This window comes from Lentzea kristufekii (genome assembly GCF_033949925.1).
GTDB lineage: Bacteria > Actinomycetota > Actinomycetes > Mycobacteriales > Pseudonocardiaceae > Lentzea > Lentzea kristufekii.
The window spans coordinates 1-56959 of sequence record NZ_JAXAVV010000038.1 but is presented as its reverse complement, the minus strand read 5'-3'; the positions used below and the strand labels follow the sequence as shown (position 1 = coordinate 56959).

Annotated in this window: 55 protein-coding genes (1 of these 55 cut by a window edge); 33 read left to right on the top strand and 22 right to left on the bottom strand. The window is 67.4% G+C overall.

Annotation, left to right across the window (positions count from 1 at the left end; genetic code table 11):
- Both SK571_RS43305 and SK571_RS43300 read right to left on the bottom strand, forming a co-directional pair.
- Positions 1-52: the 5' end (the start) of a class I SAM-dependent methyltransferase gene (locus tag SK571_RS43305; RefSeq protein WP_319989925.1), read on the bottom strand. Its footprint begins 569 nt before the window's first position; 52 of the gene's 621 nt are visible here — the first part of the coding sequence; the start codon lies at positions 50-52; the stop codon falls past the left edge of the window.
- Entirely contained in the window at positions 39-1550 is a 1512-nt protein-coding gene (locus SK571_RS43300; RefSeq protein WP_319989924.1) for an MFS transporter, read from the bottom strand. Before SK571_RS43300 ends, SK571_RS43305 begins: the two co-directional genes overlap by 14 nt.
- Before the next feature lie 427 nt (positions 1551-1977).
- Between SK571_RS43300 and SK571_RS43295 the strand changes: the two genes are divergently transcribed.
- On the top strand, positions 1978-2643 hold the full coding sequence (locus SK571_RS43295; protein ID WP_319989923.1) for a response regulator transcription factor: 666 nt from the start codon (positions 1978-1980) through the stop codon (positions 2641-2643).
- Positions 2644-2678: 35 nt separating this feature from the next.
- Here the strand turns inward: SK571_RS43295 and SK571_RS46525 are convergent, their stop codons facing one another.
- Both SK571_RS46525 and SK571_RS43280 read right to left on the bottom strand, forming a co-directional pair.
- Positions 2679-3392: a Rieske 2Fe-2S domain-containing protein gene (locus tag SK571_RS46525; RefSeq protein ID WP_406602111.1), complete on the bottom strand. Its 714-nt coding sequence runs from the start codon at positions 3390-3392 to the stop codon at positions 2679-2681.
- Between the two features lie 286 nt (positions 3393-3678).
- Positions 3679-4923 (bottom strand): monooxygenase, encoded by a 1245-nt coding sequence (locus SK571_RS43280; RefSeq protein WP_319989922.1) that lies wholly within the window; start codon positions 4921-4923, stop codon positions 3679-3681.
- A 241-nt stretch (positions 4924-5164) separates the two neighbouring features.
- On the opposite strand from SK571_RS43280, the gene SK571_RS43275 reads away from it, so the two are divergent.
- Together SK571_RS43275 and SK571_RS43270 are read left to right on the top strand one after the other, a co-directional pair.
- Positions 5165-6571: an MFS transporter gene (locus SK571_RS43275; protein WP_319989921.1), complete on the top strand. Its 1407-nt coding sequence runs from the start codon at positions 5165-5167 to the stop codon at positions 6569-6571.
- A 20-nt stretch (positions 6572-6591) separates the two neighbouring features.
- Positions 6592-7167 (top strand): TetR/AcrR family transcriptional regulator, encoded by a 576-nt coding sequence (locus SK571_RS43270; RefSeq protein WP_319989920.1) that lies wholly within the window; start codon positions 6592-6594, stop codon positions 7165-7167.
- On the opposite strand, the gene SK571_RS43265 is transcribed toward SK571_RS43270, so the two are convergent.
- The gene (locus SK571_RS43265; protein ID WP_319989919.1) at positions 7157-7636 is read right to left on the bottom strand and encodes a DUF2269 domain-containing protein; all 480 of its coding nucleotides are present in this window, start codon (positions 7634-7636) and stop codon (positions 7157-7159) included. The genes SK571_RS43270 and SK571_RS43265 overlap by 11 nt on opposite strands.
- Positions 7637-7861: 225 nt before the next feature.
- Between SK571_RS43265 and SK571_RS43260 the strand changes: the two genes are divergently transcribed.
- From SK571_RS43260 to SK571_RS43240, 5 genes are all read left to right on the top strand, one after another.
- Positions 7862-8395, top strand: a complete 534-nt coding sequence (locus SK571_RS43260) for a TetR/AcrR family transcriptional regulator (protein WP_319989918.1) — start codon at positions 7862-7864, stop codon at positions 8393-8395.
- Positions 8396-8604: 209 nt separating this feature from the next.
- The gene (locus tag SK571_RS43255) at positions 8605-9975 is read left to right on the top strand and encodes an LVIVD repeat-containing protein (protein ID WP_319989917.1); all 1371 of its coding nucleotides are present in this window, start codon (positions 8605-8607) and stop codon (positions 9973-9975) included.
- A 52-nt stretch (positions 9976-10027) separates the two neighbouring features.
- Positions 10028-11371 (top strand): LVIVD repeat-containing protein, encoded by a 1344-nt coding sequence (locus SK571_RS43250; RefSeq protein ID WP_319989916.1) that lies wholly within the window; start codon positions 10028-10030, stop codon positions 11369-11371.
- 69 nt (positions 11372-11440) lie between these two features.
- The gene (locus SK571_RS43245; RefSeq protein WP_319989915.1) at positions 11441-13345 is read left to right on the top strand and encodes an LVIVD repeat-containing protein; all 1905 of its coding nucleotides are present in this window, start codon (positions 11441-11443) and stop codon (positions 13343-13345) included.
- A 268-nt stretch (positions 13346-13613) separates the two neighbouring features.
- Positions 13614-14213 carry a hypothetical protein gene (locus SK571_RS43240; RefSeq protein WP_319989914.1) on the top strand — a complete coding sequence of 200 codons (600 nt, stop codon included), beginning with the start codon at positions 13614-13616 and terminating at the stop codon, positions 14211-14213.
- On the opposite strand, the gene SK571_RS43235 is transcribed toward SK571_RS43240, so the two are convergent.
- Positions 14102-14944 carry a C40 family peptidase gene (locus tag SK571_RS43235; RefSeq protein ID WP_319989913.1) on the bottom strand — a complete coding sequence of 281 codons (843 nt, stop codon included), beginning with the start codon at positions 14942-14944 and terminating at the stop codon, positions 14102-14104. The genes SK571_RS43240 and SK571_RS43235 overlap by 112 nt on opposite strands.
- Positions 14945-15337: 393 nt before the next feature.
- On the opposite strand from SK571_RS43235, the gene SK571_RS43230 reads away from it, so the two are divergent.
- Both SK571_RS43230 and SK571_RS43225 read left to right on the top strand, forming a co-directional pair.
- Entirely contained in the window at positions 15338-15709 is a 372-nt protein-coding gene (locus SK571_RS43230) for a hypothetical protein (protein ID WP_319989912.1), read from the top strand.
- Positions 15710-15761: 52 nt separating this feature from the next.
- Complete coding sequence (locus SK571_RS43225) at positions 15762-16217, top strand: DUF2231 domain-containing protein (RefSeq protein WP_319989911.1); 456 nt, start codon at positions 15762-15764, stop codon at positions 16215-16217.
- 57 nt (positions 16218-16274) lie between these two features.
- On the opposite strand, the gene SK571_RS43220 is transcribed toward SK571_RS43225, so the two are convergent.
- From SK571_RS43220 to SK571_RS43200, 5 genes are all read right to left on the bottom strand, one after another.
- A complete protein-coding gene (locus SK571_RS43220; protein WP_319989910.1) occupies positions 16275-17063 on the bottom strand; it encodes an alpha/beta fold hydrolase in 789 nt (262 codons plus the stop codon).
- 66 nt (positions 17064-17129) lie between these two features.
- Entirely contained in the window at positions 17130-19376 is a 2247-nt protein-coding gene (locus tag SK571_RS43215) for a heavy metal translocating P-type ATPase (RefSeq protein ID WP_319989909.1), read from the bottom strand.
- 31 nt (positions 19377-19407) lie between these two features.
- A complete protein-coding gene (locus SK571_RS43210) occupies positions 19408-20355 on the bottom strand; it encodes a hypothetical protein (RefSeq protein ID WP_319989908.1) in 948 nt (315 codons plus the stop codon).
- Between the two features lie 11 nt (positions 20356-20366).
- Positions 20367-20576, bottom strand: a complete 210-nt coding sequence (locus SK571_RS43205; protein ID WP_319989907.1) for a heavy-metal-associated domain-containing protein — start codon at positions 20574-20576, stop codon at positions 20367-20369.
- 35 nt (positions 20577-20611) lie between these two features.
- A complete protein-coding gene (locus tag SK571_RS43200) occupies positions 20612-20893 on the bottom strand; it encodes a metal-sensitive transcriptional regulator (protein ID WP_319989906.1) in 282 nt (93 codons plus the stop codon).
- 230 nt (positions 20894-21123) lie between these two features.
- On the opposite strand from SK571_RS43200, the gene SK571_RS43195 reads away from it, so the two are divergent.
- The gene (locus SK571_RS43195; protein ID WP_319989905.1) at positions 21124-22644 is read left to right on the top strand and encodes a multicopper oxidase family protein; all 1521 of its coding nucleotides are present in this window, start codon (positions 21124-21126) and stop codon (positions 22642-22644) included.
- 3 nt (positions 22645-22647) lie between these two features.
- On the opposite strand, the gene SK571_RS43190 is transcribed toward SK571_RS43195, so the two are convergent.
- A complete protein-coding gene (locus tag SK571_RS43190; RefSeq protein WP_319989904.1) occupies positions 22648-23586 on the bottom strand; it encodes a DUF3152 domain-containing protein in 939 nt (312 codons plus the stop codon).
- Positions 23587-23746: 160 nt separating this feature from the next.
- On the opposite strand from SK571_RS43190, the gene SK571_RS43185 reads away from it, so the two are divergent.
- From SK571_RS43185 to SK571_RS43170, 4 genes are all read left to right on the top strand, one after another.
- Positions 23747-24391 carry a TVP38/TMEM64 family protein gene (locus SK571_RS43185; protein WP_319989903.1) on the top strand — a complete coding sequence of 215 codons (645 nt, stop codon included), beginning with the start codon at positions 23747-23749 and terminating at the stop codon, positions 24389-24391.
- A gap of 37 nt (positions 24392-24428) precedes the next feature.
- On the top strand, positions 24429-24884 hold the full coding sequence (locus tag SK571_RS43180; RefSeq protein WP_319989902.1) for a hypothetical protein: 456 nt from the start codon (positions 24429-24431) through the stop codon (positions 24882-24884).
- Between the two features lie 59 nt (positions 24885-24943).
- The gene (locus tag SK571_RS43175; protein WP_319989901.1) at positions 24944-26125 is read left to right on the top strand and encodes a transglycosylase SLT domain-containing protein; all 1182 of its coding nucleotides are present in this window, start codon (positions 24944-24946) and stop codon (positions 26123-26125) included.
- 285 nt (positions 26126-26410) lie between these two features.
- On the top strand, positions 26411-26734 hold the full coding sequence (locus SK571_RS43170; RefSeq protein ID WP_319989900.1) for a hypothetical protein: 324 nt from the start codon (positions 26411-26413) through the stop codon (positions 26732-26734).
- Positions 26735-26743: 9 nt separating this feature from the next.
- Here the strand turns inward: SK571_RS43170 and SK571_RS43165 are convergent, their stop codons facing one another.
- The 6 genes from SK571_RS43165 to SK571_RS43140 form a co-directional block, all read right to left on the bottom strand.
- Positions 26744-27682, bottom strand: a complete 939-nt coding sequence (locus tag SK571_RS43165; RefSeq protein ID WP_319989899.1) for a M56 family metallopeptidase — start codon at positions 27680-27682, stop codon at positions 26744-26746.
- Positions 27679-28047 (bottom strand): BlaI/MecI/CopY family transcriptional regulator, encoded by a 369-nt coding sequence (locus SK571_RS43160; RefSeq protein ID WP_319989898.1) that lies wholly within the window; start codon positions 28045-28047, stop codon positions 27679-27681. The genes SK571_RS43165 and SK571_RS43160 overlap by 4 nt, the downstream gene beginning before the upstream one ends.
- Positions 28048-28233: 186 nt before the next feature.
- Complete coding sequence (locus SK571_RS43155) at positions 28234-28851, bottom strand: DUF305 domain-containing protein (protein ID WP_319989897.1); 618 nt, start codon at positions 28849-28851, stop codon at positions 28234-28236.
- Between the two features lie 459 nt (positions 28852-29310).
- Positions 29311-30564: an MDR family MFS transporter gene (locus SK571_RS43150; protein WP_319989896.1), complete on the bottom strand. Its 1254-nt coding sequence runs from the start codon at positions 30562-30564 to the stop codon at positions 29311-29313.
- Positions 30561-31682, bottom strand: a complete 1122-nt coding sequence (locus SK571_RS43145) for a PLP-dependent cysteine synthase family protein (protein WP_319989895.1) — start codon at positions 31680-31682, stop codon at positions 30561-30563. Before SK571_RS43145 ends, SK571_RS43150 begins: the two co-directional genes overlap by 4 nt.
- Positions 31683-31789: 107 nt before the next feature.
- The gene (locus tag SK571_RS43140; RefSeq protein ID WP_319989894.1) at positions 31790-32224 is read right to left on the bottom strand and encodes a hypothetical protein; all 435 of its coding nucleotides are present in this window, start codon (positions 32222-32224) and stop codon (positions 31790-31792) included.
- Positions 32225-32522: 298 nt separating this feature from the next.
- On the opposite strand from SK571_RS43140, the gene SK571_RS43135 reads away from it, so the two are divergent.
- The 4 genes from SK571_RS43135 (at position 32523) to SK571_RS43120 (ending at position 36006) form a co-directional block, all read left to right on the top strand.
- Positions 32523-33530 carry an NlpC/P60 family protein gene (locus SK571_RS43135; RefSeq protein ID WP_319989893.1) on the top strand — a complete coding sequence of 336 codons (1008 nt, stop codon included), beginning with the start codon at positions 32523-32525 and terminating at the stop codon, positions 33528-33530.
- A gap of 61 nt (positions 33531-33591) precedes the next feature.
- Positions 33592-34272 carry a M23 family metallopeptidase gene (locus tag SK571_RS43130; RefSeq protein WP_319989892.1) on the top strand — a complete coding sequence of 227 codons (681 nt, stop codon included), beginning with the start codon at positions 33592-33594 and terminating at the stop codon, positions 34270-34272.
- 5 nt (positions 34273-34277) lie between these two features.
- A complete protein-coding gene (locus SK571_RS43125) occupies positions 34278-35114 on the top strand; it encodes a F510_1955 family glycosylhydrolase (RefSeq protein WP_319989891.1) in 837 nt (278 codons plus the stop codon).
- Between the two features lie 628 nt (positions 35115-35742).
- Positions 35743-36006, top strand: coding sequence for an SHOCT domain-containing protein (locus SK571_RS43120; protein ID WP_319989890.1), 264 nt, complete (start codon positions 35743-35745; stop codon positions 36004-36006).
- 444 nt (positions 36007-36450) lie between these two features.
- Here SK571_RS43120 and SK571_RS43115 read toward each other — a convergent pair whose 3' ends face one another.
- Positions 36451-36759: a metal-sensitive transcriptional regulator gene (locus tag SK571_RS43115; RefSeq protein WP_319989889.1), complete on the bottom strand. Its 309-nt coding sequence runs from the start codon at positions 36757-36759 to the stop codon at positions 36451-36453.
- Between the two features lie 291 nt (positions 36760-37050).
- Between SK571_RS43115 and SK571_RS43110 the strand changes: the two genes are divergently transcribed.
- The 12 genes from SK571_RS43110 (at position 37051) to SK571_RS43055 (ending at position 48768) form a co-directional block, all read left to right on the top strand.
- Complete coding sequence (locus SK571_RS43110) at positions 37051-37269, top strand: DUF2933 domain-containing protein (protein ID WP_319989888.1); 219 nt, start codon at positions 37051-37053, stop codon at positions 37267-37269.
- A complete protein-coding gene (locus tag SK571_RS43105; protein WP_319989887.1) occupies positions 37269-37916 on the top strand; it encodes a methyltransferase family protein in 648 nt (215 codons plus the stop codon). Before SK571_RS43110 ends, SK571_RS43105 begins: the two co-directional genes overlap by 1 nt.
- A gap of 2 nt (positions 37917-37918) precedes the next feature.
- Positions 37919-38356 carry a hypothetical protein gene (locus tag SK571_RS43100; protein WP_319989886.1) on the top strand — a complete coding sequence of 146 codons (438 nt, stop codon included), beginning with the start codon at positions 37919-37921 and terminating at the stop codon, positions 38354-38356.
- A 6-nt stretch (positions 38357-38362) separates the two neighbouring features.
- Positions 38363-38791, top strand: a complete 429-nt coding sequence (locus tag SK571_RS43095) for a hypothetical protein (RefSeq protein ID WP_319989885.1) — start codon at positions 38363-38365, stop codon at positions 38789-38791.
- Positions 38788-39447, top strand: a complete 660-nt coding sequence (locus SK571_RS43090; protein WP_319989884.1) for an ABC transporter ATP-binding protein — start codon at positions 38788-38790, stop codon at positions 39445-39447. Before SK571_RS43095 ends, SK571_RS43090 begins: the two co-directional genes overlap by 4 nt.
- Positions 39444-40907, top strand: a complete 1464-nt coding sequence (locus SK571_RS43085; RefSeq protein WP_319989883.1) for an ABC transporter permease — start codon at positions 39444-39446, stop codon at positions 40905-40907. The genes SK571_RS43090 and SK571_RS43085 overlap by 4 nt, the downstream gene beginning before the upstream one ends.
- The gene (locus SK571_RS43080; RefSeq protein WP_319989882.1) at positions 40904-42337 is read left to right on the top strand and encodes a multicopper oxidase family protein; all 1434 of its coding nucleotides are present in this window, start codon (positions 40904-40906) and stop codon (positions 42335-42337) included. The genes SK571_RS43085 and SK571_RS43080 overlap by 4 nt, the downstream gene beginning before the upstream one ends.
- 41 nt (positions 42338-42378) lie before the next feature.
- Positions 42379-43251, top strand: a complete 873-nt coding sequence (locus SK571_RS43075) for a DMT family transporter (RefSeq protein ID WP_319989929.1) — start codon at positions 42379-42381, stop codon at positions 43249-43251.
- A gap of 2 nt (positions 43252-43253) precedes the next feature.
- Positions 43254-45656, top strand: a complete 2403-nt coding sequence (locus tag SK571_RS43070) for a heavy metal translocating P-type ATPase (protein WP_319989881.1) — start codon at positions 43254-43256, stop codon at positions 45654-45656.
- Between the two features lie 465 nt (positions 45657-46121).
- Positions 46122-46607: a DUF4396 domain-containing protein gene (locus tag SK571_RS43065; protein ID WP_319989880.1), complete on the top strand. Its 486-nt coding sequence runs from the start codon at positions 46122-46124 to the stop codon at positions 46605-46607.
- A 131-nt stretch (positions 46608-46738) separates the two neighbouring features.
- Positions 46739-48172 (top strand): MFS transporter, encoded by a 1434-nt coding sequence (locus SK571_RS43060; RefSeq protein ID WP_319989879.1) that lies wholly within the window; start codon positions 46739-46741, stop codon positions 48170-48172.
- Between the two features lie 68 nt (positions 48173-48240).
- Entirely contained in the window at positions 48241-48768 is a 528-nt protein-coding gene (locus SK571_RS43055; RefSeq protein ID WP_319989878.1) for a carboxymuconolactone decarboxylase family protein, read from the top strand.
- Here SK571_RS43055 and SK571_RS43050 read toward each other — a convergent pair.
- A complete protein-coding gene (locus SK571_RS43050) occupies positions 48755-49504 on the bottom strand; it encodes a M23 family metallopeptidase (protein WP_319989877.1) in 750 nt (249 codons plus the stop codon). The two genes, SK571_RS43055 and SK571_RS43050, sit on opposite strands and share 14 nt — an antisense overlap.
- Before the next feature lie 414 nt (positions 49505-49918).
- On the opposite strand from SK571_RS43050, the gene SK571_RS43045 reads away from it, so the two are divergent.
- Both SK571_RS43045 and SK571_RS43040 read left to right on the top strand, forming a co-directional pair.
- The gene (locus SK571_RS43045) at positions 49919-51019 is read left to right on the top strand and encodes an integrase core domain-containing protein (RefSeq protein ID WP_319989876.1); all 1101 of its coding nucleotides are present in this window, start codon (positions 49919-49921) and stop codon (positions 51017-51019) included.
- 1147 nt (positions 51020-52166) lie between these two features.
- Positions 52167-52965, top strand: a protein-coding gene (locus tag SK571_RS43040; protein WP_406602110.1) for an IS5 family transposase whose coding sequence is annotated in 2 segments (ribosomal slippage) — positions 52167-52501 and positions 52500-52965 — 801 coding nt in all. Because the reading frame shifts where the segments join, the coding sequence is not laid out codon by codon here.
- Positions 52966-53007: 42 nt separating this feature from the next.
- On the opposite strand, the gene SK571_RS43035 is transcribed toward SK571_RS43040, so the two are convergent.
- Together SK571_RS43035 and SK571_RS43030 are read right to left on the bottom strand one after the other, a co-directional pair.
- Positions 53008-56439 carry a CHAT domain-containing protein gene (locus tag SK571_RS43035; protein ID WP_319989874.1) on the bottom strand — a complete coding sequence of 1144 codons (3432 nt, stop codon included), beginning with the start codon at positions 56437-56439 and terminating at the stop codon, positions 53008-53010.
- 4 nt (positions 56440-56443) lie between these two features.
- Positions 56444-56809: a hypothetical protein gene (locus tag SK571_RS43030; protein ID WP_319989873.1), complete on the bottom strand. Its 366-nt coding sequence runs from the start codon at positions 56807-56809 to the stop codon at positions 56444-56446.
- Positions 56810-56959: the final 150 nt, after the last annotated feature.

Below are 56959 nucleotides of genomic sequence, written 5' to 3'. Positions count from 1 at the left end.
CACCCGGCTGCGCCGGACGTGTCGTGCTGGTCTTGAGATCAAGCTCGGTCATCGTTGTGTGATTCCTTCGTTGTGGGCAGCGCACGTGCCGCGGCGACAGTGGCGAGGACGAACAGGACGGCACCGACCACCAGCGCGGCTCGCAGGCCGGTCACGAACGCGGCACGGGCCAGTTCGAGCAGCTGAGAGCCCGCTCCGGGCGGTAGTTCGGCGGCAGCGGCTGTCGCCTCGGTGAGGCCGTCGCGCGCTTGTGCCGCCGCGCCGGGAAGACTGGCCGAGTAGATCAGGGCGGCGACGCTGCCCAGGATCGTGACACCGAGCCCGGCGCCGAGCTCGTAGGCGGTCTCCTCCACAGCGGCCGCCGCGCCCGCCTGTTCGGCCGGTGCGGCGGCCAGCAAGGCGTCGGAGGCGGCGGTGAGCGAGATCGAGACACCGAACCCGGTCGCCGCCAGCACCGGCCCGAGCAGCCACAGGTTCTCGGTCACCGTCAGACCTGCGGCGGCGACCGACAGGGCCACCGCACTGACAGCGAACCCGGCGACCGTCAGCCGTCGATTCCCGAACCGCTGCAACAACGGCCCGGCGACGACGCTGCCGATGACCGCCGACGCCATGACGAACATCAGTCGCAACGCGGCGGGCATGGGCTGCAGCGCGAGCACGAGCTGGAGGTACTGGGCGAACAGCAGGCCCAGGCCGACCAACGAGGTCATGACCAGCAGGACGCTGCTGACCGCGACGCTGAACGCGCGGTCGCGGAACAGCGTCACGTCGAGCAGCGGGACAGGCAGTCTTCGTTGCCGCCGGACGAACGCCACGAGCAACAGGCACCCGAGCAGCCCGGCAACCGGACCGAGCACGTACATCGTCCCGCCGTGCGGGGTCTGCTTGACCGCGAAGGCAATGCCGATGACGCCCAGCCCGGCCAGCACCGCGCTGAACACGTCCCACGGCCCGTCCGGCGGGTCCGCGGACTCCGGGATCAGCCAGTAGGTCAACGGAATCGCCACGACCATCACCGGCACGTTGATCAGGAACGCGGCGTGCCAGGAGAACGCCTCCACCAGGAACCCACCGAGCAGCGGCCCGAGCACCGCCCCCGAACCGGCCACTCCACTCCAGATGCCGATGGCCGTCTGGCGTTCGGCACGGTCGGGAAACGCCTGGCGCAACAGCGACAGCGTGGCCGGCATGATCATCGCGCCACCGACACCGAGCACGGCCCGCGCGGCGATCAGCACCGCAACGTCGGGCGCCCACGCGCAGGCGAGTGAGGCCAGCCCGAACACGACGTACCCGAGCACCAGAATCCGTCGCCGGCCGTAACGATCGCCCAACGTGCCGAAGGCGAGCAGCAGGGGTGCCGCGACCAGCGAATAGACCGCGATGATCCACAGTTGGCTGGTGGCGGTGGGCCGCAGGTCCTCCGACAAGGCGGGCAAGGCCATGTGCAGCACGGTGGCGTCCACGGACACCAGCAGCAGACTGGCGCACAAGATCGCCAGCACGAGCCAGCGCCTGCCCACCAGCACTCGGGGAGGAACGGTCACAACCAGTTGGCCTTACGCAGGTGGCGATGCACGGTTCTACTCTGGCCAATTCCGGTCCGTGGCACGTCATCTTTCAGGCGCTCGTGAATCATCCTGTGGTAGTAGAAGCGCAGGTCCGGCTGGCCAGGCCCACGTTAGCCGACAGCCGCTTGACCTCCACCGGTTTCCTGTCTTCTCACGGGGAGTTCCAGGACGCCACGCTCGACCTCGGCACGTCCGACGACGGACCCGCGCCGGCGGCCGACCGGCCTGAGCGCCGTTCTAACAGTCGTCTCAGGTCCGCTCGGTAGGAAGTAGACATCGCCGGGCGACGCGGTCTCGGACTCGCCGGCATGGCCGAACGTGCCGCGCTACGGCGGCATGGTCGGCGCCGGCCCCGCACCGACGGCGGCTGGATCGCCCACGTGACCCTGAAAGGCAGCCGTTCATGATCTCTGTGCTCGTGGTGGACGCCCAGCCGCTGCAGCGCTTCGGGTTTCGCATGCTGCTGGAGAGCACTCCCGACACCGAGATCGTCGGCGAGGCCGAGAACGGCGCCGAGGCCGTTCGGTGGGCCACCGAGCTGCACCCCGACGTGGTGCTGATGGACATCCGCGTGCCGGGCGCCGACGGGATCGAGGCCACCCGTCGCATCGTCGCCGCCAGTGGGCGTTCGCGAATCCTCGTGCTGACGACGTTCGACGTGGACCGGTACGCGTTCGCCGTGCTGCGGGCCGGGGCGAGTGGGTTCCTGCTCAAGGACACCCGCCCGGAGGAGCTGCTCGCCGGCATCCGGGCCGTCGCCGCCGGGGACGCGGTGATCGCGCCGGCGCTGACCCGGCGGCTGCTCGACGCGTTCGCTGACCAGCTCGACGACGACCTCGGCGGGCCCGTGCGGGAGGATCCCCGGCTGGACTCCCTGACCGGGCGCGAGCGCGAGATCCTCGTCGCCATCGGCCACGGCCTCACCAACGGCGAGATCGCGCAACGGTTCACGTTGTCGGAGTCGACGGTGAAGACCCACGTCGGGCGTGTCCTCGCCAAGATCGGCGCGCGGGACCGGATCCAGGCCGTCATCCTCGCCTACGACATGAGACTCACCCGGCCGATCTAGCGCTTCATCCCGCGCGTCCGCCGGAGCTCCGAAGATCAGGCGAGCACGACCTGGCCGTCAACGACCTTGATCGGGATCTTGATCAGCGGCGTGGGTGCCGGCCCTCCGGTCACCTGTCCGTTCTCGTCGTAGGTGGCGCCGTGGCAAGGGCACCGGAATCCAGGGCCGACGTAGGAGACCGGGCAGCCCTGATGACTGCAGGTGGCGTTGAACGCCAGGAAGGTGTCCGGCGCCGGGCGCAGGAGATGGGCGGGCATCCCGTTCGGCGTCGTGAAGCTCTTCGACGAGCCGACGGCGATGTCGTCGACCGCGGCGATCACCGGGCCGTGGCTCACCGAGTCCGCAGGCGAGCCGGCAGGGCGCCGGGCGAGTGCCAGCACGCTGCCCGCGGTGACTGAGGCAGCGGTCGCCGCCCCCGCGATCAGACCGCTCCGCAGCACCGTGCGCCGCTCGACGTCGTCCTGCACCGTCCCGTCTTCCTCCGGCGTGGGGTGCACCGGCAGGCCGAGCCCGTGCCGCACTCTCGCACGCAGCCGGGCACTCAGTGACAACACCCCGGCGTCGCCCGCGATCAGCAACGGGGTCCAGGCGAAGGCGAACACGATGTCGGCCCCGACGTAGTACGGCCGAGTCGCCCAGCTCACCGTCAGGAAGAAGCTGAGCGAGAGGAGGACACCGCCGAGTGCGGCGAGCCGGGTGAACAGCCCGAGCAGGGTGGCGAGCCCGACCGCGATCTCCCCGAAAGCGATCGCCAGCCCGGCGACGGGTCGCGTGGTCGGCGGCCAGCGAGAGCAGCGGGCCGATCGGGGAGGTCGCGGCGGCGTTCACCATCTGCGCGTGGACACCGAGCGGGGAGGTGTCGTCCAAGTAGTGCGTGTCGAGGAGTTTGGAGAGACCGGCGTAGGCGAAGGTGCCACCCAGAAAAGCACGCAGCGGCAGCAACACCCAGACCGGCGACCGCCTCGGGGAATCCAAACGCAGCCGGGTCATGTCGTGGCCGAGTACACCGTCGTGGGCTGAGACACCTCAGTGAGTTCACGCATGTTCGACCCTCCCGTCAGGACTTGCGGGGGAAACCGTCATGATGCCCGCGCACATCTCGTCGCTGGTGCCGTCGCCCCACACCACGTAGCGAGGCGGCAGCTTGCTCAGCTGCGGCAGCTGTTTGCGCAGCCCCGCGTCGTGCGTGCACGTCACCCGCAGCGTGTCACCCGGACCGATCTCCACCGGCGACGGCAGCTTCACCAGCCGCTGGTTGTCGAAGTCGAACTGCGGCACGTCCAGCACTACCTCGGCGTTCGGCTTGCCCGGGTTGAGTTCGACCTTGATGGCACGCCCGAGCAGGTGCATGTGGCCGAAACCGGCGAACAGCGTCATCGGCGCCGGCACCTCGTGGTCGCAGGTCTGGGTGTTGCCGGGCTTCGGCGCGCTCTGGCCGCACTCCTCCAGCTGCTCGTCCGCGGTTCCGCCGACCTCCGGCCCGAACCGCTTCGTCACGTCCGCGATCGAGGCCGCCCGGTCACAGAGCGGACCCGACTCGTCGGCGGTGCAGGGCAGCTCGGTCGGCGCGTCGAGCGGGAACGTGTCGAGTTCCCGTGTCTGCGGCGTGCCGTCGGTCAGCCGCAGCCGCACCGCGGAGCGGTCCGACCCGGCCGGCTTGCCGTCGGTCGTCAACAGGTTGTAGTGCATCTGGAGGATGATCAGGCTGCCCGGCTCCAGCTTGAAGCCGACGTCCTGGGTGAACAGCGTCTCCGTGGCGCCCGGCGCCCAGGTGTCCACCCACGTCGCGCCTGGGTAGGTGCTCTCGTCCTCGCTCTCCACGTCGGCGCCGACCACGCCGGTCCCGCCGAAACACTGCCAGCCGAGGCCGGGGATCTTCGCGTCCTGTGCGCGCACGAGGGCAGCGCCGCCCGGCGGCACCGCGTACACGATGGCGTGGTGCGCGATGGTGGCGTTCTCCGGCATGACCTGGGTCCCGGTCAGGAACGCCGCCTTGGTCAGGCCCGGATCGATCACCTGGCACCGGTACTCGTCCGTGCCGCCGCCCTCCGGCGGCGCGGGCGTGTAGGCCTCGGCCATCTTCAGGTCGAGGAACCGCTCGCCGGCGCGCAGCGGCTGCGGTGCAGCCGGCGACTGGCCCGCGTGCGCGTTGTGCGAGCCGGCCGAGGTGGGTGCCGCACCGTTGCCGGCGTTCGACCCGCAGGCGACGACGGCGAACACCGTCGCCAGCGCCGTGGCGGCCGCCCCAAGCCTCCACAGTGGACTATCAGGTTTCCTCATGGCCTGAACGCTAAGGCCAAATCCGTCCCGTTTCGTCGTACCGCGGTCGTCACTTCGGGAGGGAGGCGGTACGACGGTACTACTCCGCGGCGTCCACACAGGACTGCCGCTACCCCGCTGCGTGCGCTGGGCGCCTGGTCCTGCCAACCGGCCTCAGAACAAGTCGAACAATGCTGTTCGACTTATCGTCCGGCTTGGCCTATCTTAAGTCGAACATAAGTGTTCGAGTTAAGGGGTGGGCATGAGTGGGACGGCTGTGCGAACGAACTGGTGGGTGCTGGTCCTGCTGTGCCTCGCCCAGTTCATGGTGATCCTGGACGTCACGGTCGTGAACGTCGCCCTTCCCGTGATCGCCACCGAACTCGCCTTGGACCGGGCCGCGCTGACGTGGGTGGTCACCGCGTACACGTTGTTCTTCGGCGGGCTGATGCTGCTGGGCGGCCGGCTGGCCGATGCGATCAGCCGGCGGGGAGTGTTCCTGGCCGGCCTGGCCGTGTTCACGGTGGCGTCGCTGGCCTCGGGGCTGGCGGAGAGTGCGACGACGCTGGTGGCGGCACGAGCCGCGCAAGGCGTCGGCGCGGCACTGCTGTCCCCGGCGGCGATGTCGATCATCACCACGACCTTCCACGGGGCAGAGCGCAACCGTGCGCTGGGGGTGTGGGCGGCCATCGGCGGAGCGGGCGCGGCGGTCGGGGTCCTGCTGGGCGGCCTGTTGACGGCCGGGCCCGGATGGGAGTGGATGTTCTTCATCAACGTGCCCGTGGGAATCTTCGTGGCCGTGCTCCTGCCACGATTCGTGCCGTCCGGCCGAAGTGGACGGTCACCGGGAAGGGTCGACGTCCCAGGCGCTGTGATGGCGGTGCTGGCCATCGGCGTGTTGATCTACGGACTGGTGCGCGCGGGCGACACCGGCTGGAGCGGTGGCAGCACGCCGTATTTCCTGATCGCAGGTCTGGGATTGCTCGTGGTCTTCGTCGTCGTCGAGCGCAGGGTCGCTGAGCCGTTGGTTCGGCTGGAGTTGCTGACCCGCCGCCCGGTGGTCGCGGGCAACCTGGTCATGCTCGCGGCGTCCGGCCTGCTGCTGGCGAACTTCTTCCTGAACTCCCAGTACCTGCAGCACGTGCTGCGTCTCGACGCGCTCGAGACCGGGCTGATCTTCCTGCCGGTTGCGCTGGTGATCGGGCTCGGCACCCACCTGGGCGTCCGCGTGGTGACTCGGTTCGGCGGACGACCGGCTGTCGCGGCCGGCTTCGGCCTCGCGGCGGTGGGCGCTTTGCTCCTGGCCCAGGTGCCCGCGTCCGGAAACGCGGTGCTGGCGGTACTGCCGGGCTTCCTGATCTCCGGTCTGGGGCTCGGTGCCACGTTCGTCACGGCGACGATCACGGCGATGGCGCACGTCCGTCCGCACGACGCCGGTACGACGTCCGGTCTGGTCAACACCGGCCACGAGCTGGGCGCCACGCTCGGCATCGCGTTCGTGTCGACCATCGCGGCCCAGAGCCTGCGGGGTGGTGGCGCCGTGGTCACCGGTTTCGGTGCCGCGTTCACCGCGATGGCGATCGTGGCCGCCGTCATCGCTGTCGGGGCGACGCTGCTCGTTCCGGCCGGTCGGCCGCCCGCGATGGATGGTCCGGTGTTCGCGCACTGACCGGCCGTAGGCTTGCGGTCGTGGCCACCACGGAGACCCGGCGCCGCGCTGACGCCGAACGCAACATCGCCGCCATCCTCGACGCCGCCCTGGTGCTGTTCACCGAGGAACCGCAGTCGAGCATGGTGGCGATCGCGCGCGCCGCTGGCGTCGGCCGGGTCACGCTCTACAGCCACTTCCCGTCCCGCGAGGTGCTGCTGGAAGCGGTGCTGGACCGGACGATCGCCGAAGCGGGCGAGGTCATCAAGAAGGCCGCTCCGGAGGAAGGCCCTGCCACCGAGGCGCTCCGGCGGCTGCTGCGGACCTCCTGGAACGTGCTCGACCAGCACCGCAAGCTGTTCGGCCTGGCCCAGCGCGAGCTCGGCCCGGTCCGGCTGCGGCAACGGCACCGCGAGGTCGTCGACCACGTCGAGGGACTGCTCACGCGAGGCCAGGAGGAAGGCGTCATCAGGACCGACCTGCCGATGAACTGGCTGGTGACCACCGTCTACAGCCTGCTGCACGCCGCCGCGGAGGACGTCAACACGGGACAGCTCAAGGCAGAGGACGCCGCTGGCGTGCTGGAGGCGACCCTGCTCCCCGCCATCAGATCCTGAGGCCGGTCGTACCGCGAGGCTTGTAGATCGCGAGCACCAACGCCACGACCAGCACCACGAGCGCTCCCGCGGCGTGCACCACGAACGTCGGCGACCGCAGCGGCTCGAGATCGGCGGTGGGATCCGCGGCGACAGCGGCGAAACGGTCCACCGTCCGCGTGCAAATGAGTAGCACCGCGGTCGCGAACACGTTCAGCACGAGCTTGAAGATCACCCAGTAGTGCCGGAACAGGCCCCACGCGGAGCCGAGCGACGAGACCAGCCCGGTCAGCAGCGAGGCGACCGCGAACGGCAGGACCACGAACCAAACGACCGGCTCGGCGATCAGATTCGCGGCGCGCACGACGTGGTCGTCCGGAGTGGTCACCCCGACGATCGCCACGGCCAGAAACGTGAGCACGGCGCCGAACCAGCCCACCGAGGACGCGATGTGCGCGGTCAGGGTGAGCTTGCGCAGTCGTGGCTTCATCGATGCATGCCTGGACCGTGCTCGATCGGGAGAGCGAGCGCTACGAGGAACAAAACGATCACCACGGCAATGACGATGCCCATGATCTTCACCCAACGCGGTGTGTCAGCCATGTCCGGCATTTTGCGAGACAGTGTGTATTTATCAAGACGCAGTGTCTCGATCCCGTAAGATGTGCGCGTGCCGAAGCTGTGGAACGAGACGATCGAGACGCACCGTCGGGAGGTGCGGCACGCGATCCTGGCCGCCACCGCGGCGCTGGTGGCCGAGCGCGGCCTGCTGAACGTGACGATGTCGCAGATCGCGGAGCAGACCGGCATCGGCCGGGCGACGCTCTACAAGTACTTCGGGGACGTCGAAGCGATCCTGCGCGCCTGGCACGCCGAGCAGATCGCACACCACCTCGCCCATCTGACCGAGGTTCGCGACCAGGCGGCCGGACCCGCTCAACGACTGGAAGCAGTCCTCGAAGCCTTCGCTGTCATCTCGCACGGCTCGCATGGCCACTTCGACACCGACCTCGTGGCGCTCCTGCACCGCGACGAGCGGGTCGGTCACGCGCAGCAACAGGTTCGTCACATGATTCGCGACCTGCTGGCCGAGGCTGCGGCGGCCGGTGAGGTCAGAGTGGACGTGGCACCTGCGGAACTCGCTGTGTACTGCGTTCACGCGCTTACTGCGGCCGGCACGTTGCCTTCCAAGGCGGCTGTTCGTCGGCTTGTCGCGGTCACGCTTGCAGGCCTTCGCCCGACCATCTGATCTTGCCTCGATGGCTGTAGGTGGCCGTGCGTCATCGTCGCGCGACGAGTTGCTCTTGATAGCCAATAACAACCGTCGTGCGCGAAAAATGTTCGAAGCAAGATAGTAGGCCATTAGGGTGACTCAGGTCACACTGTTGGGGCTCGCGTCGATTACTCCTCACAGGGGCAGCACGACGCTGCCTCCTGCCCCGAAGGGAGTGGCCTGCTGTGAACCGACTACGGCGGCTGACCACCGTCGCTCTCCTCGTTGCCGGTGTGCTGGTGATCCCAGCGACGGCCGGCGCGCACGACCCCGATGACGGCGGAACCCACCCGCCGGCCGGTGGTGGCGGGCCGGACCTGCACAGCGCGAACATGACCTTGCTGAAGAACTTGCCCAAGGTCGACACCGCGACCCAGTCCGACCTCGCGTTCGAAGGGAACTACGCGTACGCGGGCACCTTCAGCGGTTTCCGCGTCATCGACATCTCCCACCCCGCGGCTGCGCAACAAGTCACCTTCCAGCCGTGCAACGGCGGGCAGGGTGACGTGTCGGTCTACAACGGACTACTGTTCTCCTCGGTCGACACACCGCAAAGCAAGCCCGAGTGCGACAGCGTCAACACACCGGCCACCAACCCGGCGGCGTGGGAGGGCGTGCGGATCTTCGACGTCCGCGACCCCGCCGACATCAAGCACATCGCATCCGTGCGCACCGACTGCGGCTCGCACACCCACACCCTGGCGCCGACCGGCAAGGGCAGCCTGTTCGTCTACGTCTCCTCGTACGCGGCCACCACGACCTCGGTGGGTCCGCACTGTCAGCAGTTCCACGGCAAGATCTCGGTGATCCATGTACCGCTGCAGAACCCGGCGAACGCGCAGGTCGTGTCGACTCCGCCGACCACCGGCGTGACGGTGTTCGACCCGGCGCGACTCGAGTTCGCCAACCCGGCATTGCAACCCACCACGGGCTGCCACGACATCACCGTCCTCACCCCGTCGAACCTCGCCGCGGCCGCGTGCCTGAGCGTCGGCCAGATCTGGGACATCAGCGATCGTGCGCATCCCAAGGTGCTGCGCACGCTGACGACCCCGCAGGTGCAGGCGTGGCACTCGGCGCAGTTCACCTGGGACGGCAAACGCGTGACGTTCGGTGACGAGGCCGGTGGTGGCGTGATTGCACGCTGCCGTGCGGAGGATCCGCCGACAAAGGGTGCCGTGTGGACCTATGACGTCACTTCCGGAGCGGAGCTGGGTCACTACAAGCTGCCACGCTTCGAGAACGGCGTGTGCACCATGCACAACTTCAACTACGTGCCCGACATCGATCGCGACATCCTCGTGTCTTCCGCCTACACCGGCGGCACGACCGTCGCGGACCTGACAGACCCGGCGAACCCGGTGGAGCTCGGCTTCTACCGCGCGGGCGACCCGATCCTGGCCAACACGTGGTCCACCTACTGGCACAACGGCTTCATCTACGCCAACGACATCAACCGGGGCCTGGACGTGTTCGCACTCGACCACCCGGCCACCGTGGGCGCCGCGTCGCTGCAGCGCGACAACCCGCAAACCCAGGAACGGCTCTTCCCTTAGCCAAGGAGGTTGTCGAGTGTCTCGCAGAGTCATTCGAACAGCTGGTGCGCTCATGGCCACCGTCGTTCTCATCACCCCGGCGACCGCCGTCGCCGATCACGCCACGAACCCGCACACCCCGAACATGCACGCCAAGGGCCACAGTCCGCACCCGGCCACGTTCCTCGGTGTGCCGGACGGCGTCCGGCACGTCAACTCCGACATCGCCTTCTGGGGAAACCTAGCGTTCCATGGCAACTACGACGGGTTCCGCATCGTCGACGTCGCGGACCCGGACAACCCGACCGAGATCGTGCACCAGCGCTGCAACGGCGACCAGGGCGACATCGTCGTGTGGGAGAACATCCTGGTCCGCGCCTGGAACTCCAAGAAGGCCGTTCCGCGCGACTGCGACGGGCAAACCGTCCCGGCCGGGTGGGAAGGGGTGCACGTCTTCGACGTCGGCAACCTGAGCAACCCGAACCTGGTCGCGTCGGTCGAGCTACCGTGCGGCTCGCACACCCTCACCGCGGCCCCGGACAACGGCCGGTTGATCGTCTACAGCAACAACTCCAGCAGCACCGGGTGCGGCACGAGCGGCAACCTGGCGCAGGAGAACGCACTCGGCGACTTCATCGACGTGATCGAGGTGCCGTTCGGGCAGCCGCAGACCGCGAACCTGCTGCGGCGTGAGCCGTTGGCCGGTCCGATCACCAACGCGCGCACCGGATGTCACGACATGGGCGTGATTCTCGGCAGCGTCAACCTGGCCGCGTGCGCCAGCGCGGATGCGACCAACGTCTTCGACGTCGGCGCCAACGCGCATCCCGGCGGCACCCTCGCCGACCCGGTCTTCCTCTACACCGTCAGCGAGCCGGGCGTCGGTCAGGCCGGCACCAACGGCCGCTGGCACTCCGCCACGTTCAGCTGGGACGGCAAGGTTCTCGTCCTGGGCTGGGAACCCGGCGGCGGCTCCGAACCCGAGTGCCAGACCACCGACCCCGACGTCGACAAGAGCATGTTCTTCTACGACGCCCACACCGGCGCCAAGCTCGGCCAGTGGGTGCTGCCACGAGGACAGGACGGTGTCGCGGAGAACTGCACCATCCACAACTACAACATCGTGCCCCTGCGCAACGGCCGCTACATCGCGGTCGGAGGGCACTACCAGGCAGGAACCTGGGTCACCGAGTTCACCGAACCCGCCCACCCTGTGACGATCGGCTGGTCCGACCCGCCGGCGATCAGCCCGCCCGACCTCGGCGGGGCTTGGTCGTCCTACTGGTACAACAACTTCATCTACGAGTCGAGCATCACCGAGGGCCTCAGCGTGTACCGGCTCAGCGGCAACGTCATCGGCGGCGCCCTCCGGCTCGGTCATCTCAACCCGCAGACGCAGGAGTTCTCTGTGCCGTGACACCAGATCGCTGGGCCCCGTCGATGACGGGGCTCAGTTCGAGGGGGAATCAACGAGGAGACAGGACCAATGAGAACCAGACGGCTCTTCACCGCACTCGCCGTGGCGTCGCTGACCGCGGCAATGGCGGCACCCGTGGCGGCACACCCCGGCCAGCACGGTCCCATCGACGGACATTTGCCCGGTCCGGGCGCATGGGGCGACCTGCAACTGCTGGGCAAAGCGGACCTGACCAACACCGACGACCTGATCGCCGACGTGGCGATCGACCCGCGCACCACGTACGCCTACTTGGCGAACTGGGGCAAGGCCACCTGTGACGCCAACCGCGAGGACGGCGACCCCGACGCCGGCGCCTACGTCGTCGACATGACCGACCTGGCCGACCCGAAACAGATCGGGTTCATCCCGCACTCCCAGGACAGCCGGCCCGGCGAAGGCATGCAGGCGCTGCAGATCGACACGAAGTTCTTCAACGGCACCATGCTCGTGATGAACAACGAGCAGTGCGGCAAGAACGGCCGCGGGGGCGTCTCCCTGTACGACGTCAGCAATCCCAGCAAGCCGGTCAAGCTGTCTGAGCACTTCGGTGACCGCGCGAACCTGTCGCGCGGTGATGCCAACGACATCCACAGCGCGTTCGCCTGGGACACCGGCGACAAGGCGTACGTCGTGACGGCTGACAACTTCGAGTCGGGCGGCGCGGACGTCGACATCCTCGACATCACCAACCCGAAGCGGCCGCGGCTGATCCGCGAGATCGACGTCCAGACGGAGTTCCCCGGCCTCACCCAGACCCAGCTCGGCCTGACCGAGGTCTTCCTGCACGACATGGTCGTCAAGAACATCGGCGGGCACCAGGTCTTGCTGCTGTCCTACTGGGACGGTGGCTACGTACAGCTCAACGTCGACGACCCGGCGAACCCGACGCTGATCGGCGACACCGACTTCAGCCACCCCGACCCACAGCTGCTGGAGACGACCGGGATCGCGCGCACGGCCGAGGGCAATGGGCACCAGGCCGAGTTCACCGCCGACAACCAGTACTTCATCGCAACCGACGAGGACTTCGCACCCTACGGAGCAACGAACTTCTCGATCACCACCGGTACGAACGCGGGCGCGTACCCGTCCGTGCCGGTGCCCGGTTCCGCGCCGATCGTCGTTCTCGACGACGACAAGCTCAACGGACCGGTCGTCTACGGCGGCTACGGCTGCCCAGGATCGGCCCCGATCCCGACGCCTGCCTCGATTCCCGGCTACGAGGCGTCGCTGCAGGCGGGCGAGGAGAAGATCGTGGCACTGCAGCGCGGACCGACCGGCGACCCGAGTGCGCCTGAACCTGCCTGCTTCCCCGGTGAGAAGGCACATGAGGCCGTGCTCGCCGGCTGGGACGCTGTTGTCTTCGCTCAGCGGCACGGCGGAACCGAGAACCCGCCGTTCTGCGGCTCCGGCGGCTTCGTTGATCTCGTCGTCGGTGTGTGCACCAACCACGAGGCGTACCACAAGATGTTCGGCACGCCGGTCAGCTTCACCTACCCCGACGGGCCGGCCATCGGCACCGTTGGTGCACGGATCCAGGCGACCGCGGCGTTCGACGGCTGGGGTTATGTGCACCTGTTCAGCAACCAGGCCGACGCCGGCAAGAAGTTCGCCGAGCTGGACACCTTCGCCATCCCCGAGGCCATGGCCGAGGGCTACGCGGTCGGGTTCGGTGACCTCAGCGTGCACGAGGTCGCGACCGATCCCAACGACCCGCGCCGTGCCTACCTGTCGTACTACGCGGGAGGAATGCGCTCACTGAGGATCCAGTGCGTCAGCCCGAACAGCTGTGAACTGGTGGAGAGCGGTGGCTATCTCGCCCCCAGCGGCAACGACTTCTGGGGCGTCGAGACGTTCACCCGCAATGACAAGACCTACGTGGCGGGCAGTGATCGCGACGACGGTCTCTATCTGTTCGCCACCGGACCGTAGGCGGTGAGGCGTGCGAGCCGGGCGAGGACACCTCGTCCGGCTCGTCGTCGTGGGCGAGTCCATACCCTGGCGCCAGATCGGCGGAGCGGCTGGTGCGTCGGCGCTCAACGTCGTCGTGGGTGCCGTACTGCTCGCGCTTACAGCGCTCATCGCCGTTGTCATGACTGGCTCATGCCGTGCGCGCAGGCAGCTGGCTTCAACCTGGCTTCATTCGGAAAGCTGATGTGATCTTCCGGCGTATCTGCGCATTTGCTGTAACGAGTCGGTCTTGCCGACCGAAGTTGCAGACGACGATGTCCTACTAGGACGAATAGTATTCCCGGTGTTGCGCTGGGTGACGGTGACCGTGGCGGTTTGGGGGCTGACCGCATCGGTCGAGCGGCATCGTCGCCCTGGTTGGAAGTTCGAGAAGTGGAGCGTCATGTCGGCCCAGCAGCCCCGGTCGCGGCTCGTCCTGCGGTTCTTCGTCGTCTGCGTGCTCGTCGCCGCCACGTTCGTCACGACGAACCTGATAACGGCACCGCCTGCCACTGCCGCTCCATGTGACGCCCCGGTGGTCAACAAGGTCGCGTGCGAGAACACCAGGCCGGGAACGCCGAACTGGCAGGCGCCCTACCGTGATGACACCATCCTGGGCTACACGACCGACATCAGCGTCACGCCGGGCGGCCAGGTCCAGTTCAAGATGCTGACCAGCGCGCCCGCGTATCGCCTCGACATCTTCCGGCTCGGTTGGTACGGGGGAGTGGGCGCACGTCAGGTCGGCACCGAGTCGATGTCGGCGATCTTCACGGGAACCCCCTCAGTCGAGGCGTGCACCGCGCGAACGCTGTCCACCGCCATCGCGACATGGTGCTGGTCCGCGTAGTAGATGATCAGGTCGCCCGCCTTGACCTCGTTGCGCGACACCGTGCGGCCTACCCCGGCCTGACCGTAAGTGGTGCGCGGGATCGACACGCCGGCCGTCCGGTACGACGCCTGCATCAGGCTCGAGCAGTCCCACGCGTCGGGTCCGTTCGCACCGAAAACGTAGGGGTCTCCGCGCTGCGCGAGCGCGTACCCCAGCGCCTTGCCCGCTGTGCCGGCCGGTACGGCGATCTTCGACATGTCACCGGTGCTGCCGAGCACGCCGCGGTCTGAGGCGTTGAGCTGGTTGTACTGCTGGCGGGCGAGCGTGACCTGACTGTCCAACTCGGCCTTGCGCTGGGTGATGTCCGCGACGGCCTTGTTCGCGCCGTCAGAGGCCTCCTGAGCCCGGCGCTGGGCGTCGTCCGCCTGGGCGACCGCGTCCGTCAACTTGCCAAGTGCTTCGGCGTTGTCGGCGGCGAGGATGCCGAGTGCGGACATCCGGTTGAGGAAGTCCTGCTGCGAGTCGCTGACCAGCATTGCGGAGAGCTGGTTGAACTTGGCGCCCTGGAACGTCGACTCGGTGATCACGTCGACCTGTCTGCGCAGCACCTCCTCGGCCTGCTTCGCGGTACCGAGATCCGCCTTGGCCTTCTCGAGATCGCCCTGCTTGGCCTTGAGGTCCTCCTGCGCGCGCAGATGGTCCTCGTTGAGCTTCTCGGCCTGTTTGGCCAGGTCGTTGTACTTCTTCAACGCTTCCGAAGCGTTCGGCGGCAGAGCCGGGTCTGCGGAGGCGGGAGTCAGACTCGCCGCCGCGACCACTGCTGCAGCCGCTACCGCTCCACGGACCGTGCGCCTTGAGAGGGGCGACACCACGTCGCGTGTTCCTCCTTCTCGCGGAGGTCGTCGCCCTTTGTGGTGCGGCGACCCCGGTTGGAGACACGAACGGACTACCGCGGGCCTGAAGGTCGCGGCCAGGTTACGGAACGTGGATCGATTCGTCCACTAGGAGGCTTAGTACTTCCGTTGATCGTATGTTTTCGTTCCAGTCGGCGGTGATCTGAAGGTCACGGCATCCGGACCGTAGCGGTGGCGGCTGAACCCACAGGTAATATCCGCGCTCGCGACACTCGACCTGGAGAACATGTGACCGACTCGAGCAAGCTGACCGTGTGCCGAGGCTGCTGCTGTGGCACCGCGGAGAAACATCCCGGCATCGACCACGAACGCCAGCTGCGCGCGCTGCGCGAGGGCGTCGGAGCCAGGAACGTCAGCGTCGCGAACTGCCTTGACTCGTGCGACTACTCCAACGTCGTGGTCGTTCGCCCCGCGCCGCCGGCGCGTGCACGAGGAGCCCGTCCTGTCTGGTTCGGTGGAGTGCTCACCGAGGAGGCGACGCAGGACATCCTCATGTGGATCGCCGCGGGCGGGCCCGGTCGCGCCGACATGCCCGACGGCCTCGTCGCGCGCCTGATCGACCGGAAGACGCTGCCCGACGTTGATGAGGATCCCGTCTAGGGCCGCGAGGAGATCGCCCGTCTTCGACTGTCGAGTAGATAGGCTCGCCCAGGTGTGGAGTGACGGCAAGACGGACACGATCAGGTCGCGCCCGTGGCGGCGGCACGCCAGACCGCACGCGGTGCTCGGGGTTCTTCCGGTCAGCTGCTGGTCGGCGAGCCTCGTTCTGGACTTCGCGTCCCGCTCAGCCGTTGACCCGGTATCGGATGGTCGAGCGGCCACCTCGCTGATCGGGTGGGGCCTGTTGGGCGCGGGCGTCGCCGCAGTGGCGGGGTTCCTCGATTCGCTGTCGATTCCCGCAGGCACCAAGGAGTTCCGCCTGGCTCTGGTCCATTTCGGACTGATGACCGCAGCCTCCATCGCCTTCCTCACGGGCTATGTGCTGAGGAAGGCGGCACCTGTTGGCCAGGCCGTCGATGTGCAGGCGCTTGGGGTGTCGTTGATCGGTGCGTTGTTTGTCGTGTTGGGAGTGGTCAGCGGAGTGATGCTTGCTCATCGGCGCGTTTGAGCCAACGGTCCGCGTTTAGCCCACACATCAGGAGCTGACCGGCGCCATGCCGGCAACCTAATCGGCTAGGAAGTCGGCGATGCGGTTCGTCCAGGTCTGCACGTCGGGGACGGTTGTCGACACGTGCAGAGTTGAATCGGGCAGCAACTCGTGAAGCCGTTCCGCCGTCGACACCGGGTGCAACGGGTCGGTGTCCCACGTGAGGATCAGCGCCGGATGAGGCAGCGCCGCGATCTCTTCAGGCGCCGGCAGGTCCGACTCACCGATGCCGCGCAGGATCGGGGCGAGCAGCTCGTCCGGGATGTCCGGGGTCAGGTCGAAGGCCGGGTAGTCGGCGAAGATCGGCAGAGGTTCTTTCTGCGCCCACTCCTGCCGCCAGTGCACGGCGCCGCGTGACTCGATCACTTCGGCGTTATCGGTGTACCACTGCCTCGTCTGGTTGGAACCTTCTTCCCACGCCACCGGCGGAATGATCAGCACGAGGCGGCGGAAGCGGCTGGGCTGAGCAATGGCGGCGCGCAACGCCACGTCGCAGCCCAGTGAGGAGCCCATGAAGTCGATCGGCTCGTCGAGATCCAGCTCGCCGAGGAGGGCGAGCAGGTCGAGGGTGAAGTTCTCGAAGCGGTAGTCGTCGGCGATCGCGCGGCCCGTTGAGCGTCCGTGGCCGCGCTGGTCATAGGTCAGCAGCCGGCGATCCGCCGCGAGGGCGTCGAAGTCGAGAAGGTGGAGTCGCCGGACCGCTGCGCGGCTGAGGAAGACTCCGTGGGCGTAGCCGAGAAGTGGTCCGGATCCGGTGAGCTCGTACGCGATCTTCGCGCCTGCCCTGGTGACATGGCTGTCCTGCATCACTGCCCCCTCAGTGGTGATGAACGGAAGTGGTCCGGCTCGCGGATGTGCGAGCCGGAACACCGGTCAGACGGTCTGTTTGTTTGCGCTGCGGAAGCCTCGCAGCCGCAAGCTGTTGCTGACGACGAAGACCGACGAGAACGCCATCGCGGCGCCCGCGATCATCGGGTTGAGCAGGCCGAGCGCGGCCAGCGGCAGGGCTGCCACGTTGTAGGCGAAGGCCCAGAACAGGTTTCCCTTGATCGTGCCGAGGGTGCGGCGCGCCAGCCGGATGGCGTCGACCGCGGCCCGCAGATCGCCGCGCACGAGCGTGAGGTCACTGGCCTCGATCGCGACGTCCGTTCCGGTGCCCATCGCCAGACCCAGATCCGCCTGGGCCAGTGCGGCGGCGTCGTTCACGCCGTCGCCGATCATCGCGACCACGCGGCCCTCGGACTGCAGGCGCTTGACCACGTCGACCTTGTCCTTGGGCAGCACCTCGGCGATGACCTCGTCGATCCCGACCTCCGCAGCCACCGCCTTGGCAACGGCTTCGTTGTCGCCGGTCAGCAGCACCGGCCGCAGTCCGAGGCCACGCAGTCCCGCGATCGCCTCGGCCGAGGTGGGCTTGACCGTGTCGGCCACGACCAGCACGCCGCGCGCTTCGCCGTCCCAGGCCACCAGCACTGCGGTGCGGCCCTTGTCCTCGGCCTCCTTCTTCGCGGTGATGAGCTCCTCGCTGAGCCGGACGCTCCACTCCTCCAGCAAGCGAGCGCGGCCCACGAGGACTGCGTTCTCACCGACCACACCCTGCACGCCAAGGCCTTCCAGGTTCTGGAAGCCCTCCACAGCAGGCAGTTCACCGACGCGTTCCGTGGCGCCCGTGGCGATCGCCCTGGCGATCGGGTGCTCGGAGGCATGCTCCAGCGCACCCGCCAGGCGCAGCACTTCCTCCTCGGTCACGCCGTCTGCCGCGTGGACCTCGACCAGGCTCATCTGCCCTGAGGTCACCGTGCCGGTCTTGTCCAGCACGACGGTGTCGACCCGCCTGGTCGACTCCAGTACCTCCGGACCCTTGATCAGGATGCCCAGCTGAGCGCCACGACCGGTGCCGACCAGCAACGCGGTGGGCGTGGCCAGGCCTAGCGCGCACGGGCAAGCGATGATCAGCACGGCGACGGCGGCGGTGAAGGCCGCCGAGGCACCCGTGCCCGCACCGAGCCAGAACGCCAGTGTTCCGGTGGCGAGCGCGATCACGATCGGCACGAACACCGCGGACACTCGGTCGGCCAGGCGCTGGATCTCGGCCTTGCCGCTCTGCGCGTCCTCGACGAGCTTTGCCATCTGCGCGAGCTGCGTGTCCGCGCCGATGCGGGTGGCGCGCACGACGAGTCGCCCGCCCGCGTTGACCGTGGCGCCGACGACCGCGTCACCGGTGGTGACCTCGACCGGCACCGACTCGCCAGTGAGCATGCTCGCGTCGATCGCCGAGTTGCCCTCCTCGATCACGCCGTCGGTGGCGATCTTCTCGCCCGGCCGGACCACGAACCGGTCGCCGACCTTCAGCTCGTCAATGCTGATGCGCTGCTCGCGTCCGTCCCGCAGCACCGCGACGTCCTTGACCCCGAGCTCGAGCAGGGCACGCAGCGCGGCACCGGCGCGGCGCTTGGACCGCGCCTCGAAGTAGCGGCCGGCGAGGATGAACGTGGTCACGCCCGCGGCGACTTCGAGGTAGATGTTGCCGGCGCCGGACATCCGCTGGACGGTCAGCTCGAAGGCGTGCGTCATGCCCGGCGTGCCCGCGGTGCCGAAGAACAGCGCGTACAGCGACCACAGGGTCGCCGCGCCGACGCCGATCGAGATCAGGGTGTCCATCGTCGCGGCGCCGTGGCGCAGGTTCGTCCACGCCGCCTTGTGGAACGGCCACGCACCCCACACCACGACGGGCGCGGCCAGGGTGAGCGACAACCACTGCCAGTAGGTGAACTGCAGCGCGGGGATCATGGCGAACGCGATCACCGGCACGGTGAGCACCACCGAGGTGATCAACCGCTGTCGCAACGACCGCGTCGGATCTTGTTCGACCTGTGCCGTGCTCTCGCCGGCTTGCGGGGGAGTGGGCACTTCGGCCGTGTAGCCGGTGTTCTCGACGACCTTGACCAGGTCTTCGGCGGTCAGCGACTCGGGGAAGCTGACCCTGGCCTTCTCGGTGGCGTAGTTGACGCTGGCCTGGACGCCGTCGAGCTTGTTGAGCTTGCGTTCGATCCGCGCGGCGCAGGAGGCGCAGGTCATGCCGCCGATCGACAGCTCGATCTCACTGGTCGGTGAACTCATGGAGCGCGCCTCCTCTTCGATGGTGCTGGGCTCAGCCACCGTGACCGCCGTGGTCGTCGGCAGGCGGGGTGGTCGGAGCGGACGTGGACGTGGAAGGTGTGGACGGGGCTGGGGCCGTTCCGGTGGTGCCGAGGGCGAACTCCGCGGTGCGGACCTTGCCCTCGTGCTGGAAGTCCAGGAACAGGCGATAACGACCAGAGGTCGGCACCTCGACCATGAACTTCACCTCGGGACCGGCGCCCGGTGCGTCCATCGGGTGGACGTGCAGGTAGGCAAGGTCGGCCGAGCGCAGTGCTACCAGGTGGCCGTTCGCGCCCAGATACGGCTGCAGGTCGGTGACCGGCTTGCCGTCCTTGGTCACGGTCGTGGTCACCATGGATTCCGCGCCGGGCTTGAGATCCCCGTCGAGGCGGACCGTGTAACCGTCCACTGTGAATTCACGTGTGTCGGTGTCGTACTGCTTCGGCTCGTAGCTGCCGGCGACCTGGATGTCCGTGCCGAGCGTGGTCTTGGTGCCGTTCTCCGGCTTGAAGTCGGCGAAGATCCGGTAGCTGCCGGCGGTGGGAAGGGTCAGCGGTACCGACCACGTTCCGTCCACGGCCATCTCCGGGTGCACGTGCTGGAAACCGGAACCGTCCCGGCGCACCAGCACGAGGTGCAGCCGCTTCTCGTGCTCCACGTCGAACTTCGTGACCGTGCCGCCGTCGGCGGTGCCGATCGTGAACTGGAAGGGCTGCTGCTCACCAGCGGTCGCGGTGGTCCGCAACGGCTTCAACACGTAGCCGTTCTCAGCGACGGACAGACCGGGCGGCAGTTTGTCGCTGGTGTTGCTGGAGGTGGACTGCGCGGCGCCGTGGTCCATCGCGGCCGGCGCGCTCGCGCCACCGGACGGGCCGACAGCGGCGCCGGCAGCCCAGGCGCCGCCGAAGACGATCGCCAGCACGCCCGCGTAGGCGGTCACCTTCGTGGCGGTGTTCATCTCGGATCCTTTCAGCTCGCGACGAGCGTGTAGCCGGCCTCGGTGACCGCGGTCCGGACGTCGCCCTCCGCTACCGGCTGGTCGCTGGTGACGGTCACCTTGCCGCTGGCCAGCTCGACGTCGACCTTCTGCACGCCGCCGATCTGGCTGATTTCCTCGGTCACCGAGCTGACGCAGTGTCCACAGGTCATGCCGGTGACGGTGTAGGTGGACTCGGCCATGGGGAACTCCTCGTGTACTGGTGTGACTTGGGGAATCAGGAGCGGACGAGACGGGCGATGGCGTTGCTGGCCTCGGCGATCTTTTCGTCCGCCTTGGCGCCGCCCTCGGTGATGGCCTCGCTGACACAGTGCTTCAGGTGCTCGTCGAGCAGTCCCAGTGAGACAGCCTGGAGCGCGCGCGTTGCAGCGGAGATCTGGGTGAGCACGTCGATGCAGTAGTCGTCGTTCTCGATCATCCGCTGCAGACCGCGCACCTGGCCCTCGATGCGCTTCAAGCGGCGCAGGTGGGCTTCCTTGTTGTCCGTGTAGCCGTGCATGTACCGCTCCTGTCGATCGGTCCGCCGCGCGGCCGGTCGCAACTGACCGGGGGAACGACGGGCGCTTGCCACCTTTATACCTAAGGGGGGTATGGGTGTGCAAGGGTCGGTGGCCATACGGGGTAGGGGTATCTTATGTGACATGGGGCACGCGACGGAGTGTGGCGAGGTAGGGCCGCCGGATCCGAGGTCGCTACTATTCATCTTAGTAGATCACTCTGGAGGGCATCATGCCCGCTCAGCTCGCATCTTTCGGCCGCCGGGACCTCTTCCGGCTCGGCTTCGGCCTCGCGGTGGCCACAGGCGCCGCGGGCTGTGCGAACAACGGTGGATCCTCCGGCGGTGGAACCCTGATCGGGCCCAACTCGCCGAAGGTGGCCGCGGCCGAGCGCGCCCGCCAGATCGCGGGTGCGCGCCGGACGTCGATCAAGCTTGTCACGGTCCAGGCCGAGGTCGACCTGGGCGGCATCACAGCGAACACCTGGTCGTACGGAGACGTCCCTGGCAACGAGATCAGGATCAGGCGCGGCGACCTGCTGAACGTCGAGCTCCGCAACCAGCTGCCGCAGCCGACGAGCATCCACTGGCACGGCCTCGCGCTGCGCAATGACATGGACGGCGTGCCGGACCTCACTCAGAGCGAGATCGTGCCCGGTGGTTCCTTCACCTACGAGTTCACCGCGCCGGACCCCGGAGCCTACTGGTTTCACCCGCACTCGGGCGTACAGCTCGATCGTGGCCTCTACGCGCCGCTGATCGTGGAGGACCCGGAGGACGGTGGGAACTACGACACCGAACTGGTCGTCGTGCTCGACGACTGGCTCGACGGACTCGGCCGCACACCAGATGCCGTGTTCGACGAGCTACGCGCCAACGGCATGCCCGGCATGCCCGGCATGGACCACGGCTCAATGCCCGGCATGCCTGCCATGCCGAAGTCCGACCTGCTCGGAGGCGACGCCGGCGACGTCATCTATCCGCACGTACTCGCCAACGGCAAGGTGTGGAAGGCACCGCAGACGTTCGCCACCAAGCTGGGGCAGCGCATCCGGCTGAGGCTGATCAACGCGGCGGCCGACACCGCGTTCCGGGTCGGCGTGCCCGGAGTCCCGATGACCGTGACCCACGCGGACGGCTTCCCGGTGGTGCCGGTGGCGCTGGACGTCGTGCTGCTGGGCATGGGGGAGCGGCTCGACTGCGTCGTGACCGTGCCCGATCGGACGGTGCCCGTGCTCGCACTCGCCGAGGGCCGCGGTCTGTTCGCTCAGGTAACGCTGTCCACAGGAGTGGCGGCGTCAACGGACAGCGAAGCGCTCGCTGCGGAACTGGCCAAGCTGGTGGTGCCGGAGATGAACGCACTCAGGGCGACGGACAGCGTCGCCTTGCCGCTGCGCGAGCCGGACATAACCCACGACATGGTCCTGGAAGGGCCCGGCGACAAGTACACCTGGACGATCAACGGCAAGGTCTTCGACCCGACCGACGGACTGCCGATCCGCTCTGGACAGGTGGTGCGGCTGCGGATGCAGAACAAGTCGAAGATGTTCCACCCCATGCACGTGCATGGGCACACGTTTCAGGTGCGGGCAAACGGCAAGATCGGTCCTCGCCGTGACACCGCGATCGTGTTGCCCGGCAGGGAGCTGATCGCGGACTTCGATGCTAACAACCCCGGCCAATGGCTGACCCACTGCCACAACGTGTACCACGGTGAGGCGGGGATGATGGCCGTCCTGTCCTATGTGGAGTGATGATCACTGGCCGGTGGGGTAGGGCCAGGCGTTGGGCTTGCATACCTTGCCGTCCTTGCTCACTCGGTCGGTGCCCAGCGCGGCGAGGTAGTCGTTGGAGATACCCCACGACTGCTGCATCATCACGGGTGCCAGCGCGCCGTTCTCCTGGCAGGACTTGTGGTCGTACCCCAGGCCGTGGCCGACCTCGTGGTTGACCACGTACTGCTTGTACTCCACCAGTGCGCCCTGGAACGAGACCGCGCCCCGCACCCAGCGCGCGACGTTGATCGTCACGTTGTCGCCGTTGACGCAGGAGCCCTCGAACGGGATCGAGAACCCGCACACGTCGCGCGTGGTCATCTGAGAGGTGAGCCGGATCCTCAGGTCCGGCTTGCCGGAGTCGACGCGCTGGAAGCCGTGCTTGCCATCGCCGATCCAGCTGCGCGGGTCGGCCAGGATCGTGCTGACGTCGGTGGCGAAGGTCTCGGGTCCGCCGACGAGCTGCACGCCGTCCTCGATCTCGACGGTGTAGGTGACGCGGTTCGTTCCGCCTACCGCCGGGCTGGTGCCGGGTACGACCGTCCACTTCTTCGCGCCTTGGACGGTGAAGTCTCCACCGGGCGGGAGTTCGGCGGATGCCTTCACCGCGTCGAAGACCTTCGGATCGGGATTCGGTGCGGGAGGCGTGCGGCCGGTGAGCGCGTGCCCGGCCTGGTCGTGCGCGACGGTACTGGGCTGATCGAGCTCCTGAGTCGGGGCCGCTGCCTGGGTGGGCGGGGGTGTCAAGGTGTCACGCACGGCTACGGCACTGAGTCCGAACAGGGTGAGCACCGCGACACCCGCCACGATCCACTCTCGGACCGGACGTCGACGAAGGTGCCGGGCTGAACGGCCGCAGACCGGATCCAGCCTGGCGACCAGCGGCCTACCGGCCGGGCGTTCGCGCAGCTGTTGCTTCATCGGGCACCAGCATGGCACAACACCTACGAAGATCCGTAGTAGGGAGAGAGGACGGTCACTGGGGGTCATGCGGATCGCGCCCTCTGCTACCTGCTTTCGCAGTTTGTGATCCGCTCCGCTTACCATCAAACGACCGAACTGGCGGAAGTGCAGGTTGTCCATGCGTGAGGTGCGTGCGATCACACTTCTGGCGCTGGTTGTCGCCTTGGTCGTCATCTCGTTCGTGGTGGATCTGCCTGGCGGGGACGAGGTCCGTTCCTGGATCCGCGGCGCAGGCGCGTGGGCTCCGGCCGCGTTCCTGTTGCTGTGTGCCGGAGGAACCGCCGTGTTCTTCCCCAAGTCCGTGCTCGCCACCGCCTCCGGCCTGCTGTTCGGCGTCCTGCCCGGCGCGGCGCTCGCCATCGCCGGGTTCACCGCAGGTGCGTTGATCTCCTTCGGTATCGGCAGGTTGCTGGGGCGCGAGGCCGTGGCGCGCTGGCTCGGCGACAGCCGCCTGCGCACGCTGGACGAAGTCTTCGCGAAGAACGGTCTGGCCGCGACTCTCGTACTGCGGCTGTTGCCGGTGATCCCGCTCGCCGCCTCGAACTACGGCGCCGGGGTGACGGCCGTGCGTCCGGCGTTGTTCGCGCTGGGTACTGCTCTCGGGCTCGTGCCCACCACGTTGGTCGCCGCGCTGCTGGGGGATGCCGTGCTGGACTTCGGTTCGCCGCGCTCGATCGCCGCTCTGGTTGCGTGGCTGGTGCTCGGCGTGGCAGGTGTGTTGTGGGGAAGAAATCTTCTCCGTCGTGCTGCACGCACCTCGTAGGTTACTATTTCGGATAGTAGATACGGCGGGGGTGTCGATGGACGGCGCTCAGGTGCAGGCCTGGTCGTGGAGTTGGACTCGCGCGCTCGCCGGCGCGGTGCTGAGTGCCGCCGTGGTCGGTGTGCCGACCGACGTCATCGACAACTCGATGTTCACGCGCATGACCCCGGTCCGGTGGTGGGAACTGCCCGTGCTCGTGCTCACGGCGGCCCTCGCGGCCGTATGGGCAGGTATTCGGCCCGGTGTTCGGCAGGACCGTGCTGGAGCTGCCCGCGTTTACGGCGGTTCACTGCTCAGTGCACTCGCGGTCGGGTGCCCGGTCTGCAACAAGATCGTCATGGCGTTGCTGGGCGTGTCCGGGGCGCTCGGCGTCTGGGCTCCTCTGCAGCCGCTGCTCGCCTTGGCGTCGCTGGCCGTACTCGCGACCGCGGTGGTCGTGCGGTGGCGACGGCGCGAGTGCACGACCGTCGCTTGTTCACCCGTAGGGGCCTAGTGGACCGGATGTACTACTCGTGATAGTAAGTCACGGGTTGTTGTCCGGCAGGAGGCTTCATGAGGGTGCCGCACCTGGTGCTGGCGGTGTGCGTGGTCGCCTTGGCGGCCTTCCTGGCGATTCAGTTCGTCTTCGTGTTGCCTTTCATGGTCCAGAACGGCAACCAAGGTGCCGTCGCCGGCGCAACCACCGGGCAGGCCACCTTCGACATCACCAAAATTCCGCCGTTGGCGCGAGAAGTGGCTCCGATCATCACGTCATTCGTCGCCACGGACTGCCCGGAGCTCAACCCGTTGCGGGTGATCGCCGAAGTGCAGGCCGAGTCCGGCTGGCGGCCGGCCGCGTGGAGCAACGACAGCAATGGCGGTGCGGCCGGCCTTCTCCAGATCAATCAGGCGAACTGGAAAAACCTCGGCGGACAGCCGTGGGCGAGCGTTCCACCTCCGTCCGGAGCGGACATCTTCGATCCGTCCATCCACATGAGACTTGGACTCAAGTTCCTGTGCAGCAACTTGCGTGGAATGACCGCGCACATCAAACAGACGGGTAAATCGCTCGATCCTCACGACGCGATGAGCGTGTGCCACATCGCCGGATGCGGCCGGGTGTTGTTGAGCCGCACAGGGATTCCTCAGTCGGGGGAGGCGGGATGTGGTGATGAGTGTGTGTCTCTCATCCGCCGCTACCTCGACAACATCCGCAAGTACGAACGCGATTGGGCCGCAGCCGAGACCGCGCCTGCCGGTGATGGGGGACCGGTGCCAGGCGGAGCGGACCTGGCCGGGCTTCCCGCTCCAGCGCCCTACATCGGGCCGCCGACAGGATGCGTCGTCGACGACCCCACGACAGCGGGATGCCTCACCGCGGCCACTGCGCACGCGCTGCAACAGATCCGCACCGCCTTCGGGCCGCAGATCGCCTCGGTCACCTGCTATGGCGCGCGACCGGAGACACCGTTCAGCGACCATCCGACCGGCAAAGCGTGTGACGTGTTCCCGGACCGCTTCGGTGTGTTCCCGGCCGGCGAGCGGCTCGCGGCGGGCTGGCGAATGGCCTCCTGGACGCGGGCCTACGCGGGTCCGCTGAAGATCCGCTACATCATCTGGCAGGGGCGCTACTGGGATCCGACCACCGGTGACCAGGGAGGGTGGGGCGAGAAGTACACCGGCGCAGGTGTGTACGACGTCAGCAACCCCACCGGCGGTCACTACGACCACCTGCACATCAGTTTCACCGCGTGATCGAGGAGCGACGCGATGGCAGCCGGTAGTCCGAGAGGCGTTCTCCTAGCCGTACTGGCTGCCGGAGGCCTGTTGCTGGTGTCTGTGTCGATCGGTGAGGACACCAACGGTGGGCAAGCGCCGGTATCCACCAACACCATCGCTTCGCCGCCATCCCAGTCGCCGTCGCCTGCCGAAGAACCTCTCGGGCCCGCAGCCCGTTCCGCGATAGGCGAAACGCCGCTGCCACCTCTTTCGGGTGCACCATCAGCGGCGGCGGGAGCGAACTTCGCAGATCCCCGGTCCGTGGCCAAGGCATACGTCGAGGCTGCGCACTCGGCTGAGCCGGACGAGATCGGCCGTGCCAATCGCCGGGTGCTGACCTATCTCGCGCCCGAGAACCCAGACAACCCACGTGGCTCGCTGATCGTCGAGGCGACCGGCAAGGCGGTCGTGATCAGCGTGGAAGTGGCGGTCGGCAACGAGGAGCAGTCAGCGGCGACCACGAAGGCGACGTGGCGAACAGGCGACGGTCAACTCCGCGAAACCTTCGTCACGTTGCGTCATCAAGCTGATGGGCGCTGGCTCGTCGCGGCCGAGATGGCACGGCTGCAGCCTGCAGATCGGTGAACGGACTGGTCAGGCTGGGCAGGCCACGGTTACGACGGCGAGCATCGCGCCCGCCGCGACCAGGACGGGGATGACCATGGCGGTGACGCCTGCGAGCCCGCAGGAGAGCAGCTGACGGCGCCGGCTTGCCGGAGCGGGTTCGTCGAGCAGTCGCTCGACGCGCACGTCCATGGAGGTACCGCTCATCGCCAAGGCCGTGCCCGGCGCACCGTGGCGAGACACCTTGAGCAGGGCGCTCCGCACCGCGTCTGCGCCGCATTCGCGGACAGCTGCTGCGTCCGCGACCAGTTCCACCAGCTCACGCAGCATGCCGGGCGCCAGCTTGAACAGCGGCAGGAACGGGAAAGCGCTGGCCATCGCCTCGCCGACCGCGACGATCAGGTGGTGGCGCCCGGTCAGGTGGGCGCGTTCGTGCGCGAGTACGGCGTCTACTTGGGCACCGCTCAGCTTCTTGGCCAGGCCGTCCGTCGCGACGATGACGCCAGGACGCCCGGTCAGGCTGAACGCCATTGGTTCGTCGTGCTCGAGCCACAGCGTCTCGCCGTCGCGACGTGCGGCGATGCGCAGGACCGCGAGGTGATCGGCACGCCTGCGCGCTCGTCGCCGCGCACTACCCACCGCGCCCACGACCAATCGCACACCCAGGCCGAGTAGCAGCAAGGCACCCACGACGCCGCTGACCGCCTCGACGCTGGGAGGAGTGCCATGCCGGACCGAGGACCAGCAGTCGCCCAGCGCGGCGATCAACGTCTCCCCGAACCCGTGGTTCGGGAGAAGGAGCAGAACGACACCACCGAGCGTGGTGAGAGCCACCGCCGCCGCCGATGTCAGCCACGCGACCACCGCGACCAGCGGATCACCACCGTTGACGACCCGGCGAGCCAGGACCGTCGGTGCGAGCCAGCTCATCAGCGCGGCGCCGATCAGCAGCGAGACCGCGACCGTCATGAGGCGGACGACCTTTTCTTCTTCTTCGGCAGGGCTCGGCGCAGGAGCTCGGACTCGCGCTCCGTCGCCGATTGTGCGAAGTGCATCAGCACGGCCTCGGGATCACCTGACGAGACGAGGACGTCACGGACGGTGCGGGCGGCTGCTTCGGCGCGACTCAGCGTCGGCTCGTACCGGTAGGCCTTGCCTTCGAGCTCGCGAGTGACCCAGCCCTTGCGGTGCAGGTTGTCGAGCACGGTCATCACGGTGGTGTACGCGAGCTTCTTTCCCGTTTCGAGCCGGTCGAGCACATCGCGCACCTTGAGCGGCTGTTCATCCCACAGGATGTGCATCACCGCGGCTTCCAACTCACCAAGTCCGTGCATCGTTCCTCCTGGCGGAGAGGATACGGCAGGAGGAGTCGAACCTGACTACGATTCGCTATAGTAGATGACGGCTGGGGTCCCCCGTCCCAGTCATCGGACTCACCGAGGAAATCCCCCAGACTCGGTGAGAACAGCGTTCAGGCCGGGGCGAACTCGGTTCGCCCCGGCCTGAACGTCCTTCGCGGGTCAGCCCTGCTTCAGCAGCCCCTGCATCTCGGTGATCTCAGCCTGCTGCGCGGTGATGATGTCCTGCGCCAGCTTCTTGCTCTCGGCGTTGCTGCCCTTTTCGATGTGGGTCTTGGACATCTCGATCGCACCCTGGTGGTGCTTGATCATCATTTCCACCCACATGCGATCGAACTCGGCACCCGTGGCTTGTCCGAGCTTGGCCATCTCATCGGCGGTCATCATGCCGGTCCCGGAGCCGTGGCCCGTCGAACCGTGGTCCATGCTGGGCATGGTCGACGCGGCCGGGGAAGCGCCCCACTTGGAGAGCCACGCCGTCATCGTCTTGATCTCCGGGTCCTGTGCGCCTTCGATGCGCTTGGCGAGATCGGTCACCTTCGGGTTCGTGCTCTTGCCCGGCACCATCTTGGCCATGTCCAGCGCCTGCTGGTGGTGGGCGATCATCTCCTGGGCGAACTGCACGTCGTGATCGTTGTGGTCCGCCGCTTGCTGGTCCGATGCCGGGGTCGAGGCAGCGGTCGAGTTGTGCTGCATGCCCCCCATGTCGTTGCTGCCGCTGCTGCACCCGGTGACGAGCGCGACAGCCGCGAGGCCGACGACGATCAGAGACTTCCTCATTGGTGGTTATTCTTCCTTCTGCGCTGGGAAAGTGACTTGCCTCTGAGGACCGGGCTGATCACAACCTCAACACGCACAGGGAACTGAGCAAGTCGCGACCGCCTCTGGGCGGCGGTCGGTCGGGAGCGCGTGGCCACGCCGCCGACGCGAGGATGTGACCCGCGATCGGCCGTGCAGTGCGCAGCAGTAGCCACGCGAGCAAAAGCAGAGATACGACGGCACAGAGCACGGCAACGCACAGGTGTAACATCTCGTGCGTCGGCTGCGGTGCGGGGTCCTCGGAAGGCGGCGCGTGGTGAGCGCTCGTGGACATGGACCCGTGCGCGGGCGACATGTCGTTGCTCACGTTGACGTGATGCATCCCGACGACGCCGAGAAACAGCACACACAGCAGGACCCACTGGGTCGTCTTGCTGTGCGCGCCCAGGGCCATGTAACTACCGTACCTAGTAGGTCGCATCACTGCTTTGTACGGGTCAGCGCTCCGACCGGTTCAACAGCAGGCACGCGGTTGAGCGCGTGCAGGCTCCAGGCACAGAACAGCCCAAGCGCCGTCAGAGCCAGCCACGGCAACGCAGGCACCCCCGCTGCCCGCGCCAGGTCGAGCGCGGTGCCGGTGAAGAGGTTTCCGGCAAGGATGCCAACGCCTACCACCGTGTTGTACAGCCCGTAGTGAGTGGCGACCAGCCGATCGCCGGACAGCGCCACGATCGTGTCCATCTCGAACGGGAACACGACCATGGTGCCGAACGCCACCAACGTGGCGGACAGCAGCACCGGTACGTACGCCATCACCCCGGTGGACGGTGTGGGCAGCGCCGGCGGCAGGAAGGCCGCCGCCATCAGCAGCATCCCGATCACCAGTGACCTGTCGGTGCCGAACTTGCGCCGGAACCACCCCGTGACGCGCAGCTGTCCGACGATGGCCAGCACACCGGAGACCGCGAACAACGCGGCGACCAGCACGGTGCCGCCGACGCCGTCGCCTGCGACGTGGCGTGCTTCCAGCGGGAGTGCCAGATAGATCTGGAAGGACAGCACGTACGAGCCGATCATTGCGACGGCGAACAGCACAAACCTGCGGTTTCCGAACACGCCACGCCAGTCCTGGAGCACGGAGTTGTCGGTGCGAGTCGTGGCTTTGCGGGCCGGGAGCGACCTGATCTGCAACACGGTGAGCACGGCGAACACAACGGCGGCGACCGCGCAGGTCAGCGAGAAGTCGACGCCGGTCAGCACCAGCCCGATGAGCGGACCGACCAGGATTCCGGTCTGGTAGAAGACGTTGAACAAGGCGAACGCCTCGACCCGTCGTGGTCCGGCGTCGTTCGCCACGTAGGCGCGTACCGCCGGGTTGAACAGAGCGCCGGCGAATCCGGTCGCCGCCGAGGCGATGACGAGTGCTGGCAGCGTGTCCACGAAGCCGAGCAGGCCGAAGCCTGCTGTCCGCAGGGCGCAGCCGGCGACGATCAATGGCTTGTACCCCAACCGGTCCGCGAGCGTGCCGCCGATGAGGAACATGCCCTGCTGGGAGAAGTTCCGCACCCCCAGGACGAGCCCGATCGCCCAGCCGGCGAGCGCGAGCTCGCCGGACAGGTAGACGGCGAGATAGGGCATCAACATGTAGAAACCGACGTTGATGCTGAACTGGTTGAGCAGCAGCAGTTGTACCGGCCGGTCGAACGACCGGAACTGCCGAACGATGTTCGTCACGACTGATGCCTCATCGGGTCCGCGACATTCCGGCAGCGCGTCCACGCGGTGACTTCGCGGTCGCTCGTGGCGGTGATCTCTTCTGGATCAGGGCTCGGAGGCGTCACGAGCAGGTCGTTCGCGGCGCAGTAGGTGTCGTTGTAGATCGTGTCGAAGTACCGGTGCGGACCGTCCGGGAAGACGGCCGCGATGCGCACGTCGGGGTCGTGGGTGCGGGCCAGCCAGCTGGACACCACCGCCACCGCGCCGACGCTCCACCCGCCGCTGGCGTGGTGCCGGGAGGCGAGTCTGCGGCAGGCCCACACGGACTCCGCGGGGTTGACCCAATGCACCTCGTCGAACGCCGAGTAGTCGACGTTGCGCGGGAAGATGCTGGACCCCAGCCCGCGCATGAGGCGCGGCCGTGCGGGCTGGCCGAAGATCGTCGAGCCGATCGTGTCGACCCCGACCAGCCGCAGGTCGGGGAAGTACTCCCGCAGCACTCGCGACACTCCTGCGGAGTGCCCGCCGGTGCCGACGGAGCACACGAGCACGTCGACGCGGCCGAGCTGCGCGACGAGCTCCAGCGCGAGCGACTCGTAGCCCGCCACGTTGTCCGGGTTGTTGTACTGGTCAGGACAGTACGAGCCGGGCGTCTCGGCGAGGATCTGCTCGACGCGGTCGCGCCGGGCCTGCTGCCAGCCGCCGGTGGGATGCGGAGCTGGGACGAGATCGACCTGGGCGCCGTGCGCCTGCAGCATCTGCTGCACGATCGGCTCCATGCCGGGATCGGTGACCAGGGTGACCGGATGGCCGTAGACGATGCCGGCGAGTGCGAGCCCCAGCCCGAGAGTGCCGCTGGTCGACTCCACGATGGTGCCGCCGGGTGCCAGTTCGCCGCGTTCACGGGCCTTGGCGATCATGTGCAGTGCCGGGCGGTCCTTCATGCCGCCGGGGTTGAAGCCTTCGAGTTTGGCCCAGAACCCGTGTGAAGACAGGCCGGACAGGTCGTCGATCCACTGGACCGGGGTGTTGCCGACGACCGATGCCGGGCTGTGGCAGAGCGGTGCGGACGACGACGTGAGCATGCGTGCGGGAGGAACGGCCAGCGTGCCGGGCTGGCCCTGGGTGACGAGCATGGTGTCCTCAAGGTTGTGCGCGTGGTTCGGAAGAAGTGATCGAGAGCAGCACGGACTGGCGAAACCGGTGTTGTTGCCGGGGTTCCGCCTGCACTGCTGCGCGCTGATCAGTTCCGCGCGATGCTGAGGAGGACCAGAAGCTGGCGGCCCGGTCTGGGCGGACCGCTTGCGCCCGCCCAGAAAGCTGGGCCGAGTCCACTGGGGACGGTGGAGGTCTCAGTGCCGAGGTTGGCCGGAACGTCGTGGCTGGAGGACCGCGCGTCCCACGCCATGTCGTCCGGGCGATGCAGGGCACGGTCGAGCGCGGCCTTGCGGTGAACAGGCTCGCGGTCGTGGTGACAATGGTCGGAAAGCGCGGGCTCCGCGGCATGCGCGGGGCTGTGGCTGTGCAGTGCTCCGGTCGCGTGTTCGTGGCTGGCGCCGGCCGAAGCATGGCCTTCCGCGGAGCAGAGCGCGCTCAAGACGAAAAACGACAGCACGGCGAGCACGACGGCCAACGCCGTCGATCGGACGCCACGGAGTGTTGTCGTCTGGATCCGCACGGTTACGAACATATCGCGATCGCGATACGAGCGGGAATCGCTCAATCGTGTCCATTGTGGACATATGATCACCTGTAATGCCGCGTTTGCCCTGGACGATCCACCTGGTGTGGCGAGTTGTCATCATGATCGCTGTCAAACGTGAATGCCGAAGTCGCATGGGGGATGACGGACCCGCCGTGTTCCGGGTCACAGCGCCGAACTACTAGGTCGGCTAGTAGACAATGCCGTGATGTTGCCGTAATTTGCGCCAAGGCATCGGGGGAGGCCTGTTCCCGACTACGGAGGTATGCGCGACGTGACGTCGCAACGACTCAAGCCCGGCACGCGAGGTGCACTGGCGGCTGCGGCGGTTCTGGCGGTGGTCGGCAGCAGTTCTGGTTCGGCTGGTGCCCAGCCCCCAGGCGACCCGGTCGAGCAGTATGAGGAGCTGAGCCAGCAGGCGGAGAAGCTCAACGACGATGTGCTCAAGGCGCAGGAGAACCTCGACGCCAAGAAGGCCGAGCTGTCCGAGGCCGGCGCGGAGCTGAACCAGGCCAGGCAGGCTGGGGAGCAGCTGCGCGGTCAGGTCGATGTGCTCACCGAGGTCACCTTCCAGGGTGCACGGTTCAACGGGCTTTCCGCGCTGCTCGTCAGCGACTCCCAGCAGGACTTCCTCAACCGCATGTCCGCGCTGGAAGTGTTGGCGGCCGACAACGCGGAGTCGATGGGCAAGCTGTCGGCCGCGGTGGAACAGGCGAACGGCGTTCAGCAGCGTGCCGAGAAGGCGGCCAACGAGGCGGCGGTCGTCGCTGAGGACGTCAAGAAGCGCAAGTCAGACCTGGACGGCCGCATCACTGAGCTCCGCAAGGCTGTGAACAACCTCAGTTCGGCTCAGAAGTCCGGCCTCGGGTTCGGTCAGGTCAAGGACACCGGCACCTACCTGGGGCCTCCCGGTGCGGCCAACACCGCCCTGCAGGCGGCACTGTCCAAGCGTGGCTCGCAGTACCAGTGGGGCGGCAACGGTCCGAACGCCTTCGACTGCTCCTGCTTGACGAAGTGGGCCTACGCTGCGGCCGGAGTCACGCTGCCTCGAGTGGCGGTGGACCAGTACCGGGTCGGCAAGCCGATTGCCCAGAACGAGCTCCAGCCTGGTGACCTGGTGTTCTACGACGACGGCACCGGCAATCCCGCAGCGATCCACCACGTCGCCATGTACGTGGCCGAAGGCAAAATGGTGGACGCGCCGACCGAGGGGCAGCTCGTGGACGTGCGTTCGCTCCGCGGCGACGGCCACTACATCGGCGCCCGGCGGATCGTCGGCTGACTCGATGTCCCGACACGCACGAACCGTTACGCTGCACCGCTCCACACGCCTGTCTACCCACGTGTTCATCGCCGGCGTCGCCGCTGGAGCCGCCGCAGCGGCCTTCCAGCTCGACGCCGCACCGAAGGATGCGCCTGTCCAGGCACAGGGACAAGTCCTGCTGTCGGCCAACCTGTCCGGTGTGGACGGTGTCGGTGGTGACAACGCCGGGCCGAGCCTGTTGCGAGTCCGCCAGCAGCCTGACCACGACGAGGTGGAGCGGCTCAACACGAGTCTGCGTCTCACCGCGCAGCGAGATGCGGAAGCAGCTGCACGGCGCAAGGCCGAGTATCAGGCGGAACAGGCGCGGAAGATCAAGGTCTTCGCGCCGACGCAGGGCACGATCACGTCCAACTACGGTCCCCGATGGGGAACGACGCACTACGGCCTCGACATCGCCAACCGCATCGGAACGCCGATCCGATCCGTGACGGACGGCGTCGTCGTGGAAGCGGGACCGGCCAGCGGCTTCGGACTGTGGGTCAAGATCGAGCACGCGGACGGCACCACGGCCCTGTACGGCCACATCAACAGCTACGCCGTGCGCGAAGGACAGAAGGTGAGTGCCGGCCAGGTTATCGCCCAGGTCGGGAACCGCGGCATCTCCACCGGACCGCACCTCCACTTCGAGATCTGGGACCAGGCCGGGAGAAAGCTTGATCCGTTGGCGTGGGTGCAAGGACATGGAGTGCAGATCGCATGAGTCGCATGTGGAAGTTGGCTGTCCCGATCCTGCTTTTCACCACCGCATGTGCGAACAACACCACATCAACAGCTCAGGATCCGCCTGCTCCTCCGGCAACTCTCGCGCACGTGCACGGTCTCGGCATCAATCCCGCTGACGGCATGTTGTATGCGGCAAGCCACTTCGGTGTCTTCACTGTGCCCGCAGACAAAGCTCCCGAGCGCGTGGGCGACCGCGCGCAGGACACCATGGGTTTCGTCGTCGTAGGTGCCAACCACTTTCTCGGCAGCGGTCATCCTGATCGGCTCGAACCGGACACCGCACCGCACCTCGGCTTGATCGAGAGCAAGGACGCGGGCCGCACGTGGCAGACGCTCTCGCTGAAGGGTGCGGCCGACTTTCACTCGTTGGAGGTCAAGCACAACCGCGTGTACGGCTACAACAGCCAGAACGGCCAGATCATGGTCAGCGACAACCGGCGTGACTGGGACAGCCGCGGCCGTGTCGCGATGGTCGACTTCACGATCAGTCCGACAGATCCGGACGTCATCCTCGCTGCTACGGAGCAAGGTGTGGTGCGTAGCAACGATGGCGGCAGGACGTTCGCGTCGACTGCTGGCAGCCCGCGCCTGACGCACCTCGACTGGTCTGATGGCGACATCGTCATCGGTGTCGCATCGGATGGAATCGTGCACGTGAGCGGCGATTCCGCTGCGACGTGGATCGCGAGAGGCCGGATCGCCGGTACGCCTGCGGCGCTGGCCACCAAGGGCTCCGACGTGTACATCGCAACGGAGTCCGCCATCCACATTTCCACCGACAGTGGCAGCACGTTCACGATTCGCCAGTCACTGAAGTGAACTGCCACAGGCCGATCGATCGAATGCCGACCATGCCCCTTGCTGGAACGGCACCTGGCCGATCGGTCCGGTGGAACCGCGGTGATCGCCGGTCGATGGCGGGCATGGCCGCATTCGTACTGCTGCTCAACCTGCTCGACTGGGGTTTGCTGGTGCAAGCAGGCCGATGAAGACCATCCACAGGCCGCCATCCCTGATCCGGCGAGGAACTCCACGGCGACGATCCGGAACGGCTCCTCGACTGTTGACGGGACGTCCGCTCCCGCCCTGACTGCTTCTGCCCTGAGCACGAGTCACGAGCGGCCGTTCGGCGTGACCGACGGGGCGGCGGCGCCTGCCTGCACTGCGGCGTTCCTCTGATGTGGACTGCCGCAGGTCGTAGTCGGCAGGTCAGATCCTCCTCCACATTTGTCCGTCGACAGTGGACGGAGTTCGACGGTCCCTGAACTGGAGTGCCGCACGGCTCGCGGCGACCTGCTGCTCGACGTACCTGGTCGCCTGGACGGTCGGTGCTGCCGGGCGAGCAGGGGAGGGCCTTTGGGAGGTCGCCGGAGAAGCACGAAGGCCCTTTCCGTGCTCGAACCCGTGAGCGACCGTGTTGAGACCGACTACTTGTGAGGAGTTCATGATGATGTTCTGGTACGGCGAGGGCATGAGTGGTTGGGGATACGCCTTCATGTCCGTCAGCATGATTCTGTTCTGGGGACTGGTCGTTCTCGGGATCGTGGCCTTCGTCCGCTACCTCGGCCGTGCCGCACGGCCGATGGGCGCACCGGATCGGCCAACGCCCGAGCAACTGCTGGCCGAGCGGCTCGCCCGCGGCGAGATCGACGAGGACGAGTACCGGCGGCGCAGGGACGCGCTGGGCTCAACCACGACGTCGAGTTCCTGACCTTCGGTCGAAGTCACGGCTCGACGAAGCCGGTCGAGCCGTCGACGAGGAGTGTTCCGTCGGTGATCGTTCGGGTGGCATCGAGCCTGCCGTTGATCAGGGGATATCGAATTCGCGGGCTTCGATGGCGGCGCTCGCGATGCTGAACAGCGGTGTCCGCACCGGTGTGGCGCGGGAGTCCTCGCTGGGTGTCCTCGGCTCGGACGCGAAGGTGGCGAACCGACGAACATTCACGGGTCGGGTTCCTGACCTCGACATCGGTGCGGCGAGCGATGACCGTGTGGCCGAGCGTGTCGACGGGCAGCGTGCGACCGGCCAGCCTCCAGGTGAACGATCACAGCACGACGAGCGCACTCCCGTTGAGACGCGGCGGCAATGCCGGAATCCGGCCGAACCTGATGCCTTCACTCAGGTCGTGCCTCTGTCTGAACCGCGTGGTCACCTTCACCTGCCGCTGTGCGGCACGTTGGCGAGCAGTCCTGCGAGCAGTGCGGCTTCCTCGGCCGCTGCGACAGCTGGGAGCTGTCCTGTGCTCACCGCGTCCATGGCCTCGGTGAGATGACACGCCAGCACTTGCTGTCCCACCGCCCGTAACGCGCCCTGCACCGCGGCGAGCTGGATCGGGACGTCCTCGCAGGGGCGGTCCTCGGCAAGCATCCGTTCGATGCCGGTGACCTGGCCGGCGACGCGCCTCAGGCGCCTGCGTAGCGGCGCGTGCTCGCCGGCGTCGTCGACGGGTGCGGGTGATGCCATCATCCCCTCCGAGATTGTCCGAACACCTCTTCAGGGTCGTCGCGGGCGTCGCCGGGCAGCAGGGCACAACGTCGCGGGCGGGCGGATTCGAAGGTCTCACCTCTGCGTCAGGTGAAGTCGCCATCCTGTTTTTGGAAAACGAAAATCTCCTATGTCTGGTCGTAGTTCAGGGTAGGGGACCAGGGCCCGTGTCCGGCGGGACCTTCGGATTCCGGTGATCGCGACGTCGTGCCCTGATGGCGGGCGGATCGGGCGGTGATGCTCGACGCACGCCTAGGAGAAGAGGACGTCATGAAACGCCAACACCTCGGGCTGTACGCGATCGCACTGGCGATTCTGATCGTCGGGCTGGCCGTCGTGGGAGTCCCGCTCAGCACACTGCTGTTCGGCCTGCTCGTGGTGGGCTGCCCGCTGATGATGATGTTCATGATGGGCGGCCACGGTGGTCATGGTGGCCACGGCGGATCGGACAAGCAGCAACTCGATAGGCACAACTCAGGCCGGTCGTGATGGCTGACGCCGCGTATGGGCTGTGGCCTCTGGTCTTCCTGAACATCGTGTTGTTCGTGGTGTTCGCGATGAGCTTCTTCCAGCCGCGGACCAAGCGCGACTGGCGGGCGATGGGGGCCTTCACCGCGTTCCTCGTGGCTCTGTTCACGGAGATGTACGGCATCCCGCTGACCATCTACCTGCTGGGTAGTTGGCTCGGATCCAGGTTCCCGTTGCTGCGAGACACGCATGCGGGCGGACACCTCTGGAACGACCTGATCGGCTGGACGGGCGATCCGCATCTGAGCCCGTTCCACCTGGCCAGCTACGTGGCGATCGCGGCTGGCTTCTGGTTGATCTCCGCCGCGTGGGTCCGGTTGCACGAGGCGGCCAAGGAGAATCGGCTGGCCACGGCAGGGCCGTACGCGCGGGTCCGGCACCCGCAGTACGACGGGTTCCTGCTGGTGATGATCGGCTTCCTGCTGCAGTGGCCGACCATCCCCACACTGATCATGTTTCCGGTCCTGGTCGCGGTGTACGCCCGGCTGGCACGCAGCGAGGAACGCGAGGTGGCTCAACGGTTCGGAGATGCCTGGACCGCTTACGCAGCGCGCACTCCGGCCTTCCTGCCCCGGCTGCGTTCGACGCCGGCTCGAGTCCGGAGGTAGTGATGAACAAGAAGACCGTGCGCGCCGGGATCGTGGCCGCCACCGTCCTGGGTCTCTTCTACGCGTCTGTCGTCGGCGGCGTCGGAGGGCTCGACCACCTGGCCCAGCAGGCCGTGGACGACTGGCCGTGGCTCGTGCTGATCCTGGCCGGGTTCGGCACCCAGGTCGGCTTGTTCGTCGAACTGCGCCGCCGTCAGCGGTTGCAGGTGGACGTGCGCGCGGCCGCGGGCACGGGCGCGGGTGCCTCCGCAGTCGGCATGGTCGCGTGCTGCGCTCACCACGTGGCCGATCTCGCGCCGATCATCGGCGCGTCCGGCGCAGCCGTGTTCCTCACCGCATACCGGACTCCGATCATGGTGATCGGGATCGTGATCAACGGACTCGGGGTGTTCCTCTCTGCCCGGCGGCTGCGCCGCACTCCAGTCCCAGCAGGACGGTGAGACGTCATGGTTCACATCACCACGTCGTGGCGCGGTGTCGCCGTTCTGGTCGCAGCCGCGCTGGCCATCCTCGGAGTGATCGCGTGGTCGCTCTCCCGACCTGACGAGAACACCCCGGACCTGGGTACCCGCACGGTGCAGGCCGGCGATGTCGAGGTGACGATGACCGCGCTCGCCCTGAACGGTTCCGGCGCCGTGTTCAAGATCGTGCTCGACACCCACACCGTGGAGCTGGACCTCGACCTCGCTGCCTCGGCGCAGCTGACCGTCAACGGAGCAGTTGCCGACGGCGCCGTCTGGGAAGGCCAGGGCCCTGGAGGGCACCATCGCGAAGGAACGCTGCGGTTCGCCACCCCGGTTCCTGCGGGTGCAACGGCCGACCTGCGTGTCATCGGACTTCCCCAAGACGTGACCGGCACCTGGAGTGCGCCATGACCGTCGGGCTTCCCACACATATCACCGATGCGCTGGTGGCATCCGGGATCGAGAAGACCTACCGGCGTGGTATCTGGCCGGTCCGGCACCGCCAGGACGTGCTGCGCGGCGCTGACCTGACCCTGCGTCCCGGCGAGGTGGCGGGCCTCGTAGGGGAGAACGGCTCTGGCAAGTCCACCCTGATGAAGATCCTGGTCGGTGCGTTGCGCCCGGACGCGGGAACCGTGTCGGTGTCGGGCCAGCTCGGATATTGCCCGCAGGAACCGGTGATCTACGAGCGGCTCACCTGCGACGAGCACTTCGAACTGTTCGGCCGCGCATACCGGATGAGTCAGGAGGCGGAGCGCAGGTCCCGCCGCGAGTTGTACGAGGCGCTGGGCTTCGAGCGGTACGCGACCACACGGGCCGACCAGCTCTCCGGCGGCACGCTGGCGAAGCTGAATCTCGGTCTGGCAATGCTGGCCGATCCCGAGGTGTTGCTGCTCGACGAGCCCTACGCGGGGTTCGACTGGGACACCTATGTCCGGTTCTGGCAGCTGGTGGCGCAACGGCGGGAATCCGGCCGCTCGGTGCTGATCATCAGCCATTTCGTCGCCGACGAGGAACGCTTCGACCGGATCGTGGACCTGCGTGACGGGCGGACGGTACCGAGATGACCACGGTGTTGTTCGTGCGGCGGTTCCTCACCGAATACGCCCGCAACCCGGTCAACCTGCTGGTGCTGGTGCTCGTGCCGGTGGTGTTCGTCGTGGTGGCGGCCGGATCGATGGCCGAGGCGGCGAAGCTGCTCGGCGGCACCGGGCCGTCCGTGGAGACCGCGGCGGCCGGGTGGGCGGCTGGATTCCTGGCCGGGGTGGCCATGTACTTCCAGCTGCGGGCCGCACGGGCCGCGGATCGCCGGCTCGTGCTCGCCGGCCTGCCGTCCGCCCGCCTGGTCGCCGCCCGCATGGCGACGGGACTCGCACTGGCCGTGCTGGTGTCCGCCGCCGCGCTGATCGCGCTCGCAGCACGCACCGGCATCGACGCGCCGGGACGGGTCGTCGCGGGAACGCTCATGTTCGCGGTGATCTACCTCGCGATCGGCGCACTCACCGGGGTGCTCGTGCGCAATCCGGTCAACGGCACCGTGCTGATCCTCTTCGTGTGGATCATGGACGTCTTCTTCGGTCCCGCGATCGGTTCACCGGACCGGCTCGCCACCCGCTGGTTCCCGACCCATTTCGTGACACTGTGGATGGTCGACCTGCCCTCCCGCCACGGCGGTCGGCCCGGCGACCTCGGCTGGGCTTCGACCTGGACGCTCGGCGCACTGCTGGCGGCCTGGTTCGTGGTCACGGCCACCACGCGGGTCGCGCACCGCGGCACCGGCCGTGGTGGTCAGTTCACCACCGGCTTGCGCATGGGGCTGCGCGACTACCGGCGCAACCCGGTGCTCTGGGTATTGCTGATCGTCGTTCCGGTCGTGTTCATCTGGCTGGCCAAGGTGATCACCCCGGACGGGCGCATGGTTCTGTCCCTTGTGGACAACGGACAGGAGTCCTCGTTCTCATTCTGGCTGCCGGATGTCCACGCGGGGACCATGACCCCGATCGCGATCGGATCGCTGGCCACCCTTGCCGGGCTGTTCGTCGTTCTCGACGCACGATCCGGAGATCAGCGGCTCACGTTGGCCGGGTTCCGCACCGGCGCGCTGCTGTCGTCCCGGCTGACGGTGATCGGCTTCGCTGTCCTGCTGGTAACGGCGGCATCTCTCTCGGTCACCGCCACGGTGTTCGACGCCCGGCAGTGGGGCGTCTACGCGGGTGGCAACGTCCTTCTCGCCGCGACCTACGCGCTGCTCGGGGTCTGCCTGGGGCCGATCTTCGGCCGCGTGTCCGGTGTGCTCATCGCATTCCTGGTGCCGTTCCTGGACATCGGCATCGCGCAAAGCCCCATGCTGCGTGGCGAGCCAGCCGCCTGGGCGCGGTTCCTGCCCGGCTACGGCGCCGACCGGGTGCTCCTGGACGGTGCGCTGACCGCGACCTTCGACGAGTGGCGAGCCTTGCTGCTGGGCATCGGCTGGCTGGTCGTGCTCGGGCTGGCCGCGGCCCGACTGTTCCGGAGGAGTCCGGCATGAGCCCATTCAACCGCCGCGCCTTCCTCGGGGTCACCGCGCTCGGTGTTTTGACGGCCTGCACGTCCGAAGCCGGATCTCCGCTGATTCTGCCCACCGATCCGCTGGTGGGGCAGGCAGAAGCGGCACGCGGCGGCACCGGCCGCACCCGATCGGTCACGATCACGGCCACGACCGGGCAGATCGATCTCGGCGGTCCGGTGGTCAGCACGTGGACCTATGACGGAGCCGCGCCAGGACGGGAGCTCCGAGTGGGTGCGGGAGACCTGATCGAGGCTCGCTTGGTCAACCAGCTGCCCGTGGACACTTCCGTCCACTGGCACGGATTGGCACTGCGCAACGACATGGACGGGGCCCCGCATCTCACCCAGCCGCCGATCAAGCCGGGAGAGACGTTCACCTACCGGTTCATCGCGCCGTCGCCCGGCACGTACTGGTTCCACCCGCACACCGGGACTCAGCTGGACCGCGGCCTGTACGCGCCGCTGATCGTCGAGGATCCTGCAGAGCCCGGCCGGTACGACGCCGAGTGGACGGTCGTGCTCGACGACTGGATCGACGGCACCGGCACCACGCCGGACGAGGTGCTCGCCGGTTTGCGTCAGCGCGGTGGCCACTCCATGCACGGCATGGGCGGTGCCGCGGCCCAGCAGCTCACCGGTGACGTGACCTATCCGCACTATCTGATCAACGGCCGCGTTCCGGCGGCGCCGGTCACCTTCCAGGCGGGGCCGCGGCAGCGTGTCCGCGTCCGGTTCATCAACGCGGGTTCCGACACCGCTTTCCGGGTCGCGCTTGGTGGACATCGCATGACAGTGACCCACACCGACGGTTTCCCGGTCGTTCCGGTGACCACCGACGCGCTGCTGATCGGCATGGGTGAGCGCTACGACGTGCTGATCGAACTCGGTGACGGTGCGTTCGGGTTGGTGGCACAGGCCGAAGCCAAGTCCGGTGTCGCGTTCGCGGTGGTGCGCACCGGCTCGGGCGGTGTGCCTGAACCGACTGTGCAACCCGCAGAGCTGCGCGGAAAGGTCGTCGGGTACGCGGATCTGAGGTCGGCCGACTCGGTGGTGTTGGCTGCCAAGCAGCCCGACGTCGTGCACCGGCTCGCGCTCACCGGAGGAATGATGAGCTACGAGTGGGGGATCAACGGGCGTGCGGGTGATCTCACCAACCCTGCACGGGTCCGAAGTGGACAAAGAGTGCGCGTCGAGTTCGTGAACAGCACGATGATGTGGCACCCGATGCACCTGCACGGCCACACGTTCCAGATCGCCGGCGGGCCACGCAAGGACACCGCGATCGTGCTGCCGGGTCAGACGGTGGCCTGTGACTTCGACGCCGACAATCCCGGCCAGTGGATGGTCCACTGCCACAACACCTACCACGCCGAAGCGGGCATGGCGACGGCACTGGGCTACCAGACGTGATCGCCGCGCGTGCCGAGGCAACAGGGGTGCGTCCGTGGCGCATGCTGATCGTCGTCGTGGGCTGGGGTTCGTGCTATGTGCTGATCACGTGGGGCATGCGGGACGCTTCAGTGCTGTGGTTCGCCTCCCTGCGCGCCCTGGTGACCGGACTGTTGCTGCTCGCCGTTCTCTTGATCGCCGGCCGGGAGGCGAACGCGACAGTGCTTCCCCGCCGAGCAGGTACTTGGGGTCTCATCTGCGTGTTGGCGCTGACAAATGTCGCGCTCACCTTCGGTGCGATGTTCGCCAGCACGAGCGGCCTGACAAGCGGGGCCGCCGCGGTGCTGAGCAACTCGGCGCCGTTGCTGATCGTGTTGCCCGCCTGGTGGTTGTACGCCGAGCGACCACGGGCGGTCGAGATCGCGGGGGTGGCGCTCGGATTCGGCGGGCTGGTGCTGGTGGCCGCGCCGACCGGTCTCGGCGGGGGAGCAGGCCTCGCGGTGCTGGCCGCCGCCGGTATCACCGCGGGTGCACTGCTGGCCCGCCGCCTGACCGATGTCGACCTGCTCGCCCTGGGCGTGTGGCAGTTCCTGATCGGCGGCACGGTTCTGTCGGTGGTCGCCGTGGTCACCGAAGGCCCGCCCACCACCATCACCTGGAGCGCCCGGTTCATCACGGCGCTGTTCGTGCTTTCCGCAGGCGCGACAGCACTGCCGTACGTGCTGTGGTTCGGCGAGCTGCGCCGCGCATCGCTCACCTCGGTCACCGCCTGGACGCTGCTCGTCCCGGTGGTCGGCGTCGCGTTCGGTGTTGCGGTTCTCGGCGAGCGCGTCACGCTGATGGAGGGGCTTGGCGACGCGATCGTCATCGCGGCTCTCCTGTTGGTAATCCAGTCCAGTCGGGCCGCACATCGACCGCGGGCCAGGAAGGCATGATCATGAGTGATCACACCAGCACAGCCGTGCTCGACGTCAGCGGACTGCGGTGGGCGTCCGAGCAGAACGTCGTCAACGCCAGGCTGGGCAGGCGACCCGGAGTGCTCGACGTCTCGGTCAATCCCACGGCCCAGACGGCGACGGTGGTCTTCGACCCGTCCCGCACCTCCGTCGCCGCGCTGCGTCAGTGGGTGATCGACTGCGGCTACCACTGCGCCGGCCAGTCGGTGCCCCATCACATCTGCGACCCCATGGAGGAGCCAGACAGGGCCGGGCACGACCACGACCATCACGATCACGATCACGATCACGCGGAGACGTTGCGGTCTCCGCACGAGGCGATGGGCCACGGAGGGCACACCGGCATGTCGATGGCGGCGATGGTCGCCGACATGCGCAACCGCTTCCTGGTCGCGCTGGTGTTCTCACTCCCGATCGTGTTGTGGTCGCCGATCGGCACCGAGGTGTTCGGCCTGCACCTGCCGACGCCGTTCGGGGTGCGGCAGGACGTGTGGGCACTGGTGCTCAGCCTGCCGGTGATCTTCTACTCGTGCTGGATCTTCTTCGACGGAGCGGTCAGGGCACTGCGGGCCAGGACGCTGGACATGATGGTTCTCGTGGCGGTCGCCGTCGGATCGGGATGGCTGTACTCACTGGTCATCACGCTGACCGGTGGCGGTGAGGTGTTCTACGAGGCAGCGACCGTGCTGGCGGCGTTCGTGCTGCTGGGGCACTGGTTCGAGATGCGGGCCCGCGGCGGCGCCAATGACGCGATCCGCACGCTGCTCGACCTCGCGCCGCCCAAGGCCGTCGTGATCCGCGACGGTGAACCGGTCGAGGTGAGCACCGCCGAGGTCGTCGTCGGGGACCTGCTGCTCGTCCGGCCCGGCGCGAAGATCGCCGTCGACGGCCTGGTCGAGGAGGGCGAGTCGGAGGTCGACGAGTCGATGGTGACCGGCGAGAGCCTGCCGGTGCACAAGGCCCCCGGCTCTGCGGTCATCGGCGCCACCATCAACGCCAACGGCGCCCTGCGCGTCCGGGCGACCAAGGTCGGCTCTGACACCGCACTGGCCCAGATCGTCAAGCTCGTGCAGGAGGCGCAGAACTCCAAGGCGCCCGGCCAGCGGCTCGCCGATCGCGCTGCGTTCTGGTTGGTGTTGGTGGCCCTCATCGGCGGTGGCGCCACCCTCGCCACGTGGCTGCTGACCGGCAGCACGTTCGCCACCGCGATGCTGTTCGCGATCACGGTCGTGGTGATCACCTGCCCGGACGCGCTCGGTCTGGCCACGCCGACGGCGATCATGGTCGGTACGGGCATGGGTGCGAAACGCGGTGTGCTGTTCAAGAACGCCATGGCATTGGAGACCTCCGCGCGCATCCAGGTCGTCGTGATGGACAAGACCGGCACCCTCACCAAGGGCGAGCCCGAGGTCACCGACGTGATCATCGACGGCATGCCGCAGGACGAGCTGCTGCGGCTGGTGGCCGCCGTGGAACGCGAGTCCGAACATCCGCTCGCCGAGGCCGTCGTCCGTCATGCCGACGCACTCGGCGTCGCTGCCGCCAGCGCCGAGCGGTTCGAGAACGTGCCAGGACACGGCGCGATCGCGCATGTGGACGGTCGCCGTGTGGTGATCGGGAACCGGCGCCTGCTCGAGAGGGAGAACGTCGATCTGGGGACGTTCGCGGCGCGTCGCGACGAGCTGGCCGCTACCGGCCGCACCGCCGTGCTGGTGTCGGTGGACGGCGTCACGGCAGCCGTGATCGGTATCGCCGACGCGCCGAGGGACACCTCGGTCGCGGCCGTCGCGGCTCTGCACGACCTGGGTGTCGAGGTGGTCATGCTGACCGGGGACAACCAGGCCACCGCCGCACGGATCGCCGCACAGCTGGGCATCGACACCGTGATCGCCGAGGTGCTGCCCGGCGACAAGGCGACCAAGATCGCTGAGCTGCAGAACAATGGCCGCAAGGTCGCCATGGTCGGTGACGGCGTCAATGACGCGCCGGCGTTGGCGCAGGCTGATCTGGGGATCGCCATCGGCGCGGGCACCGACGTGGCGATCGAGACCGCCGATGTCGTGTTGATGCGTTCCGACCCGCTCGACGTCCCGATCGCGCTGCGCATCGGCCGCGGCACGTTGCGCAAGATGCGCCAGAACCTGGGCTGGGCCATCGGCTACAACGCCATCGCGCTGCCGATCGCGGCCGGCGTGTTCGAACCGGCCTTCGGCCTCATGCTGCGTCCGGAGATCGCCGCGCTGTCGATGTCCGGCTCCAGCCTGATCGTCGCGCTGAACGCCCTGGCGCTCAAGCGGTTGCGCCTGCCCACGGCGGAGACCGTGGAGCCTGCGGCGCCGCGTGCACAGTTGGCCACACGCAACAGGGTCGCGTCCGGCTCATAGACCGCGGACTTGAACATCCGTCGCGGTGCCCTGTTCCTCCCCTGAGGGGCAGGGCATCGTGGTTCAAAAGATGTCAGCGCCCACGAGCTGGAGTACATGACTGCTCGGCCTGGGCCCACACCGGTTGAACCGGGATCGTCCAGAAAGCGGCCATCGACCAGGCCGTTGACGAGCGCTCTCTTGAAGCCGAGCTCGTGGACAGAACGCTGGAGCTCGACCGCCAGCGGGTGGGGCGCCGAGAACGGTGCGGGGGAGCACCTGCAAGTCGATTCCTGCCGCGTCCACGTAGCGCAGCTTGCCGCTCGGGCGTCCTCGCACTGCCTCCTCGGTTCGAGAGAGCGGTGAGCCGCGCGATCGACGCCTCCTCGAAGATGGCCTTGACACCCCTAGGGGGTATAAGCGTATCTTCGCCACAGCATACCCCGGCAGGGTATGTGGCCGAGAGGTAAGGCAGGGGAACAGGTCATGAATCACGCTGGTGCGCAATCAAATCTGACGAAGCTCGCCATCTCTGCGACGCTGCACTGCCTCACCGGCTGTGCGATCGGTGAGGTGCTCGGCATGGTCATCGGTACCGCGCTGGGCTGGTCGAACCTGTCGACCATCGCGCTCGCGGTGACCCTTGCCTTCGTGTTCGGCTACGCGCTCACCATCAGGCCCGTGCTGAAGTCCGGGTTGCCTCTCCGTGCCGCCATCGGCGTGGCGTTCGCGGCGGACACCGTCTCCATCGCCGTGATGGAGATCGTCGACAACGGGATCATGCTGGCTGTGCCGGGCGCGATGGAAGCGGGCCTCGGCAGCTGGTTGTTCTGGGTGAGTCTCGCATTCGCGCTGGCAGTGGCGTTCGTGATCACGGTTCCGGTCAATCGCTGGCTGATCTCGCGCGGCAAGGGGCACGCGGTGGTGCACCAGTACCACGGTGGCGGCCATGAAGGTCATCACCACCACTGAGTGAACCGTGGCCGCGAGAGACTCGCGGCCACGGTCCGTCGAGATCTTCCGTTTCGCAGGGGTAGCTGCTTTGCGTCACCTGGGCAGAAATCTGTCCCGATGATACCCCCTACCAGTATGGAGTATATGAAATGTCCAGTGTGGATAAGTCCGCCCCGCGCAGATGGTGGGCACTCGCCCTCATCGCCGCGGCACAGTTCATGGTCATCATGGACACCTCGATCATCGGGGTGGCCCTGCCGAGGATCCAGGCGGATCTCGGCTTCTCCCAGGAGAACCTGTCCTGGGTCTTCAACGCCTACGTCGTCGCGTTCGGTGGGCTGCTGCTGCTCGGCGGCAAGCTGTCCGACCTGTTCGGTGCCCGCCGCATGTTCGCCACCGGCTGGCTGGTGCTCCTGGTGGGCTCCGTCGTCGCCGGCGCCGCGGGCGAGATCTGGGTCGAGCTGCTCGGTCGCGCGGTGCAGGGCGCCGGAGCCGCGCTGATCGCCCCGTCGGCCCTGACCTTGCTGATGATGCTGTTCGGCAGTGAACCGGCGCAGCTCGGCAAAGCGCTCGCCGTCTACGGCGCCGCCGCTCCGGCCGGTGGCACCGCGGGCGTGTTCCTCGGTGGCGTCATCACCGAATACCTGAGTTGGCCATGGGTCTTCTACATCAACGTGCCGATCGCCGTGATCGCCCTGATCGCCATCCCGGCCCTGATGCCCGCAGGTGCCGCTCAGCGCGGCTCGATCGACCTGCTCGGCGCGATCACGGTGACCGCGGGACTCGCGGTGGCGGTCTACGCCGTCGTGCGCGCTCCCGAAGCGGGTTGGGCCTCGGCCGAGACGATCGTCGGCTTGATCGTCGCCGTCGTGCTGCTGGGTTCGTTCCTGCTGATCCAGGCCAGGCGGAAGGCTCCGCTGGTGCGGCTGGGCATCTTCCGCACGCCGCAGCTCGGTGCGGCGAACGTCGCGCAGTTGCTGCTCGGTGGCGCGTGGATCCCGATGTGGTTCTTCCTGAACCTCTACCTGCAGCAGGTGCTGGGCCTCGGTGCCTTCGCGAGCGGCTCGGCGCTGCTGCCGATGACCACCGCGATCATGGTGCTGATGGTGGTCGTGGCACCTCGGCTCACGGCGCGGTTCGGCGTCAAGTCGATGGTGGTCACCGGTCTGGTCGTGCTCGCGGCTGGTCTGGGTTGGCTGGCGCTGGCCCGTCCGGACGGCAACTACTGGGTGGACGTGCTGCCCGCCTCGCTGGTGGCGGCCACCGGCATGGCGCTGGCGTTCATCCCGTCGCTGGGCACGGCCATCTCGAGCGCTCGCCCGGAAGAGGGCGGCCTCGCGTCGGGCATCGTCAACACCAGCTACCAGATCGGGTCCGCACTCGGCCTGGCCGCGATGACCGCGCTGGCCGCCTCGTACGGAGCCAGCCAGCTCGGTGACGTCAACGCGCTGACCACCGGAGTGTCCGCCGCCTTCATCGGTGCCGCCGGCATCGCGATCGTGGGTGCGCTCGTCGCGGCCGGGACGTTGCGCGGCAGCCGTGCGGCTGCGCCGGACGCCGAGCGCGAGTCGGCCAACGTCTGAATCATCCACCTCGGTTGCCGCCCGCCTCACCACGGCGGGCGGCAACCCTCCCGTTTCAGGAATTCCACATGCGACGCATCCTCGCCCTCGACCCCGCAGACGCCCCAGAGAAGTCTCGCGGGCTGCTCACCGAGATCATCACGCGACATGGTTCGGTCGGCGACATGGTGAGCACCATGGCCCACTCGCCCGCACTGCTGCAGGGCTACCTGGACTTCTCACGAGCGCTCAAGCGCGTGAAGCTGCCGCGCGCCCTCAGCGAGAAGATCTCCCTTGCCGCGCAGGAGTGGATCGGTTGCGGCACCTGCTTGGCTGCTCACACTGAGGCTGCCCGTGCGAACGGGGTCAGCGACAGCGACATCGTCCTCGCACGCCAGGGAACCGCCGTCGATCCGCGGGAGGCAGCACTGATCGCCTTCGCGGTGCGCGTTCTCGCGGAGCCGTCCGGAATCTCAGACGACGATGTCGCGGACCTGCGGGCACACGGCTGGAGCGACCGGGTCATCGCCGACGTGGTCGGGGTCGTGGCTCTCAACCTGCTCACCGGCGCGTTCAACCTCGTCGTGGGCATCGAACCGTCGATCACCAGGCCATGACTCCCTTCCCTCGCAACCACACCAGAGGGTCGATCTTGCGGCCGCTGCTGTCCCAGATCTCGTAGTGAAGGTGCGGACCAGTCGACTCGCCGCGGTTGCCCATCGCGGCGATGACCTGGCCGGCGCTCACTCGCTGCCCGGCACGTACCGAGTAACTGTCGACATGTCCGTAGATCGCCGTCGTCCTGTCGGTATGCACGATCTTCACCCACAGCCCGAAACCGCTGGCGGGCCCTGCTTCCGCTACGACACCGTCCATCACGGAAACAACGGGCGTGTCGATGCGGTTGGCGACGTCGAGATCGTCGTGCATCGCGCCCCAACGCGGCGCGAAGTTCGATGTGACAACGCCCCGGCGTCGGAGCGAACACCTTCGAACCTCCCGACCTCGCAGCACCACCGGAAGCGGCCAGCTCTGGGCGGTTCGCCGCTTCGCCAGTTCGTCGAGCCGGCGCCGCAGGTCTGCGGCGGCATCCTCAACTGCCTTGTCCGCGGCGTCGGACTTGCTACGTGCCGCGTTACGCGCAGTGCCCGCAGCCTCGAAGCTTCGGCTGCTCTCCGCAACCAAATCGGGAGCGACCGCCTCTTCGCGATCGCTCGTACCGCTCACTTGCAAAAGCTCAGCTGTGAAGCCCTGCACAGCATCCGTGATCACTTGGTTGAATCGAACAGCCTGGTTCCGCCACTCGGCGTCCGCCGCGCGCTCGACCTCTGAGGCGCTGGCGGCGGCCGCCACCAATTCAGCTCCGGACTTTCGCCGTCTGGGCGCGAGGTGACGAAGCGCCTCCGCTGGTGATCGACCCCCGACCCCGGCCCGGTCACGATCTGGACGGCTGCGCGTTCCTGCTCTGCCTGCTGGCGAACGACGGCGTGCGCCGGCTCCTGGAACGGAACAAGATCGACCCCGACCGTGTCGCCGCCTGCGTGAAGTCCGCTTGTCGTTGGGGCACAGAGTCGCTGGTCCTTCGAGCAGCACCCTGAACAGGTCACCGTGCTCGACGACACGGTCGAGCACGTCGCCCAGTACAGCTTCTCGCGGCAGAGGTCGGCCAACAGTGCCGCCTGTGAACGTGTGCGTGCCGAAAAGTATGTCCGTGCAGGTCGCCGGCCTCGGCGCGTGGCTGGCGGTCGTCGGGCATGATCGCACCCCGTGCTAGTCCGCTTCGCTTACCTTGCCGTCACTCACGCCTTCGCCGCGTTGCGGCTACTGCCACTGACTGACCGCGAGAAGGACGTCGAGATTCTCGCTCTTCGCCACCAACTCACCGTCTTGCAACGCCAACTCGGCGACCGACGCCCACAACTTCGACCTGAGGACAGGGCGTTCCTCGCCGCGCTCCTGACGCCGCTGGCCCGCGCAACTCTGCGCCGACTCCGACTGCTGGTCAGCCCGGACACGGTGCTGCGATGGCATCGTGACCTGGTGAAGCGTCGCCACGCCCAGGCGAGCCGGCGTCGAAGGCGTGGGCGTCCGCGCACCGTGGCATCGATCCGCCGCCTTGTCCTTCGTCTGGCGGCCGAGAACTCCTCCTGGGGCTATCGGCGCATCCACGGAGAACTCGCCCTCCTCGGTGTCACGGTCGCTCCTTCGACCGTGTGGGAGATCCTCAAAGCTGCTGGCATCGACACGGCGCCACACCGACCGACCGTTACATGGGCCGAGTTCCTGCGTTCCCAGGCCGAGGTGGTCCTGGCGATGGATTTCATCGAGACCGTCACGCTGACCGGCGCACGCCAGTACATCCTCGCCGCTGTCCACCACGCGGGTAGGCGCGTGCGCATTCTCGGCACAACCGCGCACCCAACACATGCCTGGGTGACACAGGCCGTCCGAAATCTCCTGATGCACATCGAGGACGCCGGCAGCCTCGCACGAGTCAGGTTTCTCATCCATGATCGTGACGGCAAGTACCCCGCACTCATCGACGACATCCTCAGCGGCGCAGGGATCACGACGATCCTGACCGGCGTCCGGGTACCCCGCATGAACGCGATCATGGAACGCTGGGGCAAGACGCTGCGCGGCGAGCTCCTGGACCGCACACTGATCTGGAACGACGCCCACCTCCGGCACGCGCTACAAGCGTACGAGCAGCACTACAACCAGCACCGCACCCACCGATCCCTCGCCGCCGCAGCACCCTTGCGAGCCCGACCCCAACCCCTTGGACCTGACCGGATCGAACGCCTCGCGGTACTCCGACGGGACCGTCTCGGTGGAGTCCTCCACGAGTATCGGCATGCCGCTTGACCTGTGCGGATGTAATTTCCGGCACGCACAACGTGCCCGCGACCCGAAGGGTAGAAGCGCTGGTAGGTGTGCAGGACGCGATCCGCCTCAGCCTCGCCGTCGGCTATTCGCGCGGAGCAGAGCATCGAGCGCGCCGCTCTGGCTGATTCGAACGGCCCGAACAAGGTTGCGACGAACGCCACTCGCTCGATGAGGGCGGCTTGATCAGCCCAATACCGTCGTTCCCTGTGCAGCAGGAACCGGGATAGATCTCGTCGTGCTGGAACGGGGACGTGGTCGCGATGCGCGCAGGTCACCGCCAACGCTGTCATGTGCAGAGCCAGCGGGGAGACGTCGATCTCGCCGACGCCGTTGGGCATCGCGATCGGGACCAACGGCAGCTTGAGTTCCCGTTGGAACGCTTCCACCGCATCATCGAACGCGCTGGGCAGGTCGTTCTCCTCGAACCCGTCTAGGTGCAGCGGGGCCGCCGGCTCGGTGAAGCGATCGAGTTTGCTGGAGGCGTCGCGCCACCACAGGTCAGCGGATCTGGCGAGTAACAGGACGCGGGTCACCAGCCCAGCACGTTCGTCGGCAAGCGTACCGATGAACTCGGCCAGTAGTTCTGCTTCCCATCTATCCGCATAGTCGACGACGACCAGGAGGGGGTGGCAGGCGGACGAGGGATCCTGACGCGCCTGACCGGGGTGATCCGTTGTTCGGCTCGCGTCTGCGGCTGACCAGCCCTTCGCTGACGTTTCGTTCGCGAACTGGGCGGCGAGCCTGCTTTTTCCTTGTCCACCAGGGCCGTGCACGAGCAGCACGGAGAGTTCGCTACGCGAGTCGCGCCAGGTCTGAAGTCGTTGCTGTGCACGAGGGCGTGGCCGAAACGGCACGACCTCGGACCTGCTGTCCAGCAGATAGCTCGGACTGTCTCGTGGCAGCCTCGCCGGGGTGTTGGCTGGGTCTCCGTGGAAGTCCAGCCTGTAGCGCGAGCTCGCCCCGACGAACGTGACCCCGCCGTTGACGATTCCGGCCTGCACCACGGCGCCGTTGACCGTTCCATTGATCAGGTTCTGACTTAGAACTCCTAACAGAATGATCTTGGAATACTGTTGATCATCGGTGTGTTGACCTTGTTGTGAGGAAGGGTGAGCAGCTTCCGTGGATCGTGTCCGACGAGTTGTGGGCACGGATCGAGCCGCTGCTTCCGGTGGTCCCGCGGCGTACGGATCATCCGGGTCGTAAGCGGCTGGATGACCGGAAGGTGTTGTGCGGCATCCTGTTCGTGCTCTACACCGGGATCCCGTGGGAGTTCTTGCCTCAGGAGCTCGGGTTCGGCTCGGGCATGACCGCGTGGCGGCGGCTGCGGGACTGGCACCAGGCCGGCGTCTGGCAGCGGTTGCACGAGAACCTGCTCGCCGAGCTCAACGCCGCGGACGCGCTGGACTGGTCGCGGGTGGTGATCGACGGCTCGCACGTGCGCGCCCTCAAAGGCGGCCCAAACCGGTGCGAGCCCGGTCGACCGCGCCAGAACGGGCTCGAAGCACCACCTGATCACCGAAGGACACGGCATCCCGCTGGCCGTGTCCTTGACCGGCGGCAACCGCAACGACGTCACCCAGCTGATGCCGCTGATCGACCGAATCCCTCCGGTGCGCGGCAAACGCGGCCGGCCCCGGTTCCGGCCCGACGCCGTGTACGCCGACCGCGGCTACGACCACGACAAGTACCGCGACCTTGTACGCGCCAAGGGCATCAGACCGATGATCGCCCGCCGCGGCATCGAACACGGCTCCGGACTGGGCATCTACCGCTGGGTCGTCGAGCAGACCTTCGCGCTGCTGCACTGGTTCCGCCGCCTGCGGATCCGCTGGGAGATCCGCGACGACATCCATGAAGCCTTCCTCAGCCTGGCCTGCGGCATCATCTGCTGGCGCCGACTCCGCAACCTCTCATTGAGTTAGGAGTTCTTATCGGGACGTTCTCTTGGTGCACCGGCCATCCTCTCAAGCGCCGATGTGGATGTGGCTCGCCCACAGCGACGGTGCTTTCGGGTGCTGCTCACGCATCCGGAGAATTGAGCTGTGCAGCGCGACGGCGGAGTGCTCGGCACCGTTGACCTGGCTGTAGAAGTGTTCCGCGATGTCGACTGCGGCCTGGTCCTCGATTGCCCACAGCGTGCCGACAACGTGCCGGTAGCCGGCGAGGTGGAACGCGGAGGCGACGTGGATGGCCTCGTCCGCGAGCTTGGTGGTCGACGCGGCGGTGTGACAGGCGGACAGGTAGGCGAACTCCGCCTGCTGCAAGCGCAGCCGCGCCACCGCGCGTGCGGTCAGCGGGTGGCGTTGGTGGTCGTGGGTGAGGAGGTGGCTGTCTGACGGACTGGTGGGGTTGTTCACGCCGTGGCAGGCGAAGTGCGTCCACGTGCTGTCCGCCAGGCCGGCGAGAACGGCGTCGCGCGTCGCGGCCTCGCTGGTCAGCAATCTGGTTGCGGGCATTCTGTCGGAGACGATCTTCGCTTCGGCGGTCGCTCCGCGCAGGGGGCGTTCACCTGGGGTGGTCGGCATCGCGACGACGAGAACCTCGGGCTGATCTGACGTCGGCGAACTCGTGGAACGCGCGTGGGCGAGCGAGCGGATGGTAGGTGCATAAGACGATACGACCTGGTCCAGAGTGGATCCTGCGGCGTGGAGCGGGAAGAAGCTGAGCAATCCAGTCGGAATCCACCAGAGACGAGCCGGAGAACGGTTCGGTTCGCGTTCCAGGGCGTTCAGGATCGGAGCGGTGATGGTGTCTGACAGCCACGCGAGCACGTCACGGATCGTTCGTTCGGCGCGCTTCTGCGCTTCTCGAATCGGGGAAGGTCGGTCGACGTTCAACGCGTGCAAGAGATCTTCGAGGCGCTCCTGCAGTTCGTACTCTGTCAACGCCGGGAGTGGTTGCAGCTGCACGCCTCCGGGCGTGACGATCAGCGCATCACAGCGGTACCGGCTGGTGTTGATCACGACGAGCGGACCTTCCGCTGCTTGCTCGATCAACGCGAATGCGGTGGGAGCGAGCAGGAAGCGGTCGAGTCCAGGCAGGGATCGGATGCGGTCGATCACGGCGTCGAGCTCGTCCGCCATCGCCCGGCGTTGGTCTGCGGGCTCGGACTCCGCGGGGTCGGTGTCGAGCTGGGCGCACAGCCACCCGTAGCGGTCTGCTAGCTCCTGGGAGTGCTCACGGAGTTGGGTAAGGTCATGTCTTCCGTCGATGGCTTGGGACAACAAGACTGCGCGTCCCATTTCCAGGAGCTCGAGCGCGTGCTCAGGACATCCCAGCTCGATCATGCACGCGGCCGCGTCGCCGGCGATGCCGGAGTAACGCGCCAGCCAGTGCTCGGAGTCGGACATCTCCAGGTTCCGGGGAACAAGTCTCGGAAGCAGGTGAACAGCGGTGGCGAACCCGCGGGCCGCTTCGTCGAGCCTTCCGGTGTTCGACGCGATCCGGCCCCACTGTTCCGCGGCGTCGATGCGGACCGCGAACTCGGCGGTGCGGTCCGAAGCCGTGGTCTCCAGCGCGAGCAGGCATTGGCTGAGAAGCGAATCGTCTTGTACGAGCTCGTATTTCGCCATCAGCGTCATCGCGGAGTTGTACGACAACTTGGCGCGCTGTGGATGGCCCTCGGCCAGGTGACCAACCGCCTTCCGGCCCAGCATGATGGCCTCGTCGAGATCCTGGATCTCGCCGGCGAACTCGAACCGGGCGCGGAAAGCGTTGGCGAGGTTGGACGTCATGAAGGCACGGTGACGATGATCGTCCGCGATGTCTGCCAGGGCGTGGTGCAACAGGGCGATGGACTCGTCGAGCACAGGCAGGTCTTGTGTGTTGTGGAACTGAGCCCTGAGAACGGCCGCCAGGTTCGCCAGGTACAACGGGCGATTGGGGTGGCGGTGCGGCGTGAGTTCGATGCACTCGCGAGCGGCGGAGATCGCTTCGTGCAGGCTGTCGGGGTCAGCCGTTCGCTCGAACCGCCGCTTCAACGCGATGGAGAGGGCGGATCGGTACATCGGCCCATCTGGATGCGTCGCGGGTGTCGCCGACACCGCTTGCCTTGCCAAGGTGATCGCCTCGTCGAGGACCGGAAGCTCACCGGTGAGGTCGTACCTCGCCTGCAGCACCCCGGCGAGGTTGGCGGCGAGCGCAGTCTGCTTCGGATGCCTCGCCGGGGTGAACCGGGCCGCGGATCGTGCTGTGGTGATCGCCTCGTCGAGCAAGGCAATGTCACCGCTGTGTTCATATGAGCCGCGCAGGGCGAGGCTAAGCGTCGAGTGCGCACCCGAGTAGTGGGCGTCGCTCGGTGAGCTCGCTTTCACCGCAGAACGGCCGACGCGCACCATGTCGTCGAGCACCGATGGATCCGAAGTGTGTTGCCACCAAGTGTGCAACGCGGAACAGAAGTTGGTCAGGCACGCGTTGCGTGCCGGATCGTCCTGCGGCACGGCATCGGCTGCTCGGCGTGCGAGGGACACCGCTTCACTCAGCGCATCGGCATCACCGGTGTACTCGAACCACGTCCGCAGCACGCAGCTCATGACCGACATGACGCCTGCCCATTGGTCGTGATCATTTTTCAGACGCGTGACGACTGACCGTGCGGCTTCCACGGCTTCACGCAGGATCTCGATGTCGCCGTCGTGCTCGAACAGAGCGAACAGCGCCGTTGCCAGGTTGGCTAGGTGCAGTCCGTCGTCGTCGGCGAGTTCCGCGACGACTCTTCTCGTCGCGGCAACGGCGTTCTCGCACGCTGCGCGGGAGCCGGAGGACAACGCCTCCTCGACGGCGAGGAATGCCGCGACCGCGGCCGACTCGGCCACTGGACGCGTCTCGGGAAGGTCCTGTTTCACCCAGGAGATGCGGTAACCGGCCTGTTCCAGGCCTGCCACCGTCTGCGTCGGGTCGTCCCGAACTTGCAGGCGCCACATCGACAGAATCTCCGCCACCGGGCCGGGGAGGTCTGCCTGCGGGAACTGCACCGCGTCATGCCAGGCCACCACGATCGCAGTGATGCCGAACGGCGAGGGCGGTCCGACGTCGACGGTGAGCGGGTGCGCGGTCAGCACGTGGTCGTCGAGCGACGCCTCCAGCACCATGAGCGCGGACGCCGTGTGCTGCACCTCAATCTCCAGAGCAGTGCATAGGTCGAGGTGTTCCCACACGACGAGCAGCCGGGAGGCAGCCAGGACGGAAGGCAGGATGCCGAGTCCGCGGATTGCCCATGCGGCGTCCGCGCCGCGGCTGAAGTCCGGTGTCTCGACGTAGCCGACATACGGCCGGTCGAGGTGTTCGAGCAGCAGGTGAACCTGAGGCCGGGGAACAAATCCCGTCTCGCGGAGCAGGGTATCGGTGCTGGAGACGACGATCTCGTGGATGGCGTCCACCATCTGGTTGCGCTGCACGTGACTACTGCTCGTCGTCGTCCGGCGGGGTCTCGGACAGCGCTTTCACGATTCGTTCGATGTCGCGGGCGGAGTAGTTCTTGGCCTCGTTCACACCGTTCTCGTCGAGGCGGATCTCCTTGCCCTTGTGACGGTCCAGGAATGTCTTCACGGCGACGCCGAGGGTGGCCCATGCGGCTGGGTTCTCGGCGATCGTCACCACGGTTGCCAGAACTTGAGCACCTGCGCTGCGCAGGTGGAGTGATCGGCGTTCGGCCTTCACATCGTGCTCTTCGAGCAGCGCCTGCAGCTCGTCCGCGTGGGGCTCGGACACGACGAACTCCACCTCGCCGACGGCATCGCCCTGCTGCCACATCAAGATCACTGTCACCGGTCAACCATAGCGAGAACCGAACTCGGGTGATGGGAGAACAGGCCAGCCGGGCAATCTGCAAATTCGATGCGGGCAGGCATCGACGCGAAATGCGCGGCTGGGCACGTCGACACTTGATGTGTCCACGGTTCTTGTGCGGTTGGAGTC

Bases quoted from the DNA above. Each gene is read 5' to 3' on its own strand.
- SK571_RS43280 (WP_319989922.1), bottom strand. From the start codon at position 4,923: ATGAGGAAACCTGATAGTCCACTGTGGAGGCTTGGGGCGGCCGCCACG.
- SK571_RS43200 (WP_319989906.1), bottom strand. From the start codon at position 20,893: ATGCACGGCTACACGGACAACAAGGAAGCCCACCTGCGCCGCTTGAAG.
- SK571_RS43205 (WP_319989907.1), bottom strand. From the start codon at position 20,576: ATGGCCGAGTCCACCTACACCGTCACCGGCATGACCTGTGGACACTGC.
- SK571_RS43120 (WP_319989890.1), top strand. From the start codon at position 35,743: ATGATGTTCTGGTACGGCGAGGGCATGAGTGGTTGGGGATACGCCTTC.
- SK571_RS43245 (WP_319989915.1), top strand. From the start codon at position 11,441: ATGAGAACCAGACGGCTCTTCACCGCACTCGCCGTGGCGTCGCTGACC.
- SK571_RS43065 (WP_319989880.1), top strand. From the start codon at position 46,122: ATGAATCACGCTGGTGCGCAATCAAATCTGACGAAGCTCGCCATCTCT.
- SK571_RS43070 (WP_319989881.1), top strand. From the start codon at position 43,254: ATGAGTGATCACACCAGCACAGCCGTGCTCGACGTCAGCGGACTGCGG.
- SK571_RS43075 (WP_319989929.1), top strand. From the start codon at position 42,379: ATGCTGATCGTCGTCGTGGGCTGGGGTTCGTGCTATGTGCTGATCACG.
- SK571_RS43055 (WP_319989878.1), top strand. From the start codon at position 48,241: ATGCGACGCATCCTCGCCCTCGACCCCGCAGACGCCCCAGAGAAGTCT.
- SK571_RS43115 (WP_319989889.1), bottom strand. From the start codon at position 36,759: ATGGCATCACCCGCACCCGTCGACGACGCCGGCGAGCACGCGCCGCTA.
- SK571_RS43210 (WP_319989908.1), bottom strand. From the start codon at position 20,355: ATGAACACCGCCACGAAGGTGACCGCCTACGCGGGCGTGCTGGCGATC.
- SK571_RS43295 (WP_319989923.1), top strand. From the start codon at position 1,978: ATGATCTCTGTGCTCGTGGTGGACGCCCAGCCGCTGCAGCGCTTCGGG.
- SK571_RS43190 (WP_319989904.1), bottom strand. From the start codon at position 23,586: ATGAAGCAACAGCTGCGCGAACGCCCGGCCGGTAGGCCGCTGGTCGCC.
- SK571_RS43165 (WP_319989899.1), bottom strand. From the start codon at position 27,682: ATGACGGTCGCGGTCTCGCTGCTGATCGGCGCCGCGCTGATGAGCTGG.
- SK571_RS43220 (WP_319989910.1), bottom strand. From the start codon at position 17,063: ATGCAGGACAGCCATGTCACCAGGGCAGGCGCGAAGATCGCGTACGAG.
- SK571_RS43265 (WP_319989919.1), bottom strand. From the start codon at position 7,636: ATGAAGCCACGACTGCGCAAGCTCACCCTGACCGCGCACATCGCGTCC.
- SK571_RS43095 (WP_319989885.1), top strand. From the start codon at position 38,363: ATGGTTCACATCACCACGTCGTGGCGCGGTGTCGCCGTTCTGGTCGCA.
- SK571_RS43195 (WP_319989905.1), top strand. From the start codon at position 21,124: ATGCCCGCTCAGCTCGCATCTTTCGGCCGCCGGGACCTCTTCCGGCTC.
- SK571_RS43185 (WP_319989903.1), top strand. From the start codon at position 23,747: ATGCGTGAGGTGCGTGCGATCACACTTCTGGCGCTGGTTGTCGCCTTG.
- SK571_RS43180 (WP_319989902.1), top strand. From the start codon at position 24,429: ATGGACGGCGCTCAGGTGCAGGCCTGGTCGTGGAGTTGGACTCGCGCG.
- SK571_RS43215 (WP_319989909.1), bottom strand. From the start codon at position 19,376: ATGAGTTCACCGACCAGTGAGATCGAGCTGTCGATCGGCGGCATGACC.
- SK571_RS43175 (WP_319989901.1), top strand. From the start codon at position 24,944: ATGAGGGTGCCGCACCTGGTGCTGGCGGTGTGCGTGGTCGCCTTGGCG.
- SK571_RS43105 (WP_319989887.1), top strand. From the start codon at position 37,269: ATGGCTGACGCCGCGTATGGGCTGTGGCCTCTGGTCTTCCTGAACATC.
- SK571_RS43100 (WP_319989886.1), top strand. From the start codon at position 37,919: ATGAACAAGAAGACCGTGCGCGCCGGGATCGTGGCCGCCACCGTCCTG.
- SK571_RS43250 (WP_319989916.1), top strand. From the start codon at position 10,028: ATGGCCACCGTCGTTCTCATCACCCCGGCGACCGCCGTCGCCGATCAC.
- SK571_RS43080 (WP_319989882.1), top strand. From the start codon at position 40,904: ATGAGCCCATTCAACCGCCGCGCCTTCCTCGGGGTCACCGCGCTCGGT.
- SK571_RS43155 (WP_319989897.1), bottom strand. From the start codon at position 28,851: ATGAGGAAGTCTCTGATCGTCGTCGGCCTCGCGGCTGTCGCGCTCGTC.
- SK571_RS43275 (WP_319989921.1), top strand. From the start codon at position 5,165: ATGAGTGGGACGGCTGTGCGAACGAACTGGTGGGTGCTGGTCCTGCTG.
- SK571_RS43085 (WP_319989883.1), top strand. From the start codon at position 39,444: ATGACCACGGTGTTGTTCGTGCGGCGGTTCCTCACCGAATACGCCCGC.
- SK571_RS43125 (WP_319989891.1), top strand. From the start codon at position 34,278: ATGTGGAAGTTGGCTGTCCCGATCCTGCTTTTCACCACCGCATGTGCG.
- SK571_RS43060 (WP_319989879.1), top strand. From the start codon at position 46,739: ATGTCCAGTGTGGATAAGTCCGCCCCGCGCAGATGGTGGGCACTCGCC.
- SK571_RS43110 (WP_319989888.1), top strand. From the start codon at position 37,051: ATGAAACGCCAACACCTCGGGCTGTACGCGATCGCACTGGCGATTCTG.
- SK571_RS43090 (WP_319989884.1), top strand. From the start codon at position 38,788: ATGACCGTCGGGCTTCCCACACATATCACCGATGCGCTGGTGGCATCC.
- SK571_RS43160 (WP_319989898.1), bottom strand. From the start codon at position 28,047: ATGCACGGACTTGGTGAGTTGGAAGCCGCGGTGATGCACATCCTGTGG.
- SK571_RS43145 (WP_319989895.1), bottom strand. From the start codon at position 31,682: ATGCTCGTCACCCAGGGCCAGCCCGGCACGCTGGCCGTTCCTCCCGCA.